Annotated in this window: 40 protein-coding genes and 8 pseudogenes (1 of these 48 only partly in view); 28 read left to right on the top strand and 20 right to left on the bottom strand. The window is 57.7% G+C overall.

The window, feature by feature from the left end; all coding sequences use genetic code 11:
- The 4 genes from NED97_RS21920 to NED97_RS21905 all read left to right on the top strand — a co-directional run.
- A protein-coding gene (locus NED97_RS21920) for a VWA domain-containing protein (RefSeq protein WP_252491159.1) crosses the window boundary here: on the top strand, nucleotides 1-4053 show its 3' portion. Its footprint begins 1059 nt before the window's first position; only the last 4053 of its 5112 coding nucleotides appear in the window; its start codon lies beyond the left edge, outside the window; the stop codon is at nucleotides 4051-4053.
- Nucleotides 4054-4067: 14 nt separating this feature from the next.
- Nucleotides 4068-4823, top strand: coding sequence for a hypothetical protein (locus NED97_RS21915; protein ID WP_252491158.1), 756 nt, complete (start codon nucleotides 4068-4070; stop codon nucleotides 4821-4823).
- A 258-nt stretch (nucleotides 4824-5081) separates the two neighbouring features.
- Nucleotides 5082-5357 (top strand): PadR family transcriptional regulator, encoded by a 276-nt coding sequence (locus NED97_RS21910; RefSeq protein ID WP_252491157.1) that lies wholly within the window; start codon nucleotides 5082-5084, stop codon nucleotides 5355-5357.
- A 91-nt stretch (nucleotides 5358-5448) separates the two neighbouring features.
- Nucleotides 5449-5754 (top strand): hypothetical protein, encoded by a 306-nt coding sequence (locus NED97_RS21905; protein ID WP_252491156.1) that lies wholly within the window; start codon nucleotides 5449-5451, stop codon nucleotides 5752-5754.
- A gap of 50 nt (nucleotides 5755-5804) precedes the next feature.
- Here NED97_RS21905 and lrp read toward each other — a convergent pair whose 3' ends face one another.
- On the bottom strand, nucleotides 5805-6269 hold the full coding sequence (lrp, locus tag NED97_RS21900; protein WP_252491155.1) for an HTH-type transcriptional regulator Lrp: 465 nt from the start codon (nucleotides 6267-6269) through the stop codon (nucleotides 5805-5807).
- A gap of 243 nt (nucleotides 6270-6512) precedes the next feature.
- Here lrp and NED97_RS21895 point away from each other — a divergent pair, with 243 nt between their 5' ends.
- From NED97_RS21895 to NED97_RS21875, 6 genes and pseudogenes are all read left to right on the top strand, one after another.
- Nucleotides 6513-6803, top strand: coding sequence for a UPF0175 family protein (locus NED97_RS21895; protein WP_252491215.1), 291 nt, complete (start codon nucleotides 6513-6515; stop codon nucleotides 6801-6803).
- A complete protein-coding gene (locus tag NED97_RS21890; RefSeq protein ID WP_252491154.1) occupies nucleotides 6804-7316 on the top strand; it encodes a DUF3368 domain-containing protein in 513 nt (170 codons plus the stop codon).
- A 116-nt stretch (nucleotides 7317-7432) separates the two neighbouring features.
- A pseudogene (locus tag NED97_RS21885) lies at nucleotides 7433-7636 on the top strand (transcription initiation factor IIB); the annotation flags it as partial.
- Nucleotides 7637-7732: 96 nt separating this feature from the next.
- The gene (locus NED97_RS21880; protein ID WP_252491153.1) at nucleotides 7733-8989 is read left to right on the top strand and encodes an RNA-guided endonuclease InsQ/TnpB family protein; all 1257 of its coding nucleotides are present in this window, start codon (nucleotides 7733-7735) and stop codon (nucleotides 8987-8989) included.
- Between the two features lie 134 nt (nucleotides 8990-9123).
- The gene (locus NED97_RS23385; protein WP_382207888.1) at nucleotides 9124-9591 is read left to right on the top strand and encodes a TVP38/TMEM64 family protein; all 468 of its coding nucleotides are present in this window, start codon (nucleotides 9124-9126) and stop codon (nucleotides 9589-9591) included.
- Nucleotides 9575-9828: pseudogene (locus NED97_RS21875) on the top strand (hypothetical protein); the annotation flags it as partial. The gene NED97_RS23385 and the pseudogene NED97_RS21875, both read left to right, overlap by 17 nt.
- Before the next feature lie 33 nt (nucleotides 9829-9861).
- Here NED97_RS21875 and NED97_RS21870 read toward each other — a convergent pair.
- On the bottom strand, nucleotides 9862-11007 hold the full coding sequence (locus NED97_RS21870) for a sensor histidine kinase (protein WP_455429882.1): 1146 nt from the start codon (nucleotides 11005-11007) through the stop codon (nucleotides 9862-9864).
- A 336-nt stretch (nucleotides 11008-11343) separates the two neighbouring features.
- Entirely contained in the window at nucleotides 11344-11973 is a 630-nt protein-coding gene (locus tag NED97_RS21865; protein ID WP_252491151.1) for a hypothetical protein, read from the bottom strand.
- A gap of 480 nt (nucleotides 11974-12453) precedes the next feature.
- On the opposite strand from NED97_RS21865, the gene NED97_RS21860 reads away from it, so the two are divergent.
- Nucleotides 12454-13449 (top strand): NAD(P)H-dependent flavin oxidoreductase, encoded by a 996-nt coding sequence (locus NED97_RS21860; RefSeq protein WP_252491150.1) that lies wholly within the window; start codon nucleotides 12454-12456, stop codon nucleotides 13447-13449.
- Nucleotides 13450-13797: 348 nt separating this feature from the next.
- On the opposite strand, the gene NED97_RS21855 is transcribed toward NED97_RS21860, so the two are convergent.
- Nucleotides 13798-14067, bottom strand: coding sequence for a hypothetical protein (locus NED97_RS21855; RefSeq protein WP_252491149.1), 270 nt, complete (start codon nucleotides 14065-14067; stop codon nucleotides 13798-13800).
- A 121-nt stretch (nucleotides 14068-14188) separates the two neighbouring features.
- Between NED97_RS21855 and NED97_RS21850 the strand changes: the two genes are divergently transcribed.
- A complete protein-coding gene (locus NED97_RS21850; protein WP_252491148.1) occupies nucleotides 14189-14362 on the top strand; it encodes a hypothetical protein in 174 nt (57 codons plus the stop codon).
- 28 nt (nucleotides 14363-14390) lie between these two features.
- Nucleotides 14391-14699, top strand: a pseudogene (locus NED97_RS21845) (IS5/IS1182 family transposase); the annotation flags it as partial.
- A 59-nt stretch (nucleotides 14700-14758) separates the two neighbouring features.
- On the opposite strand, the gene NED97_RS21840 reads toward NED97_RS21845, so the two are convergent.
- Nucleotides 14759-19492, bottom strand: a complete 4734-nt coding sequence (locus NED97_RS21840; protein WP_252491147.1) for a carboxypeptidase regulatory-like domain-containing protein — start codon at nucleotides 19490-19492, stop codon at nucleotides 14759-14761.
- 329 nt (nucleotides 19493-19821) lie between these two features.
- Here NED97_RS21840 and NED97_RS21835 point away from each other — a divergent pair, with 329 nt between their 5' ends.
- The 8 genes and pseudogenes from NED97_RS21835 (at nucleotide 19822) to NED97_RS21805 (ending at nucleotide 27329) form a co-directional block, all read left to right on the top strand.
- Nucleotides 19822-20019, top strand: coding sequence for a hypothetical protein (locus NED97_RS21835; protein ID WP_252491146.1), 198 nt, complete (start codon nucleotides 19822-19824; stop codon nucleotides 20017-20019).
- A gap of 1263 nt (nucleotides 20020-21282) precedes the next feature.
- Nucleotides 21283-21405, top strand: a complete 123-nt coding sequence (locus tag NED97_RS23175) for a hypothetical protein (RefSeq protein WP_256493437.1) — start codon at nucleotides 21283-21285, stop codon at nucleotides 21403-21405.
- A gap of 236 nt (nucleotides 21406-21641) precedes the next feature.
- On the top strand, nucleotides 21642-23297 hold the full coding sequence (locus tag NED97_RS21830) for a thermonuclease family protein (RefSeq protein WP_252491145.1): 1656 nt from the start codon (nucleotides 21642-21644) through the stop codon (nucleotides 23295-23297).
- A 1182-nt stretch (nucleotides 23298-24479) separates the two neighbouring features.
- Nucleotides 24480-24659 (top strand): hypothetical protein, encoded by a 180-nt coding sequence (locus tag NED97_RS21825; protein WP_252491144.1) that lies wholly within the window; start codon nucleotides 24480-24482, stop codon nucleotides 24657-24659.
- Nucleotides 24652-25338, top strand: a complete 687-nt coding sequence (locus tag NED97_RS21820) for a hypothetical protein (RefSeq protein WP_252491143.1) — start codon at nucleotides 24652-24654, stop codon at nucleotides 25336-25338. The genes NED97_RS21825 and NED97_RS21820 overlap by 8 nt, the downstream gene beginning before the upstream one ends.
- A 231-nt stretch (nucleotides 25339-25569) precedes the next feature.
- Nucleotides 25570-25752 (top strand): annotated as a pseudogene (locus tag NED97_RS21815) (ATP-binding protein); the annotation flags it as partial.
- A gap of 285 nt (nucleotides 25753-26037) precedes the next feature.
- Nucleotides 26038-26913 carry a ParA family protein gene (locus NED97_RS21810; protein WP_252491142.1) on the top strand — a complete coding sequence of 292 codons (876 nt, stop codon included), beginning with the start codon at nucleotides 26038-26040 and terminating at the stop codon, nucleotides 26911-26913.
- A complete protein-coding gene (locus NED97_RS21805) occupies nucleotides 26910-27329 on the top strand; it encodes a hypothetical protein (protein ID WP_252491141.1) in 420 nt (139 codons plus the stop codon). Before NED97_RS21810 ends, NED97_RS21805 begins: the two co-directional genes overlap by 4 nt.
- Nucleotides 27330-27639: 310 nt before the next feature.
- Here NED97_RS21805 and NED97_RS21800 read toward each other — a convergent pair whose 3' ends face one another.
- The 3 genes and pseudogenes from NED97_RS21800 to NED97_RS23505 form a co-directional block, all read right to left on the bottom strand.
- The gene (locus NED97_RS21800; RefSeq protein WP_252491140.1) at nucleotides 27640-28596 is read right to left on the bottom strand and encodes a transcription initiation factor IIB; all 957 of its coding nucleotides are present in this window, start codon (nucleotides 28594-28596) and stop codon (nucleotides 27640-27642) included.
- Between the two features lie 643 nt (nucleotides 28597-29239).
- Nucleotides 29240-30598: an orc1/cdc6 family replication initiation protein gene (locus NED97_RS21795; RefSeq protein ID WP_252491139.1), complete on the bottom strand. Its 1359-nt coding sequence runs from the start codon at nucleotides 30596-30598 to the stop codon at nucleotides 29240-29242.
- Nucleotides 30599-32142: 1544 nt separating this feature from the next.
- Nucleotides 32143-32289, bottom strand: a pseudogene (locus NED97_RS23505) (DUF7563 family protein).
- Between the two features lie 768 nt (nucleotides 32290-33057).
- Between NED97_RS23505 and NED97_RS21790 the strand changes: the two are divergent.
- Together NED97_RS21790 and rdfA are read left to right on the top strand one after the other, a co-directional pair.
- A pseudogene (locus NED97_RS21790) lies at nucleotides 33058-34026 on the top strand (IS630 family transposase).
- A 45-nt stretch (nucleotides 34027-34071) separates the two neighbouring features.
- A pseudogene (gene rdfA, locus NED97_RS21785) lies at nucleotides 34072-34704 on the top strand (rod-determining factor RdfA).
- Nucleotides 34705-34775: 71 nt separating this feature from the next.
- On the opposite strand, the gene NED97_RS21780 reads toward rdfA, so the two are convergent.
- From NED97_RS21780 to NED97_RS21760, 5 genes are all read right to left on the bottom strand, one after another.
- On the bottom strand, nucleotides 34776-35624 hold the full coding sequence (locus tag NED97_RS21780; RefSeq protein ID WP_252491138.1) for a fumarylacetoacetate hydrolase family protein: 849 nt from the start codon (nucleotides 35622-35624) through the stop codon (nucleotides 34776-34778).
- Nucleotides 35625-35693: 69 nt separating this feature from the next.
- A complete protein-coding gene (locus NED97_RS21775) occupies nucleotides 35694-36452 on the bottom strand; it encodes an IclR family transcriptional regulator (RefSeq protein WP_252491137.1) in 759 nt (252 codons plus the stop codon).
- Nucleotides 36453-36660: 208 nt separating this feature from the next.
- Nucleotides 36661-37695: an LLM class flavin-dependent oxidoreductase gene (locus NED97_RS21770; RefSeq protein ID WP_252491136.1), complete on the bottom strand. Its 1035-nt coding sequence runs from the start codon at nucleotides 37693-37695 to the stop codon at nucleotides 36661-36663.
- A gap of 3 nt (nucleotides 37696-37698) precedes the next feature.
- Nucleotides 37699-38904: an L-rhamnonate dehydratase gene (gene rhcD, locus NED97_RS21765; RefSeq protein WP_252491135.1), complete on the bottom strand. Its 1206-nt coding sequence runs from the start codon at nucleotides 38902-38904 to the stop codon at nucleotides 37699-37701.
- 461 nt (nucleotides 38905-39365) lie between these two features.
- Complete coding sequence (locus tag NED97_RS21760) at nucleotides 39366-40397, bottom strand: zinc-dependent alcohol dehydrogenase (RefSeq protein ID WP_252491134.1); 1032 nt, start codon at nucleotides 40395-40397, stop codon at nucleotides 39366-39368.
- Nucleotides 40398-40911: 514 nt separating this feature from the next.
- Between NED97_RS21760 and NED97_RS21755 the strand changes: the two are divergent.
- Nucleotides 40912-41157: pseudogene (locus tag NED97_RS21755) on the top strand (LUD domain-containing protein); the annotation flags it as partial.
- A 65-nt stretch (nucleotides 41158-41222) separates the two neighbouring features.
- Here the strand turns inward: NED97_RS21755 and rhcC (NED97_RS21750) are convergent.
- The 6 genes from rhcC (NED97_RS21750) to NED97_RS21725 form a co-directional block, all read right to left on the bottom strand.
- Entirely contained in the window at nucleotides 41223-42047 is an 825-nt protein-coding gene (gene rhcC / locus NED97_RS21750) for an L-rhamnono-1,4-lactonase (protein WP_382207881.1), read from the bottom strand.
- Nucleotides 42048-42183: 136 nt separating this feature from the next.
- A complete protein-coding gene (locus tag NED97_RS21745) occupies nucleotides 42184-45180 on the bottom strand; it encodes a glycosyl hydrolase (RefSeq protein ID WP_252491132.1) in 2997 nt (998 codons plus the stop codon).
- 227 nt (nucleotides 45181-45407) lie between these two features.
- Nucleotides 45408-48488 carry an alpha-L-rhamnosidase gene (locus tag NED97_RS21740; protein WP_252491131.1) on the bottom strand — a complete coding sequence of 1027 codons (3081 nt, stop codon included), beginning with the start codon at nucleotides 48486-48488 and terminating at the stop codon, nucleotides 45408-45410.
- Between the two features lie 277 nt (nucleotides 48489-48765).
- Nucleotides 48766-49779 carry an ABC transporter permease gene (locus NED97_RS21735; RefSeq protein ID WP_252491130.1) on the bottom strand — a complete coding sequence of 338 codons (1014 nt, stop codon included), beginning with the start codon at nucleotides 49777-49779 and terminating at the stop codon, nucleotides 48766-48768.
- Between the two features lie 210 nt (nucleotides 49780-49989).
- Nucleotides 49990-51045, bottom strand: coding sequence for a sugar ABC transporter substrate-binding protein (locus NED97_RS21730; RefSeq protein WP_252491129.1), 1056 nt, complete (start codon nucleotides 51043-51045; stop codon nucleotides 49990-49992).
- Between the two features lie 244 nt (nucleotides 51046-51289).
- On the bottom strand, nucleotides 51290-52054 hold the full coding sequence (locus NED97_RS21725; RefSeq protein ID WP_252491128.1) for an ATP-binding cassette domain-containing protein: 765 nt from the start codon (nucleotides 52052-52054) through the stop codon (nucleotides 51290-51292).
- 246 nt (nucleotides 52055-52300) lie between these two features.
- On the opposite strand from NED97_RS21725, the gene NED97_RS21720 reads away from it, so the two are divergent.
- On the top strand, nucleotides 52301-52828 hold the full coding sequence (locus NED97_RS21720) for an LUD domain-containing protein (protein WP_252491127.1): 528 nt from the start codon (nucleotides 52301-52303) through the stop codon (nucleotides 52826-52828).
- Nucleotide 52829: 1 nt separating this feature from the next.
- A complete protein-coding gene (locus tag NED97_RS21715; protein ID WP_252491126.1) occupies nucleotides 52830-55016 on the top strand; it encodes an LUD domain-containing protein in 2187 nt (728 codons plus the stop codon).
- Nucleotides 55017-55081: 65 nt separating this feature from the next.
- Here the strand turns inward: NED97_RS21715 and rhcC (NED97_RS21710) are convergent, their stop codons facing one another.
- Nucleotides 55082-55951 carry an L-rhamnono-1,4-lactonase gene (gene rhcC, locus NED97_RS21710; protein ID WP_252491125.1) on the bottom strand — a complete coding sequence of 290 codons (870 nt, stop codon included), beginning with the start codon at nucleotides 55949-55951 and terminating at the stop codon, nucleotides 55082-55084.
- A gap of 837 nt (nucleotides 55952-56788) precedes the next feature.
- Between rhcC (NED97_RS21710) and NED97_RS21705 the strand changes: the two genes are divergently transcribed.
- Nucleotides 56789-57172 carry a glycoside hydrolase family 3 C-terminal domain-containing protein gene (locus NED97_RS21705; RefSeq protein WP_252491124.1) on the top strand — a complete coding sequence of 128 codons (384 nt, stop codon included), beginning with the start codon at nucleotides 56789-56791 and terminating at the stop codon, nucleotides 57170-57172.
- Nucleotides 57169-57456: a fibronectin type III-like domain-contianing protein gene (locus tag NED97_RS21700; protein WP_252491123.1), complete on the top strand. Its 288-nt coding sequence runs from the start codon at nucleotides 57169-57171 to the stop codon at nucleotides 57454-57456. The genes NED97_RS21705 and NED97_RS21700 overlap by 4 nt, the downstream gene beginning before the upstream one ends.
- The last annotated feature ends 215 nt before the right edge of the window (nucleotides 57457-57671 follow it).

Below are 57671 nucleotides of genomic sequence, written 5' to 3'. Positions count from 1 at the left end.
CCAGACAGCGATTCACCGAAAGTCAACGAAGATGTCGGTGACAACGGCGTCATCGACGGCCTCGAGGACTTCGACGACGATAACGTCACTAATTACCACGAGGGCCGATTCGACACGGATCCGTTCGAGCCCGACACTGACGGTGACGGCCTTCCAGACCACTTCGAAGTCCAGTATCCAGAGCTGGATCAGACGAGTGCCGACACCAGAGATGACGGTGTCGATGATGCCGAATGGGATGCTGACGATGACGGATTGACGAACTACGAGGAATATGAAGCGGGAACTAATTCACTCATAGCCGACGAGGATCGAGACGAACTGAACGACAGTCGCGAACTCGAGATCGGAACCGACCCACACGATCCCGACACTGACAATGACGGTCTGATCGATGGCGTCGAGGTTCGACTCGGAACGGACCCACTCACGGCTGATTCTGACGGAAACGGCATCAATGACGGCGAGGACACCCACACGACGAGTACGAGCAACGAGTCTCTCGGCGTTGATATCGACATAACAGGCATCGGCGACCTTGCAAGCGGGGTGACGATCGAGTCAAACGACGAGGATCGATTCGAAACGAACGGTATCGAGAGTGCCAGCGCCTCACCAGTTATCGAGCTTGGATCGGAACGCGAGTTCGACCAGGCGAACATCACCGTCGAATACGACGACACGGTTCTCGATGACGGCGATGCGGATGAACTAGCGGTATTCCGGTTCAACGAGACAACACAGACGTTCGAGGCACTGCCCTCGACGGTCGACACACAGAACGGAACGATTACCGGAGAGACCACGCAGTTCTCTACCTTCGTCGTCTTCCACATCCCGACCTGGGTAGCCCAGTTCGATGCAACCGAGACTGGAGACGGTGATACCGATGACAACGTCTCGGAGACGCAGCCTCTCGACACGATGTTCGTTGTCGACACGTCGGGATCGATGGGGTCGAACGATCCATACGGGTACCGGAAAGACGCCGCGAAGCGGTTCGTCAGTGCACTCATCGATGGCGATCGAGCCGGCGTCGTCGATTTCGATAGCTACGCCAGCGTTACACAGGATCTGTCCGGGGACTTCGACGCCGTCAACAGCAGTATTGACCGCCTCGGTGCGAGCGGTGGAACGAATATCGGCGCGGGCCTCCAGGAAGCGAATGACCACTTCGATGCGGAGAGCAACGACTCACGTGCAAAGGTCTCGATCCTGCTCACTGACGGTGTCGGAAGCGGCGGCATCAGCGAGGCAGAGGCGGCTGCCGAGCGGAACATCACAATCTACACGATCGGGTTTGGCTCGGCAGATGAATCGAAGCTGAAACGGATTGCAGATGAGACTGACGGCGAATATCACTTCGTCGACGGTGCGGACGATCTCCCCGAGGTATTCTCCCGAGTCGCTGAAAACGCAACTGATGGACTCGACACCGACGGCGACGGGTTACCAGATAGCGTTGAAAAGACGGGGGTCCGAACCGGATGGGCGGAGTACGTCGACACTGATCCGTATGCTGCCGACACCGACGGTGATGGCCTTGATGATGGTGAAGAAATCGAGCGCAGAGTCACCGTCGATATCGACCGCAATGGGCAGCAATACAACTACACCTACTACGAGCTTCGAAGTGACCCATCGAAGGTCGATTCTGACGGTGATGGCGTCGACGACTACACTGAGACACACGAATCGACGACCGTCGTTCAAACGACTGACTCTGACGCGACAAACGCGGTCCTCGAAACCAGTGGTGAGAACCCAGATGCGATCGATGACCACTACAAGACGTACGAAGTCTACTCTGATCCATTAGCGGCCGATACCGACGGAGACGGTCTCGACGATGGTCGTGAGCGCGAGCTCGCAACAGATCCGACAGCTCGTGATACCGACGGTGACGGCATCGACGACGAGGACGAACTCGAGAATGCTGGCGATCCAACGCTGTATGACGCTCAGCCACCGGAAATAGACATCCAGCAGTCAGGCTATCAGATTCCTGAGCGCAGTCTTGATACCACGTACTGGGTCAACGTCCACATCCATGACCCGGCAGGCGTCGACCGCGCAGTCCTAATAAAGGATGGAAACGAGGAGCGAACGGAAACCTACGGCGGGAAGGTAGACGTCTACGACACGCTCAAGTTCACCGAAGAATTCACCGAATCGGAAACCGACATTGACACCAGCAGTGTCAAATCGACGTTCATCTCGTTTGGATCGAAGAGCGCCGAAACCGTTGGCAGCGTTGCTGAGTCCGTCGGTGACACGACAGCCGGAACGACGATCTACCTCGAGAGTAGCGACACAAATGCCAATTCGCATCAGATTGTTGGGGTTCAGCGGGCGAACTTCTACAGCGAGGCTGCTGGCGGTCTGTACACCGGGACGCTCATCGATCAGGCGGTTGCCAGCGAATTCGGTACGATTTCAGGCTTTTCCTCAAGTCTCGGTGTCGCCTTCCAGGACGTCTCACAGCTCATCGAGGATCCTGCTGCCGTCGTCGAGGGGATACGAGCGCTGATCGCACTGGTCGCAGAGGAGCGACTCGGGGCAGGTAAAACGTTGGTCACCGCGATCGCCCAGAACGTCGAGCAGACGCAGGTACGCAATAATCCGTACGGCTCGCTCGACGGGAAAGAGCATCCCGAGTTGTACGACACGTTCGAAGTCAACTGGTATGAAGGGTACGCTACAGGCTTCCTCGCGAAGACTGTACTTGGCGGATCCGGTGCGAACAGCGCCAAGAGCGCGATCAAGGGAACCAGCAGCGCCCAGAAGGTTGGCTCCCAACTCGTCGACACGAAGGCTGCTCGAGCGCTCTCGCGAGCAAGTGATACAAAAGACGCCGCGAAAGCACGAGCGACTGCACGCGTGCTGCTAGCGACTGATGGAGACGCCACAGAGGCAATGCTGAGCCAAGCTGACACTGCTGGTGGCGCCTACAGGCTTTGGCGTCACCAGCGGGCAATGGATGCTGATGTTGACGCGTTGTCGGAAGTACGGCAGGAACGACTTGGACGCACGCTGGTTCGAGGAGATGCCAACACGAACCGTGCCATTCGCGATCTGGATCAGGAACAACTCGATGAGATACTTTCTCTAGAAATTGACTCGAGAAGCAGAGGGTTCCTTGCAAAGGGAGTTAGCAGTTTAGGTGCAAATGATGGCCAGAAACTGCTGAACAGTGTCTCGAAGTTCGACTCGGATACCACCGTGCGACGAGCTGGCGGACATGAAACAGCCACCTATGGCCGAATCGAGGGTGCAGATGGAGATATTGCCGTTACCGGACGGTTCTACGACGATGGTACACAGTCGGTGAAAAATACGCTCTCGTCGAACGAACAAGCAGTTGAAAAAGTGTTCAAAAACAATAGAGGCGGTGATCTATACGAAGAATACGGTGTTGATGCGATTGATCATCTGGATCAGGTAAGTCAAGCTGACGCCGTGAAGATCCGTGGCGGACTCGGTGAAGAAGTTCTGCAGACACGGATACTGAACCAAAAATACGGATCAGGATCGTTCGACTACGATGCTGACAGTGATGTCGGTTCCCTCACAGAAGGATATATTCCCGAAGAGGATGTCCCATACGACTTCGGTAGTAGTCAGACCGGCGTGGACAGTTTAGCGATCGACAGCGATGGAAACTTGGTTGTTATTGAAACGAAGGTGAGAGGAAAGAATACGAATGTCGTTCGCAGCGATCTCGAGAACACGAATAACGGCCAGCAGTTGAGTGAAGATTGGATCGAACAGAAGATGGATGACCTCGGTCAGAACGCTGATACCGCGGAAAAGAGAGCATTTCTCCAAGCACTCGAAGATCAAGGCGTCATCACAACCATGCGTAACGGCGACAGAGTCGACGTACGGGTGAACCAAGATAAAATCAAAACAGAGTTCGTAGCGTATCAGGACGCGTCCGTTTCGGATAATCTGGCAAACGCCGATTCCCTCCGGAACCCAAGCGACAGCACATTACCTACGGTCGACAGCGTAGAGGTTGTAAAAATTGGGGATACATTTACAGTTTCCTGAGGATACGATAATTCATGACTGACAGAAGCAGATTGCGAGACATCGTTGATGAGACCATCGACAATGAAAAAGCGAAGACAGGTGATCTGCTAGACGCTGTAGATGGCGGCCGAGGCGGTGCGAGAGACGTCATCCTCTCATATCTCGGTATTGGTGAGATTGACAAAGCGCGGATGTGGGCCACCGCAGCAGCGCCAGACTACCTGCAATACGCACGCTTCGTTGCAGAAGGCAGGCTCGATCCGTCTGATCCACCAGACTCGCTCGGTGCAAAACCCTGGATTGATGCGCTCACAGCGATGCAACTCGCAACATTCGCAGGCAACGATGATGTTCTCCTCGAAGCGGCAGAGCAGGTCGTCGAATGGGCATCCCTCTCGTTTCTCGAAGAGTGCCGCGGTTGGGAGAACGCCTTGATCATCGATGCAGTAGCAGCGCTTGCAGCGTTCGTTCTCGGCGAGTCACACAGCGAGTACTGCGACTCGGCCCAATCGAAGTTCGACGCGATGGATGAGCAAACAATCTACGCGAAGCGAGATGTGAATCTCGTGACAGCAGTGACAGGTATCGCGAACCATGACGTCGAACAGGTTGAAGCCGCCTGCCGAGAGCTAGATAACTTTCACGAGTCTCTTGACGTATACGAGTCGACTCCAACGGAACTGGTGAATATTCACGTCTGTTTCTGTATAATCTTTGCTCGTCGGCGCAGTCTTGATGTCACGTACACGAGCGATCACGTTCCCGAATCAGTGATCTCCTACTACTGATCAATCACGTGGCTATCTGAATTGTAGCCTCCCTCTCTGTTGTTAGAAATCAATTGGTCAAAACATGCCGTGGACTCTACCCAAGGTATTCTACAGGGGTAGTTCCGATTCTACTTAGAATGAGATCCAGAGAAGATGTTGAACAGCGATTCAGATAACGTCACATTAAAATATTCACTATTATACTTTCACAGCGCACAAACATACAATTCAGTGTGCAAAGAACCCATATACAGCATCGTTGAATACTCTCGTGAGATGGACGACCTCACCGGCTTCCAACGAGACCTCCTGTACGTGATCGCAGGTGCCGACGAGCCGTCCGGCCAAGACATCAAGGAGGAAATCGAGGGGTATTACGAGAGCGAGATTAATCACGGCCGGCTGTACCCTAACCTCGACACGCTTGTCAACAAGGAGCTAGTCGAGAAGGGTGAACTCGATAGACGAACGAATTACTACGCCATCAACGACGCGGGAGAGGACGTAATTCAGGAACGACGGGAGTGGGAGAACCAGTACGTCAACGTGTAAAAAGAGCTGCATTCGTCCGCTCAAACAGGTCTCTATTCATCTGGTGTAGTTGCCAGGAAGGCTTATGCTGACACGCAGTAGTCATCAACGTATGCCCGGTGGGGACAGATTGGCAAATCTCGTCACAATCATTGGCAGGGGAGTCCCAGCAAGCTACGAAATCACTGTTAACGGGTCCATCGAATTGGTGGGCGCCGATCCCCTCGAGGAAGCAACGATCGTCTCAAAGCACGCAGCAGAGGGTGTGATCGAGACTGGCGTGATGCGATTTCGGTTTTCCGGCCAGTTGGCGAACGTGCACGTCGTCGATTGGAACGGTGTCGCTGCGCCGGAATCACCGAGCACACCGGAAGTCCATATCGATTATGGCGTCTCCGGTCAGAAGGACAGCAGCTAGACCGGAAACGCGGTCTCGATTCACTGACCTTCTGCAATCGCGGTCGTGAATCAGCTGTTATCGGTGGTTTCGAGTTCGAACTGGTTGTTTTCAGCCACAGCGTTGAGAACGATGCTCGTATTTGACTGGTTGATGTCTGGATCTGTGATCAGGGCTTTGATCTGGTCGTTCATGTCATCGGTATCTTCGAATTTGCCGATCGCGATCACGTCGTAGTCACCGGTAACCTCGTGGACCGAGATCATCTGTCGGTGATCTTTCAGTGTCTCCGTGATTTCGGGGAGCGCATTCCCTTCGGCTTTGAGCTGCATTACAGCGGTGACATCGTATCCGGCAGCGTCATAGTCGACTTTTGGTGTGTATCCTTTGATCACCCCGTCTTCCTCGAGATCGGAAAGATGGTTTGAGACGGTAGTAACGGAGACATCGAGTTCTTCAGCGAGACTCCGGAGACTCGCACGCCCGTCGCCAAGTAGTTCGTTCACTAAGTCTTCGTCCAAGTTCTCGTAGGCCATTATACGATGTGATACTCTCTGAGTAGATATCGTTTCTGGATATCCAATTTTGGCGTTTCGAATAAGTACCTGAAAAGGGGTTCAATAGAGGCTCCTACGAACGATTTTACCATCCCAGATACATACTCTATCCATGACCCCCCGTCACCGCTTCTCCGGGGTCACAAACCGTCTCGAGCGATGGAATCGAGGGCAATCAGAACGAGCGAAACGCTTGTATACATTGCAAACATAGCATACGATATGGGAACAATATCGACGCGGGTTCCAGATGATCTCGAGGGGGAACTCGAAGAATACCTCGAGGAAGAACGTCTGGATCGGAGCACAGCAGTACGAAAACTCCTCTCGGAAGGGCTCGAGGACTGGCGTCGTGAGCAAGCGGTCGAACGACTCGCTGCCGATGAGATTACGTTCACGAAGGCCGCCCAGCTTGCAGGGATGTCTGTCTGGGAGTTCGCCCAGCTCGCGAAGGATCATGATATCACATGGGTATCGGGCGATCACCTCGAAGACGATCTTGAGGAGCTGTGAATGTGGGTTTTCGACGCGACGCCGCTAATTTACCTCGCGAAGGTCGATCAACTCCACCTCGTCTCCAACCTCAATGGGCAGTGTTATCTCCCTCAGCAAATCCATTCGGAGGTCGTTACTACCGGTCTTGAAGAGGGGTATACCGATGCTCGACGTATCGAACAGTGCATTGATGCTGGGCTTTTCGAGGTCATCTCAGTTGATGACTCTCCGCTTGTGGCCCGTTTACAACAAAATCCTAACTTGAGTGACGCTGATGTAGCTGTACTTGGATGTGCTGCGTCACTTGATGCAGTCGCCGTAATGGACGAAGCTTATGGAAGAACAGCTGCAGAAATTGAAGGAATCGAGACACGAGGGACAGCCTACCTTGTTCTCTTATGCGCTAAGCGGGGACACATCACTGTCTCCGAAGCGCGTGAGACGATTGATTCGATGATCGAAGAAGGCTGGTATTGTGCACCAGATTTATACACAAAACTCGTCCGAAAACTCGAATCATTCGAACAATGAACGCCATAAATATGGGACTCAGAGAGACGATGTGGGCCTATCACTCCAATCCGAAAAGTAGCTAGGGTCGATTAGCTGCAGGATTTCTGGTTGTTGCTGCGCTTTACACCGAAGCGATGCGGAAATGGCAGGTACGCATTCGAACAAAAGACGCTGGCGAGCGCAACCTCCAGTTTGCACTCAGTGAAATCGACTGGATGGTCTCGGCGCTGGGTGTCCCGCGATCAGTTCGCGAAGTCACAAGTGTGATCTATCGACGAGCACTAGACGAAGATCTCATCCGTGGACGGTCAACTGAAGCAGTAGCGCGGAGTCCCCTTCCTCAAGGAACGAGCAAAGCGAGTGAGTAGGGAGGAGCGCGTTCGTATAGTTTACAAACACCGATCTATAAGTAGCCTCACGACCACATTGAAGTTGTGGCAGACGACTACGTGCGACGGACGGCAATCACTCATCTTGAGGTTACTGACGAGCAACGCAACCTTCTCGAAGAGACCATCTCCGAGTGGAAGCGTGGTTGCCAGATCGCCACTGATATGGCGTGGGAAAAATGCAACGCCAAAAGCGACGTGCAACCCCTCGCCTACGACGACGTACGCGCTCAAACGGACCTTGGTAGTCAGCACGCGATTCTCGCCACCCACCAAGCTGCACAAGCCATTACCGGCTGTATCGAACGCCTATCTAAAGACAAGAAGGCGAGCAAGCCTACCTTTACCGCACCCACGGTGAAGTACGACAGCCGGACGATGACGTTGTTTGAGGACGACACCGTTTCTCTCTCCACAACGGAGAGCAGAGTCCGGTGTCCGCTTGATCTTCCCGAATCCGACGATGGCTACCAGCGACAGTACCTCGAATCGGACACGTGGAGCGTCACAGAAAGCACACTCACTGCCCGTGACGGCGACTACTTCTTGCATATCGGCTTCCGCCGACCGAAGAACGATGCTGAGAGGAACACCGCCGAGGACGGAACAGTCCTCGGGGTTGACCTCGGCATCGAAAACCTTGCTGTCACCAGTACCGCCTACTTTTTCAGTGGGCGGGAGTTAACCCACAACCTCCGCGAGTTCGAAAAAGTACGCGCCGGACTCCAACAGACCGGGACGCGAAGCGCCCACCGAACGCTCGAACAGTCGAGTGGGCGCGAACTCCGTTACGTTCGCGACGTGCTACATAGAGCCTCGAACGCGATTGTAGATGAAGCACTCCGATATGAGTGCGACGTAATCGCGTTCGAGGACCTGACCGATATCCGCGATCGCACAGGCGCGTCGTGGGGTCACAAGTGGGCGTTCCGAACGCTGTACGAACAGGTGGAGTACAAGGCCGAAGCGGTGGGGGTTTCGGTGAAGCAAGTCGGTTCAGCGTACACGTCGAAACGGTGCGCCGAATGTGGATTCACGGCAGACGAGAATCGCCCGGCACGCAACGACTTCCACTGTGTGAAGTGCGAGTCGGAGGCGAACGCGGATTATAACGCGGCGAAGAACATCGGGATGCGGTATGTCCGTCGGGGCCAACAGTCGTCTCGGCGGACGGGCAACAGTCAGCTTGCCCTAAAGTCTGGAACAGTGATGCCAAGTGGTGGATTTACCGCCCACCCGGAAGGGTTTGAAGCCGAGTTCATGGACAAGCCCCACCCTCCACGAGCGAACCCGTCAGGGTGAGCGAAGTAGGGTGGGGTAGTTGACTAACTGAACTCCTTGTTAGCATACAAGAGACTACCCATCACTGGTCAATCCTGGTTCTCGGACTAATCGGACTCTATATTGTACGGCCATTCCTACTCTGGCCTCTGAGTGTGTTTTCGGTGTTCATCGGCTATGTATTCGGATTTCCATCTGGAGTCCCGTTAGCGTTGTTTGGTACCGTACTCACGTGCCTCCCTCCATTTTTTGTTGCGACTCGAGTTGACGGTACCTATCTCGACTGGGCTACAGTCTACGGAGCAACATTTGTCGATATAACCGGTGAGCTTCGAGGAATGATCGCTGCACGTCTTTCTCCAGCACCTGCCGATGCAGTTTCATATGGCGCCGGACTTACCGGTGTCTCAACACGAATATTTGCGCTTGGAACACTGATCGGTGAGTTCCCATGGGCGGTCTTCTATGTATTTCTCGGGCAATCACTCCGAACGTTTTCCGCAGCCGAAATACAGCAGGTCGATATTCGGCTCGTTCTTCTTGCTGCGATAACCTCTGTGCTACTCATCATCCGGCCTATCTACGGATTTCTCCGTAACCGAGGTAATCAGGTCAGTAATTGATAACAACATCCAGAAATTCTGCTTGATCGCCGATATTGTCACCTCTCTTGTCGGTGTAGCAGAAAAGGTCTCCAGCGACTTCCTCGTCGAACAGGGCTCCTCGTTGGCACTATCGAGTATTTTTTGAAGAGCCACGTCCTCAAGCGGGAAGACGAGGACGAAGAGCACCCGTTTAGTTGGATGCAGGATGGCGTGTTCGATCTCGTCAATCGAGAAGGACGTCTACAGGCGGAGTAGGCCGAGTGCCTCGGGGTCAAGTCCCAAGGCAGTTTACGCAGTCACAGCCGGTAGCGTAAACGAGAACGTTGCACCCTCACCAGGTTCGGAGTCAACCCAGATCTCACCGTCGTGACGTTCGGTGATTCGCTTGCAGAGCGCCAGTCCGATGCCGGTTCCAGCGTGCTCTTCGTGGCTATGGAGTCGTTCGAACACATCGAAGATGTGATCTTGGTCCTTTGGGTCAATCCCGATGCCGTCGTCACGGACCGAGAGTTTCCACTTCTCGCCAGTTCGTTCGGCAAAGACATCGACTCGTGGAGGCTGGTCACCGCTGTACTCAATCGCATTAGAAAAGAGGTTTTGGAAAAGCTGGCGTAATTGGCTCGCATCACCGTTAACACGCGGCAACTCATCACATTCGATATCAGCGTTGCTTTCCCTAATCTGTATCTCGAGGTTTTTGCGAGCGTCGGTAACTATGTCGTTGAGATCGACAGGTTCGAGCGGTTTCCCTTGTGTATTGACGCGCGAGTATTCGAGTAGTCCGTCAATCATCTCTTTCATTCGCTTCGAGCCGTCGATCGCGTACTCGAGGAACTCCTCACCATCCTCGTCGAGTTCATTAGCATAGCGATTCTCAATGAGTTGCAGGTAGCTCGAGATCATCCGCAGGGGTTCCTGTAAGTCGTGGGATGCAGCATAGGCGAAATGCTCGAGCCGCTTGTTCGATTCTTCGAGCTCGTCCTGTATTTGCTGTAGTTTCTGGTTTTGGAGTTCGATTTCACGGGCACGTGATTTTGCCTGCGCATCATATCTACCCACACCGAAGCCGGCAGCAGTGCCGAATCCTGTGAGTATCAGAACAGATCGGTCAATATTTTCAATCCCTGCAGCGGGTTGGAGTTCGTAGAGTATAAGGATGAGAATTATCAGTCCAAGTCCACCGAGACAGCGAACTGCAATAAAAGAATAAAAATTTGGATGAATATCAGTCTGTGGCAATCTATATCCGCCAACAAAAAGGATGAAACCAAAACCGCCTATAAAAGAAGAACCAACTAGAATACTTGGAAGAAACGTCCCCAAAGAGGCTTGGACAAGCGCCCATCCGACGGCAAGTGCGATGTATAGACCTCCGAGGGTAATTATGACGTGTCTCCCTCCAAGGGTGAACATGGCCGGACTCCAACGAGTCATTAATGCGATTCGGTGACGAGAACCAATAGTCCTTTTTGTATTGAGGGGAGATTCGCTGCGCTCTTTTAGCGCTGGTGGTCGGCATCGTCTATCTGAGCGTTATGCGCTTCTGCAACGGTGTCTGTTTCCTGTGCTTGATCAACGGCCGCAAAACGCCTGTCAAGTCCGATTTCTCGTAAGTTTACCAGTAGTTGACAATACGGTTTCTTTATTCAGCCTTGGTGCTGAATCTGAGTCGGTCGAATTGTTACGTAGGGATGCGTACCTATCGGCGAGACCCTGAGCTCATCAACCGAAAAGATTTCCAACAAGGCTGGAGCGACTGTATATTACCTTCTACCGGGTCTGTGTTGACGCAAGTACACGTGTGATATAGGCCTGCTTCCAGAGCAACCATCCCCCGAGGCCAATTGCAACCAATCCGAAGATGGTTAGTCCAACCGCACCCCAATTCATCTTGTCAAGAGCACAGGCTAATGTTTCACTCGCGCACGCCCCGAACAGTTCTCGTCTGAATGCACCTACGTACACCAGTCCAACTCCGACGACTACTGAACCGGTGCCGACCTGCTTCTTCCGCATGACTTCCCGTTCAGTCGGCGGATTGGCAATAATTGTCTCCCGAACGTCCGTACGCGGCCCGGCTATCTGAGAGAATACGGCGGCCCCGAGCAAGAGGAGAGCGGCGGGTGCGATGAAGCGTCCGACTGACAACATCCCTACGATCGAAAGCCCCGTCAACAGGAGCGCGGCCACCCAAACGAGCGGTGGCCGGTTCGTCCACGCGCCAACCCCACCGACAAGGGCGAAAATAACGCTGAGCATCACGGTTCCGGCAAAGAATACATCTCCAAGTGGATTCGGAAGCAGGAGGTACGTAACTGCTACGCTGGCAAACAGGATGGCAAGAACGCTCAGCAGGCGACTGACCGTTCGACTGGAGGGTGCCTGGAATGCGGTGGCCATGACCTATATAGGCGGATGTGTTATTTATATCTACAGTTTGACAGTTTTCGTATTCATCCGATCTCCAGCGACCCCTCCATCAGTTGTCATATGTTCCGTGATGAGTACTTCTCTATACTGAACGCGAGTTTCACGGCCAACTCTGAATAAAGAAATCGTGCTACTATCTACTGTTACACTCATGGCACCCGTCTCCGTTCTCAAAAAGTGGCCCGGTGGAACGGGCCGAATCCACAATGAAGGAAACAGCCCGTTGCAGCGGGCCGGTTCCTCGCCCACAGTGCAGAGTCCATGAGTACGCTTCCAGATCCCTTTCGGGACAGCCCGCAGTAATATCATATCTGTCTTTACTTTACCGGCGACGTCGGCGCGAGATCTCCAGTGTTGCCAGTATCGGGGAATCGGTGTCATGCACACGCGGGCGCGTGTTCAACTCACTAGAACCAAGAACCCATACATCAAACTTCTACTTGATTCGCTATGCCCCGGCTGACGACGCCCCTCACTGATGCCCTCAGTCTTGACGTTCCCATCGTTCAAGCACCGGTCGGAAGTGCGACCTGTCCCGCTTTGGCAGCCACCGTTGCTGACGCTGGCGCACTCGGAATGCTGGCCGTTACATGGCGTGACGCTGAGGCAACCCGTAAGGTTATCACTGAAACCAAACAGCGGACAGAGGGCGTTTTCGGCGTCAATATTGTCGCGGATTCGGACGCGAAAAACGTCCCGACAGAGACCCACGTTGAAGTCTGTCTTGACGAAGGAATCGACATCTTCTCCTTTTCATTTGGGGAGGCCGCACCGTATACCGAGCAAATTCATTCGCGTGATGGGATCGTTCTCCAATCGGTAGGAAGTGCTGAAGAGGCGAAGGATGCTGTCGATGCAGATGTAGATATTCTCGTTGCACAGGGATGGGAAGCAGGCGGGCACGTGCAGAGTGAAGTCGCCACACTCCCGCTGGTACCCCGTATCGTTGATGCCGTACCCGACACACCAGTCATCGCCGCTGGTGGTATCGCAGATGGACGCGGAATTGCTGCGGTACTCACTCTCGGCGCGGCAGACGCGTGGCTCGGCACGCGATTTCTCGCAACGGAAGAAGCTCACGTCCATCGGCTGTATCGACAGCGGGTAATTGACGCGGAAGAGACTGACACAGTTTACTCGACGCTTTTCGACGAAGGATGGCCAGATGTGCCACATCGGGTAATCGAAAATGGGACTGTCGAAGAATGGAGGGCAGCAGAACACCCCTCAACGGAACGACCGGGAGAGGGCGACATCGTTGCCGAAACAGATGATGGTACTCCGGTACGGCGGTACGAGGATTCACTTTCAGTACCTGATATGAGTGGAGACGTAGAGGAATTACCTCTCTATGCAGGCCAGAGTGCCGGACTAACACGTGAAGTAGAACCAGCAGATGAGCTTGTGATGACCCTCACCAAAGAAACGTTCGAGGTGCTGGAATAAGCCAACTGATAGAGTTGCAGACCATTTAACCGGTGAAGTGCGATTCACTATTCACTAAGGCTATTCCATAGTAATGATATGATTAGATCATCTTCGACTTTTGGGTCATAGGGCTGAATTACGAAGCGTATTCTAAATACTATCGACAGCCAAGACCTATAATCATAACCTCTATTATCATTATTGGTGCAATACCTTGGATAATATCTGTGGGAATTTCGTTGATGTCCCTCCCCACCCAATTAGCGAATGCTGAATTTCCAATTTACTACGAGAGAGCTCTGTTGAAACCCTCACCAACTGACAGGACTGGCGTGCTGAATACAGAGGATGAGTGTCGCAAATACGCTAAGGTTTCAACGGGAGGCTCGCTCTGCCATTCGAGCGCATGACTTCTCTGTTGCGGTCGGGCCACGTCAGTAACCGATTACGTAGTAACTCCCCATCAGCTGTCTTCGGATCATAGCCACCGACCTTGGCCGTGAGCGTCAAGACAATCCACCCGCCGTACCCGAGAACGACAGTCACACCAGTCAGTACGACGACCGAAACGACCACCCTCACAAGGCGCTTCTTGAATCGCACATCTGAATTATTCGATGCTTCTTTGGATGTCATACTGCCAACTATTATAATTCGTATCAAAAAGATTGTGTCTATTTTTCTTGATGATACAGTGCTGCAATCCTGCCATCAGCCGACCGAAAGTATATCTCTTTGTGGGATTCAGGCGACTACTGTGGCCGCTATCCGACAATACCTGTACGGCAAACAGCCCCTGCGAGCAGTTAAGACTGTTGTCGCCGTCGGTGTCATCACTGCGGTCATCCTCGTCCCATTTGGGCTTCTGGAGAGAGGAATATCCGACTCTGTTGAAATCCTTGAGAAGGTATACGTTTGGACAGTAGTGTGACCGAATGTAGACTCTCCCGAAGTCACGACTGCTCCGGTTTGTCGAGGAAGCATTTCAGTTAGCGCAACGTGCTGTGGCTCGATACTCCTTCAAGTTCTCCAAACAACGCTACACGCTTCATCAGCACATCGTTCTCCTGTGTCTCAAAGTTCGGAAGAACACGACCTATCGAACACTCCTCGACGAACTCATTGAAATGTCCCGCATTCGGAACGCGATCAACCTCACTGAACTTCCTGCCCCGTCAACGCTGTGCAAAGCGTTCAATAGACTCGATATGGCGGTCTGGCGGGTGCTTCTCAATCTCTCTGTTTCACTGCTCCCGACTAACGGTGTTGGACGGAGCGTTGGTCGCCCGAAAAATGGCGGGATATCCGATCGGGCCGGGTGGCCAGTCTAGGCGCCCGCGTGGACAAGCGGATTCGCCGCGCTCCCTGGCGTTCCCGGGCCCGCGTGAGCGGGCGGTCGCACGCTGTTCTGTGCGCTCTCGACGACGACGTCGTCGTCGGCCATCTCGAGGAGCGCCGATACCGTATATGGGTAGGTTCCCGGTTCGGTCTCGGCGTCGACCGCGTGCGTCAGCGTAACCGTTTCTGACTCGCCGCCCTGGAGGGTGAGTTCGACCATCGAGTCAGGACCGTACTCGCGGAGTTCCTCGTGCGTGGCGTCCGCGAGTCCGTCGGCCGACTGATCCCAGAAGAGGAAGACCGTCTCGGTCCCCTCCTCGTCACCGGTGTTGGTTATCGTAGCGTCGACGGAGAGTTCGTCGCCGGCCTGCACGCTATCGGGTCCGTCGAGGTCGCTCACTTCGAAGTACGCCGGGTCCGGGTCGGCGTCGTCGCCTTCGATGGTGATCGGTGCGGTTTCGACCTCGTCGGCCGAGATCCCGTGCGTGGATTCGCCGGTCGCTTCGTCCTCGGGGATCTCGTAGCTGAACTCCACCGTCGTGGACTCGCCGCCCTCGAGGGTTACCGTCTGAGACTGCTCGGGCTCGTAATCGATAACGTCGCCGCCGAAGTCGGTGCCCGGTGGGAAGTAGAACACGGTGCGGGTATCCTCCCGCTCGCCGACGTTCGTGATGGTCGCGTTGACCGTGATCTCCTCGCCCTGACTCGCCGTGTCGGGCGCTTCGAAGTCGGAGACCTCGAAGTAGGTGCCGAGGGTGAGGTTCTCGACGGTGGTTTCGCCGGCGTCGACCTCGACGAACGAGATGTGTGAGTCGTCGTACCCGTCAGCGATCGCGCGCAGCGCGTACGTGCCAGGAGTGACGTTCTCGATCTCGTAGTAGCCGTCAGCGTTGGTGGTGACGTTGAATGCGTCGCCGTCGGCGTCGACGACGTGCGCGTCTTCGATGGGGACTCCCGCCGCGTTGGTGACGTACCCCTCGATCGCGCCGGCGGTGCGGTCGATTTCGAAGTCGACGTCCTCGACGTGCTCGCCGGGTTCGACCACGACGATCTCGTCGGGCTGGTAGCCCGGCGGCGTGTCCGCGACGTTCACGACGTAGGTCCCCGCCGAGACGTTCTCGAGGGTGTACTCGCCGTTCGCGTCGGTGGTTGCCTCGTAGATCCCGCCGTCATCGTTCTCGGCGACGACGGTGGCGTTTTCGACGGGCGCGCCGTCGTCGCTGGCAGTCACCTGCCCGCTGATCGCACCGGATTCGGTGTGGAGGCCGATGTCCTTGGTGATGGTTCCGTCTTCGGGCACCTCCACGGTGTCGGTTTTCTCGGCGTACCCCTCTGCGGTGACGGTGATCTCGTGTTCACCGGCGGGGACGTTCTCGAGGGTGTAGGCGCCGTCGACGTCGGTCACGTCGGTGTAGGTCTCATCGCCCGTACCGAGTTCGACCGTCGCGTTCTCGATCGGGTCGCCGGTCTGGTCGTCGACGACCGTTCCAACGACGTCGCCGGTCGGCGTGTCGTCTTCGATCGTGACCGGCGCGAGATCCTGGTCGTCCTCGCTGGAGACGATGTGGTTCGCGTCGCCGGGTTCGACGTCGTCCGGTACCGTGTACGAGAGCGTGACGCCCTCGCTCTCGCCCGGCTCGAGCCGGACGACATCCGAGTTCTCGATCGACGTCGCATCGGCCGTGACGCCGCCGGTCGTGGCGTACTCGACGGCGTTCGCGAGCAGCTGGTTGCCCTCCTCGGTGAAGGACGGTTCGTCGGTGAAGAAGTCGCGGGCGACGGCGGTCGCCAGGACCTCGTTCTCGTCATCGTTCACCGCGATCGACGGCCCCTCGTGAACGCCGTCGTCGCCGGCGGAGAAGTCGGCGTCGGCGAGGACGGTACCGTCGTAGTCGTCGAACCACGCACCCCACGTGGTGGTTCCGGCGTACACTTCGACGGAATCGCCGGCCGAGCCGACGCCGGCGAAGATCGGGTGATCTTCGTGGATGTCGATCTCGACCGGCTCACCGTCGGTCGCCGTCGCGTCCGAATCGCGCTCGGCAGGGTTCTCGCGGACATTGTTCAGGCGGTACACGCCGTCGGCGTACGTCTGCGAGGACCCTCCTTGATACGAGTCAAGGTACACCGCGCCCTGGTCGGCCTCGAGGGCGTCGAGGAAGTCCTCGGCGATCTCGTCGCTGCCGAAGCGCTGGACGACGAACGTGTCGTAGTCGCCCATCTCGTCGAGCAGGTTCTCGGCGGTGACGACCTCGACCTCGTAGGTCTCGGCGTCGAGACTGTCGTTGAGGACGTCCGCGATTCCCTCGCCCTGTTTGGTGTCCGCTGCAACGTCGACGACGGCGACGGTGCCGCCGCCGGCGCCGAGGTCGTAGACGATCTCTTGTTCGTCCGGCGCGTCGCCGGTGTTCTCGACGGTCGCGTCGACCGTGTAGCTCTCACCGGCGCTGACTGTCTCCGGTGCGTCGGTGATTTCGACGTCGAAGTACGGCTCGAGGATGGTGATCGTCGTCGTCGCCTCGTCGTCCTCGGAGAAGACGCCGTGGTCGTACGCGCCCTCGCTGAAGTCGCTCGTATCAACTTCGAAGGTCACGCTCGTCCCCTCGCCGGCGCCGAGGGTGACGTTCTCCTCGACGAGCAGCGGTTCGTTCAAGTCGTCGAAGCGGAACTCGACGTCCTGCGTGTCCTCGGTGTTACCCGTGTTCTCGACATCGGCGCTGACTTCGACCGTCTCGCCCTGGTCGGCCTGGTCGGGTGCCTCGAGGTTCGAGACGGCGAAGTGCGACCCGAGGATGGTGAGTTCGTCGCTCGCGGAGTCGTCCTCGGAGAAGACGCCGATGTGATAGTCGCCGGGTTCGATTTCGCTCGTGTCGACGTCGATGGTGATCGTCGTCTCGGCGGGTTGGTCGACCGGGTCGTCGACGCCGGGAGCGGCCACATCGACGACCTCCGTCGTAACGGGCTCGCCGTCACCGAGGTCGTCCGGATCCTCGCTTACGTGAACGCCGAGTTCCTGGACCGCACCCTCTTCGCCGAGGTTCTCGAGGTCGACCGTAACCTCGATCGTCTCGCCCTGGTCAGCCTCGTCGAGCGTTTCAAGGTTCGAGACGGCGATCTCTCCTTCGTCGAGATTGCCCTGAACCTTGTACTGCAGCAGGTTCAGGTCGGTGGTCGTAACCTCGCCGTCACGGTCGAGGTCCCCGAGGTCCTCGTTGAACTCGTCGGGGTCCATGTCTTGGAGGTACTGCTGGGTCAGCTGGACGTCCTGGACGTTGACTGACTCGTCCTGATTGACGTCACCAAGGTCGTACTCGAGGGCGCCGACGCCGACCTCGTCGACGGCCGCGTAGGCGTCGATGATCCCGTAGCCGTACCGGACGTCCTTCTCGTCGCCGGGTTCGTCCCAGTCGTCGGGTTTCCAGGCGGTCTCCTCGAGGGTATTCTGGATTTCCTCGGCGGTCAGTTCGTCGTTCGCTGAGAGCATCAGCGCGATGGTCCCCGCGGCGTGCGGGGCGGCCATCGAGGTGCCGTCGAGTTCCTGGTAGCCGTCTCCGGGTTCGGCGCTGAGGACGTCCTCGCCGGGGGCGGCGACGTCCGGTTTGATCCACTCGTCGGGCCACTCGGGGTCCGGGTTGTCCCAGTTGTCGGCGGCGATGGTGTCGCCGCTCGAGAAGTCGGTGATATCGCCGTCGGCGTTTGAGGCGCCGATCGAGAACGAGTCGTGAATGTTCGCCGGCGAGCCCACGCAGCCCTCGCCGGAGTTACCCGAGGAGGTGACTGCGGGCACGCCCATATCGTTGGCGTTCTGGATCACGGGAATCCAGGCGTCCTGGTAGACCGGACCGAAGAGACCGCAGCCGGCGCCGAAGCTCATGCTCACGACGTCGGTGTCCATCTCTTCGACGGTATACTCGAAGCCGGCGATCGGGTCCGAGCTGGCGCCGGAGCCACCCGGCAGCACCAGCGCGTGCTGGAGGTCGACACCCGGCGCGACGCCGTAGGCGGGAGTGTCATCATCGGCTGGGACGTCGGCCCCGACCGTGCCGCCGACATGGGTGCCGTGGTAGTGGGTGTCGTACGGCTCGGAGTCCTCGACGGGCTCACCGTCGGGGCCGATTTCGACCCACCCGCCCGGGTACGTCGGATCGTCCGCGTCCTCGGTGTAGAGGTCGAGGTCCTGGTGGCTGACGTCGAAGCCGGTGTCGAGGACGGCGACTTTGACGTCCTCGCCTCGGGCATTGAAGTCTTCCCACGTGTCGGAGGCGTTGATCTGGTTCAGCCCGTAAGTGTGGTCGTCTTCCTGAAGGCTACTCGGTACCTCTTCGTTACGGTCGACGGGTTCGGGAATTTGGTACTCGGGCCGGATCATGACGGTGTTGACACCGTCGATGGCGGCGAGCTCTTCGGTGTCGACGGTGTCGGCGTCAACTTCGGCGCGGATGGCGTTGGTGATCCAGTAGGTATTGATGAGTTCAACGCCGTTCATGGCGGTGACTTCCTGGCGAGCGGTCGCCTGCGATTCCTCGGAATACTCCCGAAGTTGGGTGATCGCTTCTTCGCGATCCTCGCTGAGAGACCCGTCGTACTGATCGAGAACCAGGTATACCTGTTCGGTGCCCTCGGCCTCCTCGAGTCTCGGATCAACATGTGCGTCCGCGTCTCGTGTCTCGGTTGTCGTCGACGATTGTGCGTCGATTCCCTCGTCTGCAACTGCACCGCCCATTGCTCCTGTAGTCCCGATCGCGACGATCGAGAGTACCACCAGTATAGCAAGGGCAACAACCCATATCTGTTCGCGTGTATCTGACATTTATTAGTTTTCGCAGTGATTACTGTTCGGCTTACCCACCACTAGCGAGTAAACCTATACTAGCTACTCCATTCAATTTAGGCTCTTTCTTATGTACAGATTACATGAAGCATACTGTACACCAACCGAATATATATTTTACTCCTGAAAACAGTCTATGAATATTAGGGTGGTAATAATATATTATACATATTCTAATAAAAAATAAGGCCGAAGAAGCTACTTCTCTAATATACTATATTTTGCTCTGTAGGATCGCTAGACAGCACCGCCTCAATCGCGTTATCTTCGTAGAAAGCGAAGAGGTTAACGACGATAGTGATGAACGCGAGGAGGAATCCGCCGCCGACGGCGACAACACCGAGGAGGACAGCGAAGAAGTCGACGACGCCGATGAGGGGAGCGAGGAACCCGAACCTGAGTCTGAAGACAACTGCTAGTAATTAGACCCTCATCTCGCTTATTTTGGTGGAATTAATCCCGTTGCTTGGGAGTATATCCGTTCTCCCGACTGAGATACCCACAGCGACGGCCATACCTACGGCTCTTTAAGTCTAAGATGACGATCTCTTGGGATCTCAACGGGAATAGTAGTTAGACCAGTTGTGTTGGCCGACAGGTCGATATCGTCGAACAACTGCTGGGCATTTCCGGTTGAGAGCAAGAAGGGAGCGTCCACGAGCACGCTCTGTCAAACGTCGAAGTGTGGCTCTGTCGCCACTGCGGAGAGGAAAGCCCTTCTTAGACTACCCGGGGCGGGAACCCGTCAAGCACGCGCACAGCGGCCTTGAGTGCCAGGATCTCGAGATTGACGAGTACAACACCGACAACACGTCCAGCGGAAACAACAATCGAACGAACTGTTCGCGATGGCCTGCATTCGAGGGGTTCGTGACCTGGAATTACTCGAGGCCTACCGTGCGGTCGTCACACAGATCCATTCGGGAGCATCAAGCGCAACCTCCCGAAGCGATCGTCGCTCGCAAAGCCGAGCTCACTGACGACCCGCTCCCACTCGAGACGAGCGAGATTCAGTCCCGACTCGGACTCGAGACGAGACGCTCGAGGCTGACGCGGTCGACGTCCGGCCACCGTAGGTGGCGGCGACGCGGCCCGGCGGCCGGGAGATCGTGACCGACGGTGGAATGAATTCTTGCACCGGCGAGGCCGATCAACTGAATGGACTAAATTCGTCACACCCACACGGGCACGGTCCCGAGGTACCGATCGGGAAAAGCGTTCCGTCCGGCGCTTCTCGTGCGGCAAATGCCGTTCCGCAGTCAGCACAAATTGCGACGGTTCGCGGGAACTCTTGTATTTGGGGTGTCATTGAGACACATGGTATGTGGTCTGAGAGTCGCTTGAAGGCTTCTAGGATCTCTCTATCGAACTATAGAGAACTATCCATAATTGAAGATGTTCGGCGTGTTCGACAAGAAGAGCGTAACGGAGGTGCCGAATACTGGCCGAACTCCGTGACGCCGAAACTCGAGACGACGACAACACCCACACCTCGCGAACCGCCGCCTAACTCGAACTCACATCCGAGAAGACAGACCGATGAGCGGACAGACGTTCGATCACGAGTTCACTGAATTTGAGTGTCGATCCTGTACGATGCGGGTCTGGAAGACTGTCCGCGGCCTCGAGTGTATGCGCTGCGGAAAACTCGACCAAACCCAGGTCTACGCCGGGGGTGAACGATGACCGTCAACCCGTCGAACTACTCACGCAACCAGCCGACCTCGACGCCGTTCATCCACGCCCGGTATCGTGGCGCGTGCCCGGTCTACGAGACCGACGATCAGCCGAGAGTCATCTACTGAGTTCGCTGCACTCAACTAGTGGAGTGCTCAGAGGGTCCTCTATCTGCATATCGGACTACATTTTCTATGAATATGTTACTTAATATCAATAAATTTCATATAATATCATCCAAACACTATCTGTATAGATGAAAAGACGTGGCTTCTTACGGTCGTTTGTCGCTGCCGTTGGATTAGCATCATCGTCGGAATCTGTCCTCGCCGCTGACTCGAGACTCGACTGTGGGGTCTGGCACGTGGCTGAGATCGTCGACACCATCGATGGTGATACGTTCGACATCTACGTGTACAACAACGATACGGAGTACAATGTCCGCACTCTGGGGCACGACACACCCGAGAAGACTGGGAACACATATTATGAAAAGACGGAAGAATGGGAGTTCATAGAGGACAAAACCCATCTTGAAGAGTGGGGAAACAAGGCGACGACCTTTGCTGAAGACGAACTTCCAGTCGGGACGCAGTGTCAAGTCATGCTGGACTGTGAATCGGATGAAATTGACCAATACGGCAGACTACTCGCCAAGATCAGGTATGACCGAGATGGCGATGGAACGTATGACACCGTCTATAACAAGCTGACCCTCGAGGAAGGGTATGCTCGGCTATACGCCGGGAGTATGAGCAATACTGACGAATACTTAGATGCACAAGAGCGTGCTCGAGCGAATGGGCGTGGTCTCTGGGTAGCTGCTGATGGGCAGGTTCCAGAGTGGCGAAACACTGCTGTCGACGAAACCTTTCACCCGCATACATCGAGTATCAAGACGACCAGTGGCAAAATCTCCAGCTCGCGGGTACCGGTCTGGGCAGAGCCAGAAGCGGTCCAAGAGAATACATGGAGCAGTACGGTTAACTACGATAGCGGAACCATCCCGCTGGTTGGTGTTGACGAAGTGGCTAATATCGCGTACTTTGGTGGCTGCTCGATCAACGAACTCTGGGAGGAGGAATCCGCCGATCTAGATCACTTTGTGTTTGTCACAAACCTGATCGACCACTTGCACGACAATACGGATCCATCTGGCCCGATATTGGTCGACGGTGGGCATCATACTTTCAACCAAGATAACGTTATTTCCGCCGAAGATACTGCCTTCTACCAGCGCTTCCTCGAAGGTGTCGGCATCGAACTCCACAGTATCAATACCTATGGCAACGGGAACGGATACAGCCTCTCTGAGGCTCGAGCACTCGTTGCATCATGTAGTCCCGATAGTTGGACTGCAGACGAAGTCACAGAAGTGCAGCACTTCATCGACAATGGTGGCGTCGTACTCCTGATGGGGAGTGGAAGTGAGACCGCTGAGGAACGCGCCAATCTCGATACCCTTGCGGCTGATCTTGGTACGGATCTCCGACTCAACGATGATGACGTTCGGGATGATACGAATCACGTTGGTGACAACCGAAAACTCCTGCGTACAACGAATCTGAACACTGCCGACTTTGAGCTCTGGTCTGCTTACGATGGCGACAGCAGCGCCGGAACGGACGTCATTGACGCCAATCCTAATACTGCTGACTCATCATCATACCATACCTGGACGCTCTCAAATCCATCAGACGACTTTAGTGGCGAAGTCGATACGATCACTGTCGACTACCCCTCTGAAACGAGTCTCGACGGTCTCACGCAGGATGACGTCTCTGTTTTCATGGACCGTGATGGCGATGGAACCGTCGATGAAATCCGGATAAACTCCGATACCTACGGCGGCAACACCGATACATTCGATCTCGACGGGAGATACAATACATCGGTCGAAGGAGAGGTCCGCGTTGAGATTGACGGCATGACGAATCCAGACGCTGGCGATTATGTCGCAACGGAGACTCTCGACGGCGACAGTACATATACTGTCGACGCTGAATTTACAATTGAATGACGTTTTGTTTGGTTTTTAAGTCAGGAATTTTACCGGAGTGAGTTGGGACTGCGACAGCGGAAGATTGAGACAAACGGCTCTGTTGAAACCCTCAAAGATTGATATGAAGCGCGTGTTGAATACAGAGGATCACTGTTGAACGGCCAATACCACTATTTCGGCCCGCAAATTCTGAACTAGCTGACAAAGAACGTAGTGAACGATGAATGAACTACGACAGTCGTTTTCAAGGCCAGCCAGCTTCGAGGCTCGCACCGAGTATGATTCCGAGCGCAATACCGATAGCCAATTCATTCATCGTAATACCAATAGCGACGCCGAGTACAAGTCCAATCGACATCCCTACACCTGCGTCTCGCTGGGACTCCTCCTCACCGTTCACGGAAGCCATTGAGCGGTATTTCGCTGTATTCAGAGATAATACTGCCGTTCTACGAACCACCGTCCTCCACGCTGAGCGACTACTGCTCGTGCCACAATCGCGCTATCTATTCAGCACGACCGTTAGAACCTATCACTGATCAAGGGTTTTAACAGAGCCAGTCAAAAAGGAATCAGTAATGGATGAAATAATACGTGCCAGTCGCAGTGTACAATCCAGTTTCGATGAAATCGAAGAAATCAGATTTGACGACAATTACCAAGAATTCATCGAATTATTGTCAAAAGCAGAAGAGACATAATTGTTCAAATTTTAATATGGGAAGTAAGCATATTTAACTCAATTATAAGATATATTCCCTTCCAGAAGATGGACCCGGCGTTCGTCAGTGGAATCCAGAGCTAAATGATGGAAACGGTGGGTGGGTAGATGAGCGATAATGTGATCCATACTGATATATCGATAAAGATTGTCCGCGAACACGAGTATCGTCAACAGATAATCGAAGATAGCACCACTAATCCTCGGGGCTCGTTAGCAATATCGGTCGATAGCGCATCTATTGCAGGGGGACCGGACACACTTCCAATTTCGGGCTATATCTACGATCTGATCGCCCATCTGTGTAATGCAGTTGAATTCATCCAACAAAACGAGAATTACATCGTTACCGCGAGCGGTGGACCAGCGTACGTTGCGCTACGGTCAGAATCGAACGATGTAATCGGGATCGGCCACTACTGTCGGAAATCGGGTATTACAGCTAATCAATTAATCAGGGGGAAGGTAAAGCACTCGTAATGAAACAAGCAGCAATCACAGCGATCCTCGACTGTGCAGAAACGTTTCACGAGGACTTGGTGAAACTAAACTCAGAATACGCAGGTGCCGATTCGGTTGATCGACTCGAAGAACTGAACTCCGATATCAGACAGATGCTCGAGTCTAACGATATTGAGGTAGGGATTTACAATGAGTGAGTTTCTATCGATTCCGTATCTGCTCGAAGAGGAGATGGATGCTCGCAGTATCGAAAACGTCCTCCGATTCTGTTTCGATGAACTGGGCTGTTCCCGATCGCCACCAGAAAGCGAACGAACGAACCAGTTCGGCTATACCACTGAAGAAACCGATGGAATTCGGTACGATTCGTCGATTAACGAGGCAATCGACGGTCTTACTCGAGCAATTGGTGGCACAGTATGGTTATGGTACGACGATCTAAATGTAGGGATCCATGTGAACGGACAGTCGGCCCACCGTCCGACTATGCCGAATCTTTCGCTCTCAATCGATGAGTGGTATGTGAAACCGTGGCGCAACGAGCAACCGGCACTCATTCACGAGTTTGTACTCGAGCTGTACGAGTATCTTTCCCCGAGCTACGTCTGCGGGAACATGTATCTCGACGAGTCACCCCTCTCTGCTGAGGGGATCGAAGCCGGCCGGCTGGAGGAACTATACTGGGTGAACGGATTCGGACCTCGCATGGCCGAACAGATTGGTCGAGAACGGCTACTGCATGCGCCGGCGTGGCGTGTCGACGACCGTGGGGATGGCGGCGTTTTTCTCTGGGAGTCGCCGTTACCCTTGTCTCCAAATCGGCAGGAAACCGATGATATGCTCCGAGAATATTTTGGCTTGAACGCCCACGACTGAATCATAAATTTTCTTCGTTCACAACCATCGTGTCGAATCAATACCAGGCGCATAGCTGATTCGACTAGATCAACGCGTGTACGAGGCCGTCGACGAGAAGAAGTTCGATGCGCTCGAGGAACTCCGCGATCGCACACTCGTGTACGTCCTCGCGTACTCTGGGTTCGTGACAGCGAAGTCCTCAGTGATCCTCGAGACGACTGCCGGAACGGGCTGCGGTGGAAGGATGTCGATCTCGAGCGCAGCGCTGCACAAATTCAGTGGTCACCTCCGAACGGGACCGGCCTCGAGTATCACTACTGCTGTTTCTGTCGGTCCGGGTTTTTTGACGATTTACAGCGAGTAGCCGCGGACAGGGACGATGTTTCCCTCTTTACGCCCGACGATATTGTAGCTCCAGCAGGCAACAGATAATGTTCATTCACTGTGTTCACTCATGAAGTTCTTTCTTGAACATTATCCATGTGGTTAGGGAGAATAGCGAAAACACGGCCATCACACCATCATTGGATAGAGTTGTTGCCCACCATCCAGCAATTGTGTTCATTCATCGCATTCATCTGTCGCATTTAGTAGTTGTGTTCATTAGGTGTGTTCAGTGGTTGTGTTCATTAATATTGTTCATTGTGTCAAAAAACGGTCTGAAGACATGAATGTGTCTGACGTACTTTCAAGATGAATGGGTTTCATGAAGAGAGTATGTTAGCGTACTCGACGTATAGTGAAGCCGGAGGAGTCGGAAAGACCTCCACAGCAGCGAATCTGGCCGTCGCGCACGCACGCGCGGGACTAAAACCACTTGTCGTTCCGCTCGACCCACAGGACGGGAATCTTTCCCGACTATTTGGCGTGGACGATCAGCGAACGGAACCTGTCGACAACATCGTCCGTCACATGATCCGGCGTCCGAAAGGTGATTTCGATGATCTCGTCCGGTCTGCCGAGGGCGTCGACATCGTTCCTGAACACAACATGCTCTCCGATCTCGCAGAGTACCTTCGGCGGGAGAAAGAACAAGCGGAAGCAATGGGAGAAGCGTTCGGGATGCACGCACAGCTCCTTCGAGTACTCCGCGAAGCAGGTGTCCCTGAAAAATACGACGTCCTCATCTGTGACCCACCAGCGACTGAGGGGCCACACCTCTACAACGCCATCCACGCAACTCGATCGTTGGCAATTCCTGTCGAACCCACTGCCAAAGGTCGAGCGGCAGTCGAAGGGTTAGAATCGCTCGTCGCCGGCCTCGAGGATCAGTTGGAGGTCGAAGTCGGCGTCCTCGCGGCCATCCCGATCGGGTTCAAGAATACGCGGGATCAACGGCAGATCCTCGACGAAATCGAGTATCCGGTCCCAGAAATCATCGGCGAGCGAGCCTCCCTAATGGAAGGGTGCTGGATGAAACAATGTTCGGCGTTCAAGTACGTCCGCGAATTCCGCGACCGACAACGCGACTACGAGATCGAAACGCTCGCGCAGTTCGATCAAATCGCACGGCATCTGGAACAAGACGTCGGGCTCGAGGGACCCAACCCGCCCGAGCCAGGAAACCTGACCCACGAGGTGATGTCGATATGACTGGGATGAAAGAGGGGGCTGGCGAGAATCCGTTCGCTGAGGATCCAGAGCCGACAGCATCGGAAACGGAGAAGGAGACGAACGCAACCGATACTGAACCGTCGCCCGAGACCGAAACTGAGTCAGCAACGAGTTCCAGTTCTGAATCGCAGCAGTCACAACGCCAGCCGATGCAGATCCCCTACAAGTTTCGGCGTGACGGCGTCCAGGACGGTCGTGACCGAGTCCCGCTCTTCCTGCAACCAGAGACGAAGCGCGCCGAACGCGATGCCCTTCGAGAACTCGAGAAGCGGTTCGACGATGACGTCTCTCTGACCGATCTTCGCGAGGCACTTATGATGGTCGGGCTCAACCGCCTCGATGAAGTCGAAGAACAGCTGGAAGAATGGGGGCATGGGATGACGTTCGATACCTGACCAAGCTAGATTGGAATCAGCACTCTCGACGATATATTATCTATCGCTATATCCTTCCTCGGACACGATATCGGAGTTTAGTTCGAGACATCGAATCCAGAGGTACTCGTCCTGGTCCATCTGTAGATTACAAACCTTGATATCTCAAGGCTCGAGATTCCTCCGCCTGAAGGCGGAGGAGGTGTCAATCGGCGTTGCTGAGCAGCCAATCCTCGAGCGACGCCTTCAGCTCACTGCCTCGAAGCTACGACTGATAAAGACGAGTTCGACACCAGGATTAGGGGCGATAGTTCCACTGCCAGAAAAGCAGCTAATGAATGCCCATTGCTTCGATCTGCTCTTGGTACCGGTTCCGAATCGTCACTTCGGTTACTTGCGCAACGTCTGCGACCTCACGCTGAGTTTTCTTCTCGTTGCACAGGAGTGAAGCAGCATAAATTGCAGCGGCGGCATACCCTGTTGGAGACTTTCCAGAGAGCAGCCCCTGTTCTGCAGTGGTATCAATGATTTGTCTGGCTTTCGACTGAACCTCTTCACTTGAGCCGAGCTCGGAGCAGAATCTGGGGACGTATTCCTTGGGATCGACTGGTTTCATCTCGAGGGAGAGTTCCTGAGCGATATAGCGGTACGTCCGCCCAATTTCTTTCCGCTCCACTCGAGAGACGTCGGCCACCTCTTCCAGACTGCGCGGGATACCTTCCTGTCGGCAAGCGGCGTACAGACAGCTCGTCGCAACCCCTTCGATGGAACGCCCGCGGATGAGATCTTCGTTCAGCGCCCGCCGATAGACGACGCTCGCGACTTCCCGAACTGATCGTGGCACGCCCAGCGCCGAGGCCATCCGGTCGGTTTCGCTCAGTGCGAACTGCAGGTTGCGCTCGCCGGCATCTTTCGTTCGGATGCGCTCCTGCCACTTGCGCAGGCGCTGCATCTGGCCGCGCTTCTCCGAAGACAGGGACCGTCCATAGGCGTCTTTGTTTTTCCAGTCGATCGTCGTTGTGAGGCCCTTGTCGTGCATCGTTTTGGTGGTCGGCGCCCCGACACGGGATTTGCTGTTCCGTTCTGAGTGGTCAAAGGCTCGCCACTCTGGACCTCGATCGATGTTCGTCGTTTCGATAACTAGTCCACAGTCCTCACAGACGAGTTCACCCTGATCCTCGCTTGTCGCAAGAGCGCTCGAGCCACATTCATCGCATGTTTGTTCATCCGTGGACTCTTGCTCTTTTTCGGTTGATTTTGATTCGCGCTGGCGCGTATAGCGCTCCATGCAAGTAGTTCCGCGCCCAGACAGTCTTAAACCCTCGTGCTACAGGCAGAGCAGGCCGGAGTACCTCAGGGTTGTTCGGAAGATCTCCAGTCTTCCGTGAGTGAGCAAACGCTTCGCGTTTGTGATCTATGCAAGACCAGAGGTCTTGCAGTATGACGAGAGAGCGTCGCTCTCTCGACCCACCTGACGCCGAAACGGTTCACCGAGTGAACCGCCTCGGGACTTGACCCCGAGGCACTCAGCCTGTTCCACCTGTGGACCTAACACATCGATAGAGGGGTGGGTCGTAATTAGGGGAGTACAGAACACATCGATAGAGGGGTATCCGGAGCAAATCATTAACTTTCACGCTCTTTAATCAGTTCGACACGTAGGAATAATGGGGTCCAAAAAGATCAAACGCAGCAGCACACCGGCTAACGCGGTCAAATACACTTCGATAGAGGAGTCTCACATTTCAAATAATGAAAAAATCCATAACCCATTAGTAGCTCAAATGAAACATCATCTACCCATTTGTTTGTGGTCTCGATCGTGAGATGATACCAATCGTTCAGCACACATCGATAGAGGGGTGTCTGCAATTCTACGGAGATACCGTTATAAGTTCGACACAAGAACTAGAAAAATTGATGTTTTACTATTATCTCCTATTGTGGAGTTGCGCTCGTACGACTGATTGTACTTCTTCGGTGGAGACAGACTCGAGACGAGAGTCCTCGCGAAGCGTCTCGAGAATTGTGTCCGGTCGTTCGCCAAACTGGAACTCGAGAAACATTCCTGAGCTCGGTCCGTGACTCCGACGCTCAAAGTCGACCAGCGAGTATGTCGTCAGTTCCTTCATCTTATTGACGTAGGTTTCCTGGTGATACTGGTCGGCGTCAATAGAATCGGTCAAGAACTGGTAGACGCGGTACCCGATTGTACTGCGAGCCGTCCCGTCGTCGGTTTCTGTCGCGACAGCCGCCGTTGCGTACAGACAGAGCTTCTTCTGTGTACTGATCCCCCGAACGACCTCGAGAACGCGGTTTTTCTCGACCTTGTCCTGCGCTCTCCGAACGTGCTTTTCACGAACCCGTTCGTTACCTTCCCGTTCGGCGAGTTCACCAGCGACCCGCATCAGGTCGATCGCCTTTCGTGCGTCACCGTGCGTCTGGGCGGCAAACGCAGCTGCTAACGGAATAACATCGTCATCCAAGACGCCCTCATAGAAGGCATCCTGTCGTCGACGAAGGATAGCCTGCAACTGATTAGCATCGTAGTCGTCGAAGTGGACGTCTTCCGGAGTGAACGAACTCAGCGCACGACTACCGACCGACTCCATCATCTTCGTATCGTTCGAGATCGCGACAACCGAGATGTACGCGGTCAGATCGTCGCTGGCACCGGCGCGCGACAACTGATAGAGCAGCCGAGAGAACGCCAGTTCCTGTTTATCTCGCCGTCCCACGAGCATGTCGAGTTCGTCCAGGACGAAGACGACAGAATCGAAATTCTCGTTGACGATCCGATACAGTTCGTCCCACTTTTCTTTCGTTGCGACGCCGTGTTTCGGGACTTCGACGCTAACCCCGGCCTCCTCCGCAGCGCAACTGGCGAGTTCGTAAACCGCAACACCAAGCGTATCGAGGTCCTGGCAGTTGACCTCGATCGTCCCGAAGCGAATGTCGCGAGAGCGGCAGATACGGCTGATATTCTTGCATACGGCTTTCGTGATAAGCGATTTCCCGGTTCCAGAGGGGCCATAAAGGAAGAGATTCGGTGGTCGATTATCGCCGAGTGCGACCCGGAGCATCTTCGTAACTTCCTGAAGTTGCCTGTCACGGCCGACGATTCGATCCTCCTCAACGATATAGTTCGGATCGAGAAGCGATCGCTCGCGAATCAATCCCTTCTGATCATCGAACTCCAGAAGCATTTCCTCGATCGATCGGGAATCATCGTCCGATCCGTCGGTGGGAGATGCCGAGGTCGATGACGACTCGTCATCGGTTGCTGTCATGGTCGGGTCGTTTTCAGAGGGGAGAGGTTCGCTTCGATCGTCCGTTCGGTCCACGGTATCTGATCGATCAGACTCGACCGGTCGAGTGTTACTATTCGGCAGATCGTCGGAGTTACCCCGATCAGCGCTATCCGAGTGATCCGACGAAGGCCCTGGATCGGAAGCATTTGATGAGTGCCTCGATTGTGTCGTTCTCTTGTCCTCCGAAGTCTCTTGGTCAGGGCGAGAAGACTCGGAGTCGTCAGTACCCATGCTAGATGGACACTCAAGGAAGGTTCAAAAAAGTTTGCACCAGTATCGAAGTGAGATTCGTCGTTTCAGATATTGCATCAACCTCAAACAGGGATGATGGTCAGAGACCAGGCATTAATTCGCTGAGCGGCGACGAAGTGTTAGGCTGGTCGGACTCCCAGCGTGATTTCCTCGAGTTCGGGGAGACTCGGGTTGAGAGAGACACCCCTCTATCGAAGTGTTCGATGTCTTTCGAGAGAGGGGGGTGAACTACTCGATCCGATGTGATTGCAGCACCGAAGAATAGCTTAAACCTCGGTAACACCGGTTTGATGGTCTGAGATATAGATTTGCTTTGATCCATCCTTCCTTCTTCTTCTAGCTTTCTAGCTAGAACACTCACACACCCCTCTATCGAAGTGTTCGATGTGTTCCGCAATAGCCAAGATAGTGTCCTTCTGAGAACAACAGTTCCATACTGTTCTACTCGACGTATCTGTCATCGAAGACCCACAGGAATCCTCTTTTCACCTCTTCTCTTGCTGCTTTTCAATCATCTTCCTATCCCAGTCATCCTTTCGACCGGTTTCTTAGACCTCTACACGAACACTTCGAACACATCGATAGAGGAGTGTCTGTGTAAATTCTACCGGTAAAGAATATGCAAAATCTGAATACGTCCTTCTACTCGAGCATATCGTCTACCTCATTATATACATCAACTACACATCGATAGAGGGGTGCCCGGATTCGCTCTTCTCCTGGCAGCGATATCGGGTATATTCTTGTTTCTCTCATCGTTTTGGATTGACTGGAGCAGTATACTCGTTCTCCTGGGACCCTCTGTCACGCCACTGCCAGTAGTAATAGTGATATCCAGGTTTCGTCTCCTTCGTGGTAATGTAGGCACCGCTCGCAGGTACGGTTTCGTAGCTTCTGAATCAGTCGAGACATCACGTTCTTCGAGTCCCTCGAGTTCATTTTCGTCGACCGCTTCTTCAGCCCGCTTTTGTTCGAGTTCCTGCTTGCGTTTCGCTCGCTTCCACGCTGCGAGATCGCTGGCATACTCTGCGATCACCTCGAGCCGTTCTGGTGGTTGGTCCTCAAGTGGATCTTGCACATACGCTGGTAGCTTAGGTGCAGATGGTTTTGTCAGGTCTTCCGTAGTTACTCCACATCATTCGAAGACATCCGTTTATGGGGTAACTCTCAAACTCTTAACTCTACTCGAGCCAACTCGAGTCTTCCTATCGGCTGGAAGGAAACAGCACACAGATGTGACGGCTACGGAGCGGCGTTAGGGAGGGAACCAACTAACGTCGTTGTGATTTTGCCTCCCGAACATCGGCCCCATCTCGAAATTTATCGGGACACTGCGGTCAGACTCGAGATTCATCAACGCCATCCGGTGTGAAGACACGGGCATATCGTTCGGTGACGTGCGTCCCGCAGTTCGACATCGATAATTTGTCTTTTCTGAATGAGGACATACTTTGACGAATTTGGAGCTATGGTGAGTCACGACATTCGCTGCGGATGGACGTTGGGGAGTTTGTCGATCTCCTTCCGTCCTCGAGCCAGTATCCGGTCGGCACTCATGATCTTCGCAGTATCGTCTCCAAAGTACTCGCACTACTCTCGGTATAGTGCTCGTCGTGAGTGGATGGAACCTTGTCTCTGGTACCGCATAGTGGGACCCCGCAGGCTGTCTCCAGGAGAGATCACGGTATCTACACCTGGCCCCGTGCTCCTCCTTGGCTTGCTGCCAACTCTGGCAAGAAAGTGTTCATTAGGTGTGTTCATTAGGTGTGTTCATTAGATGATGGCATACTTGACTTCGAAATGTCCACTCACAGCGGATTAACTTGCGTTCGCGTTCAGGATGGCTCGTCTGTGGTCGCTCTAACTGTTTAGCCTCGTTTTTGCTGTTGTCTCGGCCGCCCGTGATGCTCATTGCCGGGTCGGTATGTAACTCCGCTGTCGCTCTGGATGCACTCAAGTTCATAGTGACCTGTTCTTGACTGGTGCTGTGCTACTCCGTCCCAGTCTCATCTGCTACTGCTACCAGTATGCTCGTTCTGCCGCGGATTAAGTAGAAGTCCCTCTCGAGATCAATTGCAGATGACGCTCGCAATTCTCTCATTGGTAGACACGCTGGCTGACTGTCGCTCGAGGTGCAGCTATAGTAACTGTTAGAACCTTCTACTCGAAGATTATTGCTGAATGTAGTGGATCATCTCGACGAAATCTCTGTCGAGGAATTGCAAAATGCCCTTGACAACGTAGAGGACAAGAAGCCGACACAACGGCTCTTAGCGGCAATAGCGTACAAAAACGGTGTCACGCAGACTGAACTAGCCGAGTGGTATGACGTTCAGCGACGGACGATATATAGCTGGCTCAAGCGACTCGACACCGACGAGTCGCTTGAGCAGGCAATTACTGATGCTCACCGATCTGGAAGAAAACGAAAGCTCTCAGGAGAAGAGCAACAAGAGTTTGAAGAAACTGTCCACGACCCGCCAGAGAAAGTTGGGATTTACGCGCCGGCGTGGACGCCGGCGCTCGTCCAGCAGTATCTTGACGAAACCTACGGAGTCGAGTACTCAATCCCGAGTTGCCGGCGGTTGCTCAAAGAAGCGGGACTGACCTTCCAAAAACCACGCCGTACAGCTGCTGAATCTGAAGCTGAGGACCAAGAAACGTTTCGCAAGGAACTCAAAAAAAAAGCAGCGGGAGATGGACGCCACAGTAGTCTGTCTCGATCAAACCAAGAAACCCGTGTAAGTTGAGTCGCGTACCGCGTGGTTTCCGCGCGGCACGCGGCCGGCTGTCGAACTCTCTGGACAACGCCACTGGACGTGTCTCTTAGGCGCGATCACCGTCTTCGGTGATCGCTTCTTTTCTCGGTTCGAAGAGTACGTGACGGCCGACCACGCAAAACATTTCATTCTTGCGTTATGCCAAGAGTTCGAAGATGATTTGATTGCCGTGCTAGATGGAGCGCCGTACTTCCAGGCGTCGGCTGTCATCACGTTACCGGCGTACTCTCCCGAACTAAATTCGGTTGAGGAGCACTGGAGACAACTCCAAACCGCTCTCAGCAACCGGTTTTTGATTCACTTACTGAACTTACAACAGCGATCGACACTGCCCTTGACCAACTCTCTGTTCCAAGTATGAGTAACTATTTCTAACGCCTACTATAATCTGAACAATGCCTCCAACCCTTTGCGAAGACAATGACCGAACAGAACGAGGCTTCGGATTCCAAGCCGTGCGGCTGTAAACTCGGCCGCATCAGCGACCGATACGACCTCATCGGACTCGACACCGATCTGGACGCATCTTGGACGGGCGAGGGTGACGAGCGATCCAGCACGCGCGAACTGGCGGCCCGCGTGAACCGGCGCGTGCTGCGTGCGGCACTCAAGGACGCGGACGTCTCGTTCAAGATGGCGAAGTCGAGAACACGTATCGGCTCCTAACCGACGACGACGTCAGTAGTAGAACTCGGGTCCAGACCCGGAACGAACTGGAACGAGACGGCGTACCGATCGAACGGGTCGAATCGGACTTCGTCTCCCACCAGACGGTCTACAACCACTTGACGAAGTGTCTCGAATCGGAACTCGAGACGCCGAGCGACGATGACCGGCTGGAGCGCAGCGCCGATCGGCTCGGCGCGCTCCGGAACCGAATTGGAGCTGTCACGGCGGCTACGGTCACGCAACTCGAGCGCAGCGACGTCATCGAGATCGGTGAGTTCGGACGTCACGGTCTTCGTTGCAGTGACCTGTACCGACTGTTTCCGGGGCTTGTCGCCGGCTCCCGATACTCGCCGTGTCCGTTGTGTCGCCCGTACGGCACCCTGAGTCTACTTCTCTGGACGGTCACTCGGGTACGTTGATACGAGAGGCCCGTGTCCCACCACTCGGTCGGACCGTTATTCGTGTTCGGCGATGACTGGGTTGGTCAGCGTCCCGATTCCCTCGATCTCGACGTCAACCGTGTCGCCAGGCGCTAAGAGCTCCGGCGGATCGCGGAAGATCCCGACGCCGCCGGGCGTTCCCGTGGAGATGACGTCACCTGGTCGCAGCGTCGTGATACCGCTGATGTACTCGACGATCTCGTCGACGTCGAAAATGAACTCCTCGGTGTTCGAGGACTGCATGGTTTCGCCGTTGACGCGACAGACGACGTCCAGGGCGGACGGGTCCAGCCGACAGTCGGGGACGAGGGTCGGTCCCATCGGCGCGAACGTGTCGTAGCTCTTCCCGCGGAAGAACTGCTCGTCCGCGAACTGGGCGTCGCGTCCGCTGACGTCGTTGATCGCCGTGTAGCCGGCAACGTAGTCACGTGCGTGTTCCGCCGAGACGTCTTTCGCCGTCCGGCCGATGACGATGCCCAGCTCGACCTCGTAGTCGACTTCCTCGAGTTCAGCCGGGTGGACGATGGGATCGTTCGGATTCGTGACCGCCGTGCCGGCCTTCCCGAAGAGGAGTGGGCGCTCGGGGACTTCTTCGTTCTGTTCCTCGGCGTGGTCGTGGTAGTTCAGCCCTACACAGATGATCTTCCCCGGTCGCGGGACGGGAGCGAGTAGGTTCACCTCGGTCGCGGGAATCGCCCGCGCTTCAGCGGCGTCGACGGCGTCTTCGACGACTCGCAGGAATCCGTCGTCGGTCAACTGCTGATACGATACGTCCTCGCGAAGCCCCGTCAGGGGAACGATTTCGTCGTCGCGGTGGACGCCCCACTGCGGGGCCCCACCGGTCGTGTATCGAACGAACTGCATCAGGTGCCCGTTCCTATTCCGCCTACCTAACTATTGCGTTTAATCGGAGCGCGACGAGTCGGCGGACCCCTACGAGTAGGTGAGGTTCACCTCGATGACGTTCGCACTCCGGCGGATCTGCTCCGGGATCTCGTTCGTGAAGCGGTCGGCCTGCATGCGACTCTTCGGGCCGGAGATGCTCACGGCCGCGATCGCACGCCCGTCGTCGTCGGTGATCGGCGCCGCAACGCATCGCATCCCCTTGACTCGTTCCTCGTCGTCGTACGCGTAGCCGCGCTCCCGGATCTCCTCGAGGTGGTCGAGTAGTTCGTCCCTTTCCGAGATCGTGTTCTCGGTGACTGCTGGAAGACCGTGTCGGTCGAGGATCTCCTCGACATCCTCCCGCGGCCGGAAGGCCATAATGGTCTTGCCCATGGCTGTCGTCTGCAGCGGGACACGCATTCCGGCGTGCGTGTCGAGCTGAACGGCGTCGGGGCCGCGAGCTCGGTAGAGGAAGACACCAAGCCCGTGTTCTTCGATCATGAGATTGGCGTGCTCGCCGCTCTTCTCGGCGAGTTCGTTGATCTCCGGGCGGGCGATCTCGAACACCTTTTTTCGCGAGCGCGCCTGGTCGCCGAGCTGCAGGAACCGCGTGCTGATATGGTACTCGTCGCCTTCCTTGACGAGGTACTGTTCCTGCTCGAGCGTCCGAAGGTGGTCGTGGACTGTACTCGTAGGTTTATCCAGCTGTTGTGCGATTTCGGAGACGCCGGCCCCGTCGAGTTGCCGGAGGGTGTCGATGATCTCCAACGTCACCTTGGCCGCCTTCACCGGGACTTGTGTTGTCATACCCGGACATTCGGGGATACGCTATCAAAAGCCTTTCCGCTATGGCCGGATCGATTGTGGGGGCGCGTTCACGGTACGCTCATCGGGTAAATACTGGTGGTCAGGATAGCACTGGCTCATCGACTCCGTATCGAATCGGGAGAGTTGAGAAGACGAGAGAATCACGTTCGGCTGACCACCGAAATCGACGCAATCGAAGGCGAACGCGTCAGCGGAACTCCGAAATCACGTCGTCCGCGAACAGTTCCATCCCGCTCGTGTCCGGGAAGTCAGTGAACCAGAATTGGAACTTTGTCACGCCGGCATCAATGCGGCGTTCGATTGCCTCGGCGCACTCCTCGGGCGTCCCCATGATGAAGTATTCGCGGGCGTCTTCTTCGGTCTCGATCGGCGCCTGGTCCTGGTACTCCTCCTCGAACTGAATCGGGGTCATCTGATCGAGCAGGCGATCGAACTTCTCCTCGTCGTGCGTGCAGATGACGTGGCCGTCCCAGGAGTACTCGATCTCGTCGGGATCGCGGCCGACGGTCTCGCAGTGGTCTTCGATGACTCCGATCTTGTGATTCAGGGTCTCGACGTCGCCGTTGAAGACGTCCGTATTCCAGACGTCCGCGTGTTTGGCGACCAGTTTGAGCGTAACCTCCTCACCCTGTCCGCCGACGAGGATGGGCGGATGCGGGTCCTGGACCGGCGGCGGTGCACAGTACGCGTCCTCGATCTGATAGTGATCGCCGTCGAAGCTCGCCCCGTCGCTGCCGGTGTCCCACATTCGCTTCATCAGACGGATCGACTCGTCCAAGCGCATCAACCGCTCGAACCCGCCGCGGTACTCCCAGCCGTAGGCGTCGTACTCGGGCTCGTGCCAGCCGGCGCCGAGCCCCAGCTCGAGTCGGCCATCGGAGATCACATCCAGCGTGGCCGCCATCTTCGCGACGAGCGCGGGGTTTCGGTAGTCGTTACAGAGGACGAGCGATCCGAGGTTGATGTCGTCGGTGAAGCCAGCGGCGGCCGACAGCAGCGTCCAGCACTCGTACTCGGCGTGATCGCGGCCCAGCATCAGGTGGTCGGGCGCCCACGCCGCATCGAAGCCGAGTTCCTCGGCCGTCTCGATGCCGGCTCTGGTCGTCTCCCAGTCCAACGACTCGTAGCGGGGCGTGTCGCGATGTTCGGGCTCGGTGCTTCCCTCGTCCGGCGCGCCGGCGAACACCGGTACGTTGTACTCGAACGTGATGTCTTCGGACATGGGTCACTCCACGGCGAAGTGTTCTAGCGCCTCGCGGTTCAACTGGGTGCTGATGCCGGGGTCATCGGGGATCGGGATCGATCCGTTCTCGGGCGAGGGTGGGTTCTCGAAGATGGCGTCGGCGTAGGTGGAGTCTTGCTCCTCCTGTTGCTCCTCGAACCACTCGGGGGTCGGGAAGTACTCCGCCATCGGCATGTTCGTGTGCGCTGCGATGGCGTGGAGCGTCGGATTCGTGCCGGCGTGTGGAATCACGGGCACGTCGTGGACCTCGGCCATGTCGGCGACCTTCTGCAGTTCCGTGATGCCGCCGACGCGGCCCACGTCGGGCTGGAGGATGTCGACGGCGCCCTCCTCGAGGAGGTCCTCGTGGCCCCAGCGGGTGAACTCGTGCTCGCCGCCGGAGATGGGCATCGGTGCGGCCTCGCGGACCTCGGCGTAACCGGCGATGTCGTCGGCGATGACCGGCTCCTCGACCCATGCCATGTCGTAGGGTTCGAGGCGCTGGGTCATCTTCTTCGCGTACTTCACGCTCCAGCCCATGTACGCGTCGCCGGCGATCTCGAGCTCGTCGCCGACGGCGTCCCGGACCGTCTTCACGATCTCCTCGTTTTTCTTCATGCCCGAGCGGCCGGCTTCGGGGCCGTGGAGAAAGCGGAGCTTCATCGCGTCGAAGCCCTCCTCGGCGTACTGAATGGCCTCGCGCTCGAGTGTCTCCATGTCGACGGGGTGGAGATTTGACGCGTAGGCGGGAATCTCGTCTTTCGTGGGACCGCCGAGAAGTTCGTACACCGGCTTGCCGGCGTCCTTGCCCGCGATGTCCCACAGTGCTTGATCGACCGCGCTGATCGCCATCACGGCCACACCCTTCCGACCGAAGGGGAGCGTCGCGCGGTACATCTGCTCCCAGAGGCGTTCGCGCTGTGTGGGATCCTCGCCCATCACGATCTTCGAGAGCGTCTCCTCGACGACGGTGGCGATGGCCCCGGTGCCCCAGTTACCGACGCCGACGCCGGTGATGCCGGCGTCCGTCTCGACCTCGACGACGACGTCGCCCACAGGACCCATCCACTTGCGGCGGGCCTGGGGGTTCTCACCGTCGACGTTCCGGTACTCGTCGTACTTCGACATGATCGTGACGAGTGGGAACTCGATGAACTCGCCCCACGATTCGTTGCTTATCTTGGTCGCACTGACGTCTGTAATCTCCATGGTATCTCGTTCGGTACGTACCACTTCCCCCGGACACGATAAAATCTTTTTCACTGTTCGACCCGCACTGCGCCGTCTCCGTCGCGTTCGACGCCAGCACTGCGACGCTTCATACGGTCTGGTGTAACGATGTACCGGCGCAACCGCAGAACGGGTGGCAGTCCCACCGGAACTGACTGACGGCAGTCCGTATCAGGCGGCGAACGCTACCGTCATAGCCGTGACGTTCGAACTGGCAGTTGGAACGACGTCCATCCACGCAGCTGAGGTCGCTACCGCCGCGATACTGCAACTCGACCGCTCGCAGCTCGAAAAGACGGCCCGTCGGTTCTCGACCCAGCGACGGTTCTGTGGGTTTCGGTCCGCGTACGCAGCGACGTTTCGGTGCCGCCAATCGTACTACTGCACCGCCGTGTTCGCCCGACCGTTCCTTCGCGTCCATTCCATCGAACCACGGGCGGTCACGCTGAGAACTGGAAGACGGGCTTGCAGGTCTCGGACCCGAGGAACGCTTCGAAGGCGGCCGCGGGCTCGTCCGCACTGTAGGATGTATCAAGGATCTGGTCGACGGCGATCTCGCCGCGTTCCATCAGTCGCAGCGCCTGCTCGAAGTTTCGCCACGTCGATCCGTACGAGGTGTTGACCTCGATCTCGCCGCGGACGACCGGCGTAAACGTGACCTCGCTGGTGTCATTGGGAATGCCGACGACGACGACCTGACCGCCCTTGCGGACGTGGTCGACGGCGGTCCCGAGGCCGGTGTGGTGTCCGGTCGAATCGAACACGACGTCGAACCCGATGCCGTCGGTGAACGCCTCGGCACGCTCTTCGAGATCGGCGGCCTGGACGTTCACCGTCTCGATGCCGAGCTCGTCGAGCAGCGGGAGCCGATAGGTGGCGTCCTGCTCGAGACCGGAGACGAGGACGTTGGCGCCCAGCGAGTCGGCGACAGCCGCGACGAGGACCCCGATCGGACCTGGTCCTTCGACGAGGACGGTGTCTCCCGGCGTCGTCACCGATTGATCGAGGACGGCACGGGTGGCGATGCTCGTCGGTTCCGTGATCGCCGCGTGCCGGAGCGGGACGTCGTCGGGGACGGCGTGGACGTGTTGCGCTTCGACGGTAACGTACTCGGCGTAGGCTCCGTCTTTGTGCATACCGCTGATAGAGAAGTTCTGACAGACGTTCTCCTGCCCGTTCTTACACTGGAAACAGTGACCGCAGTCGTGGATCGGTTCCTCGATGACCTTCTGTCCGACGTCGAACTGATCGACGTTCTCGCCGACATCGGCGACCCGACCCGAGTATTCGTGGCCCATGATACGCGGGATCGGTATCCACTCGTATCCGCCGTCGTATTTATACGCGTGTGCGTCGCTCCCGCATAGGCCCGCCGAGTGAACCGAGACGAGCACCTCGTTCGGATCGGGAGTCGGTTTCTCGCGTTCCTGTACTTCGACTTCTTCGGCCCCCGTTTGAACGATTGCCTTCATTTGTCTTGATACCTCAGGCTTGCCCTGATCATCGATTCCTTGTATGTGTCCTGATATAAACCTTTGGACGATGGCGACGTTGCGGTCGCTGCGTTCTCCTCGACCAATTCTCGCTCTATTTCCGGCGATGCCGGAAAATAATACCAATTGTCATGAGACTCTCGATAAGAATACGTGTAACACGATCGGTGATGAGGAGTAATTCGCCCCTCTTTACGAACATACGTTTGTAATAGAACTCTTCCGCTATCACCGGATATACTGACAGACTCCTCGAACGTCGCGGTATCGACGCTACGAGATTCGAGTCCATGAGGACGTGTCTCGTTTGACTGATCGTCTCGCCACTGGTTGCGGCGCTCCTGCCTCTTCGGTTCGTCAGAGCCGACAACCGAATGAACCCCGTCGAACCGGACCTGCGCCTTCGACCGACTGGGTGTGAATCAAACCTAAATGGCGATGTAGCACGCTGTGTAGACTACTGACTACCAAACGCTCATCGATCGAGTCGTCTCTCGAGGAGTGCGGTTACGACGTGGTCACCTCCGACGTCGAGTGTTGCAGGATGGCCGACAGCTTCGACTACAAGGCCGACCACTACGAGCTAAGCATGGGCGTCGGCGACCGCCTGCGCGGGCAGTTGTGGGTCGACGGCGTCCGCGAGCGCCCCGTTGTCGCCAACAGGATGTCCTGTCTCGAGCACCTCGACGCGCTGCTAGAACGTCAACCGCGCCACCCGGTCGAACTGCTGGCGGCGTGATCTCCCGGCGACCGGGGCGCCTCTCAGCCGAGTCCGACGTGACGCCGGAACGACCGCTCCGTGAGCTACTCGCGATCGAACTCGGAGAGCGAGTCGACTTCGCGGAGCCAGTTGTACGACTCGGCGTAGCTGGCGACGTCGCTGACGTTCGGGTAGTCCGACCCCCGGACGATCCGCTCGCGGCTGAACGTCTCGAGGAACCAGCGCACGTGCTCGTGCATGTCCTCGTATGGGAACGTCGTCTCGGACATGTGCGGAATCTCCGAGACCTTCACGGCGACGGTGTCGTACTCGGCGAGGTCGGCGAACTGCGCGAACGTTCCGTCGTCGGTCGGCGTCTCCGGGTCCGCGTGTGTGAAGTGATCGAACAGATAGGTGAGATCCGGGTAGGTTTCGACGAGCTCGAGCGCCTGGTCCAACTGTCGGTGGTCACAGAGGATCTGTACGGCGGCATCCGTCTCGAGGGCGGCCTCCCAGAACTCGGTCTCCTCGATCGCGTCTCGGAGCCAGGCGACGCTCGGATCGAACGTCTCCCACATCCGATCGTAGGGGCAGGCGGTCCCGAGGCGGAACCCGAGGATTCCGTCCGTCTCCATACAGCGACGAAGCCGCTCGGCCGCGTCGTCGGCGAACGGGTCGAGCATCACGATGCCGTACAGTCGGTCGTACTCCTCGGCGGCCCGCAGCGTGTACCAGTTGTCCGTCCACTCGCAGATCGGATAGCCGACGACGACCGCCTCGTCGATCCCGTTGCGATCCATGTCCGCCAGCAGTCGATCGGCGGTGTAGACGGTGTGCACGTCGAAGTCGTCGACGACGTCTAACAACGGACCGTTCACCCACGGGTGGTCGCGGCTCGCTGCGCCCCACGCGTGCGTATGGGGTGTCAAGCATATTCGAACGGTTATCGAGGACGCATAGTAAATCTTCGCTACGGGGTATCGAATTTCCCGAGACGTGGATACCGGTAGCACGTCGGCCAGTACGCCCGACGAAAAGGCGGGGATCGCCGTTAGGATGCCGTTCCTACTCCGTTACGGGCGCCTCGCCGTACGGAACGAGTTCCACCGGTCCGAGCAAGCCGTACTCCTGGCGCGGCATGATATCGTATATCTCCGGTCGCGCGAGACGCATCCGATTGTTCAGCGTGGTCGCGACCTCGACTTCGATGGTGTTGGTCCCCGATTCGAGGTGAGGGCCGACGTCGGCCACCGGGTTCACTTGGCTGACGGGCGGTAACTGTTCGCCGTTCACCGTTACCCGGAAGGTATCGAACACCTCGCCGAGGTCCAGATACGCGCCGTGACCGCCGGTCCACGCCTCACCGAGTTCGACCGTCGTCGCGTACGTCCCGACGCCCGAGACGTCTTCCAACTCGGGGATTTCCGTCCACGGTCGTAACTCATCGAGGTCGAATTCGTGGTGCTTCGTGATCGTCTCGGTCGCCGAATCGCCGGGACGCCAGTCCTCTACGGAGAGCTGCCAACTTGACAATTGCCGGGCGTCAGGAACGTCCTCGATGGTCGTCTCGACGGTTCTCCCGCTCGAGAGCGTCATCGTGTACGTGCCCTCCCTCGTGTCACGAGCCACGAGCGTACCGTCCTCGGCGCGGAGGTCCGCGACTTCGCTGCTCGTCGCGTGCACGCTCACGCTCGTCCGGTCGTTGTACCAGCTCCGTCTCCCGATCGCGAGAATCGTCGATTCGCCGGGCGCCAGCGCCACGGACGCGGTGATGCGACCGTCTCCTTCTTCGTACTCCACGATGCGTTCGAACTCACCGGTCCACGCGTCGAGCTCGTATGGCACCGCCTCCGGCACGTTTGCCACCGCGGAGACCGAGTGGCTCACCGCTTCGTCTGACGGGTTGTGCAGATAGTAATAGTCCACGCGCTTCCCCGCACGGTGGACGTTCAACACCGGGGATGTCTCGGTGTACTCGAGGTCAGGGGTAACGTTCTGCTCTTCCAGCCCGACCGGAATATCGACCTCCCTCGAGACCTGAGTCACGCTCGGCTGGGCGAGTAACTCCGCCATTATCTCGTTCAGTCGCTCGTTCTCGCCCGGTTGCGGGATCCCCGGCACGTGATAATCGTCACCGACGACGACGACCGCCAGCCCGTCCTTCGCGAACTCGAGGATCCGCTCGGCCGACTCGACCAGCAGCGTGTTCTCGCCGGTGAAGTCGTCCTCGTAGACCACGAACACCTTATACGCGGGGCCGTCGGGTGCCAGTCGACCGTCCTCAACCGTCGCGTTCGGCCCGGTCAGTAGTGCGGGACTGAGGAACTGGTACGAATATCCCCGTCGGACGCCGTGATCGGTGAACCACGGGGCACCGAATCCGGTTCCCGCGTATCCCTTCTGTCGGAGGATCGCGGCGTCGACCTTCGACGTCGCGCTCTGTAGGAGCTGCTGGGTTCGGCTCAGATAGCCGGAGATATCGGGGACGTGCTCCCAGGTCGGTTGCCGCGACCCCCACGAGGCCGAGTACCCCGGCCACCCGTTATACGGCGTGAACGCTGCGAACCCCGGCCACTGAGCACCGGGTGCATCTGCGTAGGAGTACCCGTGCAGGACGGCCTGATTCACGCCGGCTGCATAGTGATTATTCAGGGATTCGAGCACGGTCTCCCACGTCGTATTGTACGCGCCGCCGCGGTACGCACCGGCCTCTTCGGATAGAATCTCGTTCCCGCCCATGTCGCGTCCGCCGGCGAGACACCGGAAGTCGTCGTTGTTACTGAACCCGAGGGATTCGCCCTCGGGGACGTCCACGACTGCGGACGCCGCGATGGCGTCCGTCTCCAGACCGTACGGTTGGACCCGTAAACCGAGACCGATGGAATGCGCCCAGTCTCTGAGCAGTTCGGCGTGGTTCTCGAGATACAGCTGGGTCAGCGTCTCCCAGTAGTCGCGTCGCACCTGCGAGGTGAGTCCGTCACCGAATTCGAACGCGGGATCGTCATCCTCGTTTACGATCAGCGGGAGGTACTCGCGGAGCGAATACCCCATGCGGTCCTCGAATTCGGCGAGCGCCTTCGGTGTCCAGACGGTAGCGGCTTCCAGTTCGAGGGAGTCCTCGAAGAGCGTCCCACCGGCGTCGAAGAGGAGGTCTCGAATAGTCGGTGTCAGGATGTTTTCCTCCCAGAAGTTAGTGACCGCTCGCGTCCCCGCCTCGCTGAAGTGATCGATGACGTACGACTCCGGGCTCGTGTGTGGCCCGGCTTCGGGCTGCTGTACCGTTCCCCGCTGCCAGTAGCTGATGAGCGCCCACTCCCCGTCGCTCGGCGCAGTCCACGTGAGGCTACCGTCCTCGACCGACTCAGTCAGGTCGACGAGCGAGTCCCGTGCTAACGCCCACTCGGAGCCGTCCGAGCCGGTGAGGCGAGCGGCTTGCACGGCAACGAGCGTCGGATCCAACTCGTCGCTCGCTGGTTCGACGTCGGAATCCGGAATCGGACCGTCGTACGTCTCACCGCCCGAGAGGGTGGTCCGTCCGAACACGAGTTCCTTCGCTGCGGCCTCACTGTTCGGCGTGACCGTCGGGACGGCGGCCGGCCAACTCGGTCCGATAGTCAGGTCGACGATGACGTCACGTTCTTTCGCGGCCCGTAGTGCGGTCTCGACGACGCTCGTCCACGCCTCCGTTCCCCAGCCGTACTGCTCGGGGTCGATGGGCTCCTCGACGCTGTGATGGACGTCAGCGATCTCAACGCCGCCGAAGCCCGCGTCTGCGATCTCGTTTATCTCTCGGACGAGCTCGTCGTGCTCGACCTTCGCGTGGGGCCACCACCACCTGAATTTCGGCTGTACGTCCCTGCTTGGATCCGCGAATTCGGCCGCAAAGTCGCGTTGCTCCCGACTCCGTTCCTCAGAATTACCGGGTTCCGCGCCCGCACTGGCCGCTCCCGTGAGCGACAATCCCGCGAGGGCGCCGGTCGATTTGAGGTAGCCGCGCCGATCTATAGTCAGTCCTGTACGTCCGTCTGTACCGTCGATTCGACGGTCTGAATGCTGATCCATTTCGATCACCGTTTCTGGCAGTCTGCCGACTAGTCGGTCTCGTCTAGGTGTGATAAGAAACCACAATCTTCTCGGAATTTGTTACTGTGCCCAACACTAATATAAAGCGAGCTAGAGAAAAAAGCGTTCGAGAGCCATCGACCGCGTCGCCGGCGGTATCGACGAGCCGATGCAAACGGCCGCTGAGATGGTCGTGTTCGCCGTCGTCGAGGACGCCGTGGACCGAGTCAGTTCCCGATCCGCTCGAGTTCGAACGCGTACTCGCCGGCGCCGACCTCGACGACGACGGCCTCGTCCGTTCGCTCGACCGATTCGATTCCGGGGTGGTCCCGGTTCGTCCGGTTACCGTTGTTCCAGATGTTCGTGCCGCTCTCCCGGACTCGGGCCCGCTCGGCGCCGAGCGCCGGAATCTCGACGGTCGCCGTCGCGTTCCCGGGGATCGTCACCTCGAGACGAATCCCCCGGCCCTCACCGGGCGACTCGACGAGTTCCCAACTGGACTCGACGACGCCCCTGACGGTATCGGTTTTCCCGCTCGCCGACTCGAGATCACCGACCGGCTTCGGGGCGATTCGGACGTGCTCGAAGCCGGGTTCGTCGACCTGAATGCCCGCGAGGTGCTTGTAGAACCACTCGTCGGTCACTCCGAGGAAGTGGTGGTTCCACGAGCGGGAGTCGAGCTCCCAGAACTCGAGCAGCGACGTCCGGCCCTCCTCGATCCAAAGTCCCCAGCTGGGGTAGTCCGTCTGCGTCGCCACCGTGTAGGCGACGTCGTGGTGGCCGTACTCCGTGAGGACCGGAAGGAGGTACTTCGTCCCGAGTGTCGCGGTGTTAAGGTGGCCGTCGTGGGTCTCCATCACGTCCCCGACGAGGTTCTCGACAACGATGCCCTCGTATTCCTCCGGAACCATATCGAACGCGAGCGGGAGGAGGTTCGAGGTCTGGAGGTACGCCTCGTGCTGGCCGGTCCGGTAGTAGCCCCGCTCCGTATCAAGGAACTCGTCGTTGAAGTCCTCGCGAATCTCCTCGGCGAGGGCGTCCCACTCGGCGGCCTCCTCGTCTTCGCCGATGAGCGCGGCGGTCTCGGCGAGCGCCTTCGCGAACCGGTAGTAGTAGGCCGTGGAGGTGATCGGCACCTCGTCGCCGCTACCGCCGTATCCGTCGTCCGTGTCGGTCAGCGGTGCACCGCCCCAGTCGCCGAGCCCGACCGGGAGGACGTGGCTGTCCTCGAAGGTGCGGATAGCCTCTTCATCACCCGACATCTGGTCGGGAAGGTCCTCAAGAACGTCTCCCTCGGAATACTGCTGGATCCAGTCGATGTACTGCTTCCAGTCCTCGTAGTGCGTCTCGAGGATCCGCTCGTCGCCGTAGTACTGGTAGACCCACCACGGGATGAGGATGAACGCCGCGTCCCAACCGGGCGTGGGACCCAGCACGGCGCCGAAATTCGGTTCGAAGCCGAGAATGCTGTATTCAGTGTTGTGAGGAACGACGGTCGGGACCTCGCCGTCCTCGCGCTGGGCGTCGGCGAAGTCGCGGAGCCACTTCCTCCAGAACCGAGCCATGTCGTAGTTGTAGATCCCCGCCTCCGCGGTCAGCTGGGCGTCGCCGGTCCACCCGTTCTTCTCGAGTTTTGGGGTGTCCGTCGGCAGGCCCTGCATGTTATTGCGGTACGCCCACAACGTGTTCTCGTGGATCCGATTGAGCAGTTCGTTGGAGGACTCGAAGCCGCTTTTGACGCCCTCGTCGAAGGCGGTGTAGACGTACTTCGCCTCGAAGTCGCCGGGGCTCGGTTCGCCGGGGTAGCCTTCGACCTGCACGTACCGGAAGCCCTTGTAGCTGTAACTCGGCTCCCAGGTCTCCGGTCCGTCGCCCTCGAGAACGTAGTGGTCCCGTTGCATCGGGGCCGCAACGAGGAAGTTGGAGTTGTCTACCGTACCGTCGTCGTTGAGCTTCTCGCCGTAACTGACGGTGACTCCGGTCCCCGCCTCGCCGTCGACGGTCAACTCCGCCCAGCCGGTCATGACCTGTCCGAAGTCGACGACGTAGACGCCCTCCTCGGGCTCGGTGATCTCGACGGGGTCGAGGGTGGCGCGCACTCGCATCGGCTGGACGTGCTGGGGCGAAATCTCCGCGTCGGGGTCGTCGGCGATCGGCGACGTCTCCCAATCGCCGTCGTCGTAGTTCGGCTCCGTCCACCCCCGTTTCTCCTCCCGGGCGTCGTATATCTCTCCGGCGAACAGCGAGTCGAACTGCGTCGGCCCGTCGGTCATTCGCCAGTCGTCGTCAGTGACGATCGACGTGCTCGTTCCGTCGGCGAACTCGACGTTCAGCTGGACCAGCAGTTGCGGATCACTCCACCATGGAGCGTGGCTCCACCTCCAAGAGCCATTGTCCGCGACCATCTCGCCGAAGCGGAGGCGACCTAAGGCGACCCCGATAGCGTTCGTCTCCTTCGCCAGATACTCGGTCACGTCGTACGTCGAGTAGAGTACCCGCTCGTCATATTGCGTCTGGGCGGGCTCGAGGACGCGGTCACCAACACGCTCGCCGTTGAGGTACAGTTCGTAACATCCCAGACCACTGATATGAATCCTCGCCTCCTCGACCTCCCTCTCGAGGTCGAACTCGTTTCGCAGCAGCGGTTCGGGACGGTCGTCGTAGTCGCCCTCCTCGAGGAAATCATAGTCGATCGGGTCGTCCTCGTCCCACTCGCCGTAGTCGGGACCTATCCACTCGCCCTCCCAGTGCTCGCCGTCGTGAGGAAGTGCCGTCACGAACTGCGCCGGCTCGCTCCAGTCGCTCGCCTCGTCGCCGTCCCAGATCCGCACGGTCCAGTAGTAGGTCGTGTCGGAATCGAGCGGCTCGCCGTTGTACAGGACGTTGACCGACCGCGAGGATTCGACCGTGCCGCTGTCCCAGACGGTGCCATCGCCGCGCTCGAGGGCCTCCCGACTGTCCGCAACGAGGATGCGGTACGCCGACTGGGCGGCGCCTCGCGGACCTGTCACCTCCCAGGAAAACCGCGGCGCCTCGAGTGCGTCATTCGATGCGCCCGCGGTGGGGAGCACGTTGTTCGGGTCTTGGTCGTACTCCACTCGCAGGTTCGTCGGCCCGAAGGGCTCGGAGTCGTCGTTGCTCGTCCCGCCGCTGGCCCCTGCGGGTTGCGTGGCGTATCCGGCTATCACCGAACCGCCCGCGAGCGTGCCCGTGTACCGCAAATAGTCCCGACGGTCGATGTGACCGGTCGGTGGTTCGTCGGTCATGTGCGATTCCGCTGCCGTCGAATCGGTATGATTGTCACTCATGGGTACGTCTTCGTCGAGCGATCCGCTCTCCGTGTCGATCGAGAGGGTTGCTCGTCACTTGGTATCTAACACCAAGTACAAGTTGCTTATACATTATATTTATTGATAAGGTTTTCTGACGGATAATGACATTACCGGCGTACCGATCGATCCGTTCCCGTCGACAGATCAGCAGCGAACAGTCGGCGAGACGATGACGTAGCGTGTTCGGGATGCCCGTAACAGGCGTCGATCCGGTGGCGTTCGGGGCGGGTCGAAACCGAGCTTCCGAGGACGATCAGCTCGGCGTCAACAGGTCGTCTCGCTTCTGCTCGCGATAGCGGTTGATGATGATCGCGACGATCACCAGCACGCCGAAGAAAATGTTGACCTGGTTGCCGCTCAGGCCCGTCTGAACGAGGCCAGCGTCGAACACACCGATGAGTAATGCCCCACCAATCATGTTAATAATCGATCCGCGGCCGCCCGAGAGGCTCGCACCGCCGATGACCGCACCGGCAAACGCCATGAACAGGGCTCCGTCGGCCATCCCCGGCGTCGCTGAGCTGAGAAATCCGGTGTAGAGCAGCCCGGAAAATGCGCTGAGCATCCCGGAGAGCACGAAGACGAGGAAGATCGTCCGCGTCTTGCTGATACCGACGCGGCTGGACGCTTCCGGATCGCCACCGACGGAGTAAACGTTACTCCCGAATCGCGTGTGACGCAACAGTACGTGCAGGAGCACGGCCGTGACGACGAGCAGGAAGATCGCGATCGGAACGCCCGCAAGCGTGTCGCCACCGAGCGCGAGGTACGCGTCGGGGAGTCCGCTGATCGGGTTGAGACTGATCTCGAGCATCGCGTACTGGAGGATGAAAAACGTTCCCAGGGTCACTAGGAACGGGTTCAGGTCCATGTACGCGATGAAGAAGCCGTTCGTCGCACCGATCACGGCGCCGACGAAGAGGATCGTCGCGACGCCGAGATACCACGGCATCCACGGCGCCCAGCTCGTCAACAGCATCGCGTTGAGCATTCCCGCGAAACCCGCTGCCTGCCCGACCGAGAGGTCGAAATTACCGCTCAGCAGACAGATCCCCTCCGCCATAACCAGGAAGCTGAGCATCACGCTCGCGAAAACGATGAACTGAAGATTTGAGTAGTTGAAGAACTGCGGGCCGTTGAGAATGCCGAAGGCGATCGTCGTCAGTACCAGTAGTACCCAGATAAAATTATCGACAAGAAATAATTTCGTCCGTGTCGATGTCTCTCCGTCCGTCAGTGCGTCGATTCCTTGCAAGTCTAGTTGCATCTCGGACCTCTACCAATCCGTTCAAAACCATCATATATAAACGTTGTTGTCGGGACGAGGTACAATTACGCGGAAAATAACTGTCGACAGCATCGACGTTCGTTGCGCAAATCGGGATACCGATTCCGGACCGCCTATCGTTTTCGAATCGAATTCGAATCGATTTCGCAGTCGTTCGCGCTGCTGGTGGCGTCTGCAGCGGCTCGAGTCTCAGTCGTCGTCCGCCTCGTCGGCAAAGACAACACCCCAGTTGGCGGGATCGTCGTAGTTGTCGGGCGTTAACAACCGGCCGTTCGTCTGGAACCACCGATGTCCGTGCCGTTCGCGGATCTCGGCCGGCGCCCAGTCCTGTTCCGCCCAGATGTTCGTTCCGAGGTGTTCACCGCCGCTGATTTCGAAATCGTCCGTGGTGATCTCTTCGCCAACCTCGGGGAGTGCGTCCTCGCCTTCGGTTTGGGCGATCTCCAGATAGTGCATCGCGATCGGGAGGTAGTACTGGGTTGGCTGGGAGAAACCCCGCTGAACCCACCCCTCGTCCATGTGGTCGATCAGCGCCGGTCCGCCATCCATCGATGCGATGAACACGTCGCCGGGGTCCATCCCATACGTGTCAAGGGCGTTCGCAGCACCGATCGCCATCTCGCTGTTGGCGGCGAAGATTGCATCGATCTCGCCGTCCTCGGACTGGAGCAGGGAATAGGTGTCCTCCTGTGCCGGCTCCCTGTTGAAGCCGGCGCTAATTTGCCGTACGTCGATCCCGTCGTGGCCCTCCATGGCGTTCTGGAACCCTTCCTCTCGCTCGATACCGATGCTCATCCCGAGGTCACCCTGAAGGTCGATGACGGTCCCCCCAATCTCGCCGTCGGAGCCGACCTCCGTCTCGAGGTAGTCGACGATTTCCTCACCCAACTCCTCACAGGCGGGTTCGTTTCCGATGTAGACGCTCATCGTGAGCGCTTCTGTCTCGATGTCGGAGTTGGCAGCAATCACCGGAATGCCGTCGTCGACCGCGGTCTCGACCTGTCCCGCCGTCGCCGTCGCGGAGACCGGACCGATGAGAATGCCATCGGCGCCCTGTTGCATGAACGTCTGGATGTGTGAGATCTGTTCCTCCTCTGTACCGCCGGTATTGTAGTTATCGAACTCGAAATCGTGGTCCTCCGCGTAGAACTCGCCGCCCTGTACGTATGCTTCCTCCCAGGCGCCGTACATGCCCCAGATCGTGTGCGGGTAAAACGGCCGCCCGTCACCGTTATCGTCGCCCATACAGCCAGCCAGTCCTGCCACACCCGCTGCACCAATACCTTTCAAGAGGTCTCGCCTCTCTACTCGACTGTTGCTATCGTCTACCATATGTACGTTTACCGTATTCAAGTAGAAGGGTAAAAATCTTTCCTGTTTTTCAATTAGCACCAAAACTCTAATCGATCGCGGACAGTGCTGAAAGAGTCGAAACGACGATTCGGACTGTATACACAGACCCAGTCTAACCTGAGCGGACTACCGCGAATTAGTCGTCCGGAAGTCCTGCCTGCATTCCCTCGAGTTCGTCGACGTCGGTCTCCTCCTTCCGGACGTCGCCCACCTTATCACCCCGCGAGAAGACGACGAACCGTTCACAGATGTCGTAAGCGTGGGGAAGGTTGTGAGAAATGAAGATTACGGCTGTCCCGGACTCCGCCAACTGTTCGATGAAATCGAGGACCTTACGGACACCGGAGATGGCCAGTGCAGTCGTCGGCTCGTCCATGATGACGAGCTCCGCGTCGAAGTACATCGCCCGAGCGATTGCGACGCCCTGTTTCTCTCCGCCGGAACAGAAGCGGACCTCCTGTTCGGGCGAGGCGATGTCCAGACCGAGACTCTGCGTGACGCTCTCCGCTTCCTCGCGCATCTGCGGTTTATCAAGCAGATGAACGGGCCCGACTCCTTTCGTCAACTCGCGTCCGAGGAAGACGTTCTGTGCGACGCTCCGGCCCTCGACGACCGCTTGATCCTGAAACACGGTCTCGATGCTCAGCTCCCGGGCGTTGTTGACCGACGAAATTTCGGTGTGTTCACCTTTCCAGAAGATATCACCCTCCGTCGGCTGGTGGACACCGGCGATCATCTCGATCAGCGTCGACTTTCCGGCACCGTTGTCGCCGAGCAGCCCGAGGATTTCGCCCGGGTACACCTGCAAGTCGACGCCCTTCAGCGCGTGGACCGAACCGTACCACTTGTGAATGTCTTTCATTCGCAACAGCGGTTCGACGGAGTCGTAATCAGTCGCCATTGTGGTGCTCTCGCTCTGAGTTCGGATGTCTCATCTAATAAAGATTTCGTCGACTGATACCACGGAGTCCGATATCGTGACGAATACGATTCGAACGTCGCTGGTTCGAAAGCGGAGAGAGCGGCCGTTCGACTTGACGGAACTGTGAGGTGGTCTCGTCAACGAACAGTCGATTCCGATGTTCGCCGTGCGAACCGAATGCGAACCAAAGCTAAATGGCGGTGTAACACCAGTCTCTCCATACTGATGACTGCCAGACTCTCATCGCTCGAGTCGTCGCTCGACGACCTGGGCGTCCGCGTTACCCGCGTCGACGAGGACGGGTTCCGCGAACTGATCGACGAGACGGTCGCGGCGCCCGCCGTGGGTGTCGCGCTCGAGGAGACGTTCGACGACCCAGTGCTTTCGCTGACTGAAACGGCCGTCACGGTCGATCCTACGCCGGCGGCGCTGCGCGAGGCGACGACCGGCGTGACGGGGGCACAACTGGGTGTCGCCGACTACGGCTCGCTGGTGCTGTCGCTGACCGATCGGGCCAGCGAACTGGTGAGTCTCTTCGTCGATCGCCACGTGGCCGTGGTTCGCGAGGGGGACATCGTCGCGGACATGGACGCCGCGATGGACACGCTTCACGAGGAGTTCAACCGTTCCGACGGGAGCGACAGTGCGATTCTGGCGACCGGACCGAGCGCCACGGCGGACATGGGCGCGCTCGTGAAGGGAGCTCACGGGCCGCGAGACGTCCACGTTATCGTCCTCGAGGCGGGTGCGTAAGATGGCGACGGCAGACGAAATTCGCGAACTCTTGCGGACCGAGGGAGCGGCCGTCGCGGAGAACACGCAAGCCTTTAACGAAGGCCGGTACGAGTCAGTCGCTGACCTCGAGGACTACGAGGCGCTGAAGCGCGAGGCGCGGGCGATCAAAGAGGACGCCATCGAGCGGCTCCCCGAACTACTTGACCAACTGATCGAAACCGTCGAGGACAACGGCGGCACGGTGTACGTTGCCGACGATGCCGCGGACGCCAACGAGTACATCAGATCGGTCGCCGCCGACCGCGACGCCGACCGGGTCGTCAAGAGCAAGTCGATGACCAGCGAGGAGATCGAACTCAACGGCGCGCTGGAAGCGGACGGCGTCGACGTCGTCGAGACTGACCTCGGTGAGTGGGTCCTCCAGGTGGCCGACGAGGCGCCCTCGCACATCGTCGCGCCCGCGATCCACAAATCCCGCGAGGCGATCGCGGAGCTGTTCAACGAGCGGTTCGATCCCGACGAGCCCCTCGAGACGGCCGAGGAGCTGACGTACTTCGCTCGCGAGACGCTCGGCGAGCAGATCGTCGACGCCGACGTCGGGGTCACCGGCGCGAACTTCATCACGGCGGACACGGGGACGATGGCGCTGGTGACGAGCGAGGGTAACGCGCGAAAGTCCGTGGCGGCGACGGACACCCACGTTGCGGTCGCCGGCGTCGAGAAGATCGTTCCGTCGGTCGCGGACCTCCACTCGTTCATCGAACTCATCGGACGCTCTGGGACGGGTCAGGATATCACGTCCTACGTCTCGTTGCTGACGCCGCCGGTCGAAACGCCAGTCGTCGACTTCGACGACGACACGACACCGCTCTCCGAGTTCGACAACGATCGCGAGTTCCACCTCGTGCTCATCGACGGCGGGAGACTCGCGATGCGCGACGACGATCAGTTGCGCGAGACGCTGTACTGCATCCGGTGTTCGGCCTGTTCGAACTCGTGTGCGAACTTCCAGTCCGTCGGCGGTCACGCCTTCGGCGGCAAGACGTACTCCGGCGGCATCGCGACCGGCTGGGAGGCCGGTATCGAGGGCACGGACGTCGCCGCGGCGTTCAACGACCTCTGTACCGGCTGTACCCGCTGTGTGAACGCCTGCCCCGTCGGGATTGACATTCCCTGGATCAACACCGTCGTTCGAGACCGGATTAACCGCGAGAACGACGCACCGGCCGAGTGGCTCGTCGACGGCCTGACGCCCGACGAGGAAGACGAAGGTGCACCACTACAGAAGCGGTTCTTCGGGAATTTCGAGACAGTGGCGAAGCTCGGAAGCGCGACGGCCCCGCTCTCGAACTGGCTCGCCGATACGACCGTTTCCCGGCAGCTCATGGCCCGCGTCCTCGATATCGATCCGCGCCGCGAGCTTCCGACGTTCGAGCGGGAGACGCTCGTCGACTGGTTCGCCGACCGAGAATCGACGGTCGACGACCCCCAGCGACGCGTCGTCGTCTATCCCGACCTCTACACGAACCACGTACAGGTCGAGCGCGGCAAGGCCGCCGTCGAGGTCCTCGAGGCGCTCGGCGTCGATGTCGTCGTTCCCTCGGTTCCCTCGAGCGGCCGGGCACCGCTCTCGCAGGGGATGGTCGCGACCGCGACCGACCACGCCGAGCGGGTCACCGAGACCCTCGCTCCGTACACCGAAGACGGACGCGACGTCGTCGTCATCGAGCCGAGCGACTACGCGATGTTCCAGCGGGAGTACGAGAAGCTTCTCGACGAGACGACGTTCACGACGCTCGCCGAGGACAGTTACGAGGTGGTGGAGTACGTCTACGGACTCCTTGAGAACGGTGCCGACGCATCGGCGCTCCCCGAGGCTGACGCCGACGGCGACGAAATCGCATACCACAGCCACTGTCAGCAGCGGACGCTCGGGTTAGAGGCCCACACCATTGCGGTCCTCGAGAACCGCGGCTACGACGTGGTGACCTCGGACGTGGAGTGTTGCGGAATGGCCGGCTCCTTCGGCTACAAGTCGGACTACTACGAACTGAGTATGGACGTTGGCGACCGATTGCGAGAGCAGTTGCAGGCCGACGGCGTCCGCGAGCGGCCTGTCGTCGCCAGCGGGACGTCGTGTCTCGAACAGATCGACGCGCTGTTAGAGCGGCGGCCGCGGCATCCGATCGAACTGCTGATCAAGTAATCGAACTGCCGGTCGGGTAATTGTGATCGGTTCCGTCAAAGTCGAATTCGAACTCGAGGCCGGCGTCAGTCGAGGCCGACGTGGCGTCGGAACGACCGCTCCGTAACCCAGGATCGATCCGTTTTCGAGACCGAGTCGACCTGTCGGAGCCAGTTGCACGCCTCGGCGTAGCTGGCGACGTCGCTGACGTTGGGATAATCCGATCCCCAGACGACCCGCTCGCGACCGAACGTCTCGAGGAACCATCGGACGTGCTCGTGCATATCCGCGTAGGGGAACGTCGTGTCGGACATGTGTGCGATCTCAGAGACTTTCACGGCGACGGTGTCGTATTCAGCCAACTCGGCGAATTGCGCGAACGTCCCGTCGTCGGTCGGTGTCTCCGGATCTGCGTGGGCGAAGTGGTCGAACAGGTACGTGAGTTCCGGGTAGCGCTCGACGAGTTCGATCGCCTGGTCTAACTGGCCGTGATCACAGAGGATCTGGACGACGGCGTCGGTCTCGAGAGCGGCCTCCCAGAACCCGGTCTCCTCGATGGCGTCCCGGAGCCAGGTGACGTCGGGATCGAATCGCTCCCACATCTCGTCGGAAGGACAGGCCGCGCCGAGACGAAACCCGAGAATGCCCTCGGTGTCCATACAGCGACGAAGCCGTTCGGCAGCGTCGTCGGCGAATGGGTCGAGCATCACGATGCCGTACAGCCGATCGTACTCCGCCGCAGTCTGAAGCGTGTACCAGTTGTCGGTCCAGTCGCAGATCGGATAGCCGACGACGACCGCCTCGCCGACGCCGTTACGGTCCATGTCCGCCAGGAGCCGGTCGGCGGTGTAGACGGTGTGGACGTCGAATCCGTCGACGAGGTCCATTAGCGGCCCGTTCACCCACGGATGGTCTCGACTCGGTGCGCCCCACGCGTGCGTATGGGTGTCAAGCATATGCGGACTGTTGTAGAGACTCCGTAGTAAATCTTCGCGACGGCGTATACTGCCACCGGTCGGCGTTGCCACCCGAGTGACCGTAGAGCTCATGTACCGAATCCTAGAAACAGCTGCTATCCGGCAATGTCGGACCGTCTCTGTTCCCGGATCGGATTCCGTTCAAAGCTGTTACACCCGAACCGCTTCGGACACCGTTCTACCACCGATTCGAGACTGGGTGGTCGTCAATATCGTTCTTTACGATACGCTGAATATCGAACCGAGACAGTGTATCCGGTGATGTCGGAAAGATCTGGGCGTTCGCGGATCGTCAGCGAGCCGAGGGTCCCGTGACCCCGCCGCGTTGTCCGGTGATCCGCTCAAATATCGAATTCACAGTTGATCGATAATCTCGATCTATTGATAGAGATAGAATGCACATCTTCCGGCAAGACCGGATGGGGTAAATCGTTGGTACATTCGATCGTCCTGTTCACTAGATAACTGATAATTGGAAGTGAGGTGGCACGAAAAGCGAGCACACCTGTATCAGTTTCTATCGAACGGCCGTCGCCCTCTCGTTCGCTCGAGAAGACCGGCGACTCGGTCTTCGACGGAAGCCGTCTCGTCCTCGTCGGTCGTGGTTTCGTCCACGATTCGTCCCCAGCGTTGACGAGTACGATAATAAGGGGTCGGGTCCAAGCGCTACTGAGAGTATTGAAAGTAATACTCGAGTCGGTCGTCGGTTCCCTATAGTATTACAAAAGTACTCGTGTAAAGTAGGGCGGGAACCAATGTACAGTTACCGAAGACCAGTTCCGAGCGGCGCAATGCGTCGAATTGTCTCACGAACCGATGCGACGTTCACTCGAGATCGTACTCGGCGGCGCTGTAGGCGAGGATATAAGTAATTTCAGTACCGTCGATACGCTCGAGACGTGGTATCCCGGCCAGACCGACGGCGAGGCACTAGCAGACGTCCTGTTCGGCGACGCCGACCCCGGTGGGCGCCTCCTGGTGACGTTCGGACGGTCGCCCGCCGATTATCCGACGGCCGACGAGGCGGCGTTCCCGGCCACCGACGATGTCGCACGATACGACGAGGGCGTCTTCGTCGGCTACCGCTACTTCGACGAGCACGACCTCGAGCCGCTGTTCCCGTTCGGCCACGGGCTGTCGTACGCGACGAGCGAATACGACGACGGCACCGTCCCGAGACCGACGACGGCGCCGACGTGACCATCGAACTCAGCAACGTCGGCGAGCGGACGGGCACCGAGGTCGTCCAGGTCTACACCGGCAAATCGGCTGCGCCGGTCGACGCGGCGGAGCGCGAACTCGTCGGCTTCGACCGCGTTTCGCTCGAGTCGGTCGAATCGACGACGGTCACCGTCTCGCTCGAACGTGAAGGCTTCGCGTACTACGACGAGGATGACGGCTGGACGGTCGCCGATAAGACGAATACCGTCGCCGTCGGCCGCTTGGCTTGGGATCTCGTCCGCCTCCTCGAGGTCGAGGTCTAAATCGATACCCACAGCGCTGATCAGCGTGTCGGTCGTTTGTTCGGTCCGACGATACCGTTCCTGCTCTCCATCCAACTGGCCGTCTTCAGCATCATGTGTCAGCCTGCATCGGAAGACACGAGCGAACGCGTCCTGTAAAAGAAAACGAGCGCCAGCGATGAGAAACGAAGCACCAATTATACGAGTGGATAGCGTCTGTACGACAGTTCCAATAC

Origin of the sequence: Natronococcus sp. CG52 (genome assembly GCF_023913515.1) — an archaeon.
Lineage (GTDB): Archaea > Halobacteriota > Halobacteria > Halobacteriales > Natrialbaceae > Natronococcus > Natronococcus zhouii.
Note: the sequence above shows the minus strand (reverse complement) of the source record. Positions and strands in the feature narration are given on the sequence as shown.

Coding starts and splice junctions, on each gene's coding strand:
- NED97_RS21915 (WP_252491158.1), top strand. CDS start 4,068: ATGACTGACAGAAGCAGATTGCGAGACATCGTTGATGAGACCATCGAC.
- NED97_RS21910 (WP_252491157.1), top strand. CDS start 5,082: ATGGACGACCTCACCGGCTTCCAACGAGACCTCCTGTACGTGATCGCA.
- NED97_RS21905 (WP_252491156.1), top strand. CDS start 5,449: ATGCCCGGTGGGGACAGATTGGCAAATCTCGTCACAATCATTGGCAGG.
- lrp (WP_252491155.1), bottom strand. CDS start 6,269: ATGGCCTACGAGAACTTGGACGAAGACTTAGTGAACGAACTACTTGGC.
- NED97_RS21895 (WP_252491215.1), top strand. CDS start 6,513: ATGGGAACAATATCGACGCGGGTTCCAGATGATCTCGAGGGGGAACTC.
- NED97_RS21890 (WP_252491154.1), top strand. CDS start 6,804: ATGTGGGTTTTCGACGCGACGCCGCTAATTTACCTCGCGAAGGTCGAT.
- NED97_RS21870 (WP_455429882.1), bottom strand. CDS start 11,007: ATGACTCGTTGGAGTCCGGCCATGTTCACCCTTGGAGGGAGACACGTC.
- NED97_RS21865 (WP_252491151.1), bottom strand. CDS start 11,973: ATGGCCACCGCATTCCAGGCACCCTCCAGTCGAACGGTCAGTCGCCTG.
- NED97_RS21860 (WP_252491150.1), top strand. CDS start 12,454: ATGCCCCGGCTGACGACGCCCCTCACTGATGCCCTCAGTCTTGACGTT.
- NED97_RS21855 (WP_252491149.1), bottom strand. CDS start 14,067: ATGACATCCAAAGAAGCATCGAATAATTCAGATGTGCGATTCAAGAAG.
- NED97_RS21840 (WP_252491147.1), bottom strand. CDS start 19,492: ATGGGCGGTGCAGTTGCAGACGAGGGAATCGACGCACAATCGTCGACG.
- NED97_RS23175 (WP_256493437.1), top strand. CDS start 21,283: ATGACCGTCAACCCGTCGAACTACTCACGCAACCAGCCGACCTCGACG.
- NED97_RS21825 (WP_252491144.1), top strand. CDS start 24,480: ATGAAACAAGCAGCAATCACAGCGATCCTCGACTGTGCAGAAACGTTT.
- NED97_RS21820 (WP_252491143.1), top strand. CDS start 24,652: ATGAGTGAGTTTCTATCGATTCCGTATCTGCTCGAAGAGGAGATGGAT.
- NED97_RS21810 (WP_252491142.1), top strand. CDS start 26,038: ATGTTAGCGTACTCGACGTATAGTGAAGCCGGAGGAGTCGGAAAGACC.
- NED97_RS21805 (WP_252491141.1), top strand. CDS start 26,910: ATGACTGGGATGAAAGAGGGGGCTGGCGAGAATCCGTTCGCTGAGGAT.
- NED97_RS21800 (WP_252491140.1), bottom strand. CDS start 28,596: ATGGAGCGCTATACGCGCCAGCGCGAATCAAAATCAACCGAAAAAGAG.
- NED97_RS21795 (WP_252491139.1), bottom strand. CDS start 30,598: ATGACAGCAACCGATGACGAGTCGTCATCGACCTCGGCATCTCCCACC.
- NED97_RS21780 (WP_252491138.1), bottom strand. CDS start 35,624: ATGCAGTTCGTTCGATACACGACCGGTGGGGCCCCGCAGTGGGGCGTC.
- NED97_RS21775 (WP_252491137.1), bottom strand. CDS start 36,452: ATGACAACACAAGTCCCGGTGAAGGCGGCCAAGGTGACGTTGGAGATC.
- NED97_RS21770 (WP_252491136.1), bottom strand. CDS start 37,695: ATGTCCGAAGACATCACGTTCGAGTACAACGTACCGGTGTTCGCCGGC.
- rhcD (WP_252491135.1), bottom strand. CDS start 38,904: ATGGAGATTACAGACGTCAGTGCGACCAAGATAAGCAACGAATCGTGG.
- NED97_RS21760 (WP_252491134.1), bottom strand. CDS start 40,397: ATGAAGGCAATCGTTCAAACGGGGGCCGAAGAAGTCGAAGTACAGGAA.
- NED97_RS21745 (WP_252491132.1), bottom strand. CDS start 45,180: ATGGATCAGCATTCAGACCGTCGAATCGACGGTACAGACGGACGTACA.
- NED97_RS21740 (WP_252491131.1), bottom strand. CDS start 48,488: ATGAGTGACAATCATACCGATTCGACGGCAGCGGAATCGCACATGACC.
- NED97_RS21735 (WP_252491130.1), bottom strand. CDS start 49,779: ATGCAACTAGACTTGCAAGGAATCGACGCACTGACGGACGGAGAGACA.
- NED97_RS21730 (WP_252491129.1), bottom strand. CDS start 51,045: ATGGGCGACGATAACGGTGACGGGCGGCCGTTTTACCCGCACACGATC.
- NED97_RS21725 (WP_252491128.1), bottom strand. CDS start 52,054: ATGGCGACTGATTACGACTCCGTCGAACCGCTGTTGCGAATGAAAGAC.
- NED97_RS21720 (WP_252491127.1), top strand. CDS start 52,301: ATGACTGCCAGACTCTCATCGCTCGAGTCGTCGCTCGACGACCTGGGC.
- NED97_RS21715 (WP_252491126.1), top strand. CDS start 52,830: ATGGCGACGGCAGACGAAATTCGCGAACTCTTGCGGACCGAGGGAGCG.
- rhcC (WP_252491125.1), bottom strand. CDS start 55,951: ATGCTTGACACCCATACGCACGCGTGGGGCGCACCGAGTCGAGACCAT.
- NED97_RS21705 (WP_252491124.1), top strand. CDS start 56,789: ATGCGACGTTCACTCGAGATCGTACTCGGCGGCGCTGTAGGCGAGGAT.